Raw genomic sequence first — 55,658 nt, 5'->3', positions numbered from 1 at the left:
GGCGCCCGAGCGGGCCGCCACTCGCCTGAGTCTGCGGCGTTGCCTGGAGCGCATGCAATTGCTCCAGATCGACACCATTCATGTGGTGGCGCGCAGCCCTTACGTGGTGCTTTTTTCCCGCTTGGGCAGCTACCCTGTGCAATGGTTGGACCAGGCTCTGGCCAGCGCCGCGCTGTTCGAAACTTGGGCCCATGAGGCCTGCTTTGCCCCGATCGAGCACTTGGCGCTGCATCGCAGCTACAACCAGCAAACCCGCCGCCATTGGGGGATTGCCAGAGGAGAAGAGAGCCACGAGAAGCAGCGCGCACAGCTCGACGCGTTGCTGGCGCACATAGCGGCCAACGGCCCGGTCAAGTCCTCCGATTTCGAGCGCGGTGACGGCCAGAGCGGCGGCTGGTGGGGTTGGAAGGACGAGAAGCGCTGGCTGGAGGCCTTGTTCGCCAAAGGTGAACTGATGGTGGCACGACGCGAGAACTTCCAGCGCGTCTATGACCTGGCGCACCGGGTCTGCCCGGCGATCAAGACGATGGCGTTGCCAGCGGCCGCGCAAGTGCACGGCCGCTTCATTGAAAAAGCGATCCTGGCGTTGGGGGTGACGCAGGCGCGCTGGGTGCATGACTACTTTCGCCTCAAACCGCGTCTCAAGGATGCCGATCTGGACGCGCTGGTGGAGCAAGGTCTGGTGCGGCGTGTCCAGGTGCAAGGCTGGTCGGTGGCGGGCTATGTGCATGCGGCCCATGCCGGGCTGCTGAAAAGAGCCCTGGCCGGGAAGTTGAGCGCAACCCACACCACGCTGCTGTCTCCTTTTGACCCACTGGTGTGGGACCGTGAGCGTGCCGCCGTCATGTTTGGCTTCGACTACCGCATCGAGTGCTATACGCCGCAGGCCAAGCGCACTTATGGCTACTTTGTGTTGCCGATCCTGCACCGGGGTCAGCTGATTGGGCGGCTTGATGCCAAGGCGCATCGGGCGCTGGGCGTGTTCGAGGTCAAGGCCTTGTTTCTGGAACCGGCAATTGAGATCAATGACGCGTCCGTGGTTGAGCTGGCGCAAGCGCTGACGCGTTGCGCCGTCTGGCATGGCACGCCCCAGGTGAAAGTCACGCGCACAGCGCCACCCGCCTTGCGGGCCCGTTTGCGGCAGGCCTTGTCCCCGCTTTCACCGGGAGCTTGAGACGCATGAACCTGGTATTCGATTTCGGCGCGGTGCTGGTGGATTGGCAGCCGGCGCAGTTGCTGGCAGAACACTTTCCTGATTTGACGGCGACGCCGCAGGCAGCGCAGCATTTGGCCCGCTCCCTGTTCGGTCACGCGGACTGGCATGCGTTTGATCGCGGCCAGATCACACTGGAGCTCGTGGTCCGGCGCACGGCGCAACGATTGGCGTTGCCGCCGCGGCAACTGCGGGGCCTGGTGGCGGGCATCGGCGAGCGACTGCGCCCGCTGCAAGACAGCGTTGCCGTGCTGGCCGAATTGGATGAAAGGCGCCGTCTGCGGGGCGACGTGCGCCTGTATTTTCTCTCCAACATGCCGGTTCCTTATGCCCGTACGCTGGAGCAAAAACATACCTTCTTGCAATGGTTCGATGGTGGTATTTTTTCCGGTGACGTGCAGCACATCAAGCCGGAACCTGCCATCTACCAACTGCTGCAAGCCCGTTACGCGCTGGCGCCGGCACAGACGCTGATGATCGACGATCTGAAAGGCAATGTTGACGCTGCCTGTGCCTTGGGTTGGGAAGGCATCCAGTTTGTGTCGGCGCAGCAACTGCGCAGGAGTCTGGGAAACCTGCTCCATCAACCAGACCAAGGGAACCCCTGAAAGCCGGCCGGGGGATTGGCTTGGGCGTGTGCTGATTGGCAACTGCGCGCAAGCAGCTGGCGCCGCTCAAGCTGAATTGACTTGTCAGGGGACTTGCTTGGCCGAAAGGTATTTCTTTATAAAGCTGCGGAGCGTCGCCTGGTACTGCGCGTGACCCACTTGGTCCAGATCACTGTGCGCGCCAGCTTCAATGCCGAGCCATAGTTTTGGAGGATTGGCTGCCGCGAACAACTTCTCACCCAGACGCACGGGAATCGTGCTGTCGGCGCTGCCGTGGATCATCAGCAGAGGCGCGCCTACCAGCGCTATTTTTTCAATGGAGGCAAAGCGTTCGTTGTTCAGGTAGCTGAGAAATTGCAGGATAAGGCCACCCTCGCGCGCCACATCGGCGAAGCTGGTAAAGGCCGACTCCAAAATCAGCGCGCCGTAGTCCAATCTGGGTTGCAGGCGGCTGGCCAGATCAACCGCCACGCCACTGCCCATGGAGTGGCCGTAGATCACCCGCTGTCCGGCGTGTGGCTCGCGACGCTGTAGTTCAGCCCAGGCTACAGCGGCATCCTGCAAAATGGTTTGCTCTGAAGGCGTGATCGGCGTGCTCAGTCCCCAACCACGGTATTCCACCGCCAATACGGCAAAGCCGGCCTCGCGCAAGGCTTCGATCTTGCGCATGTTCTGGAAAAGGGTGCGAAACGTGCCGTGAAAATACAGCAAAGTGGGCGCGTTTTTGTTGGCATGGGGTAACCACCAGATTTCGACACGCTGCACGGCATCAACCGCATCGATCGGGTTGTGGCCGGTTGGCGGCACGTTGACAAAGTAGCGTTCGTCACCGGAACGAAGGCCCATAAAGTCTGTCGGCACACCCTGCGTCGGGCGGTAGATGATCTGACGTTGTTCGCCATCGAGCCATGCGCAACTGGTGATTGACAGAAGTGAAAACAACAAGATCAGACGCAGCAAACAAGCCCACGTCAGGGTAGTCCTCAAATCCACAGAAGTTACACTCAACAGTCGCCGCATGAACAATTTCGCATTGTTACCTTTGAAAACACGCATCCGCATCGCCTTGGGCCTGATTGTGGCCCACCTCGCTGGCAGTGCGCTGGCGCAGCAAGAGGCTGCGCCCGACGCGGCCAAGGGCAATGTGTTACGACTGCAATTTAGTCCGTATACCCACCATTACACGTTCGATGCCGAGCACAAAGATGTGGTGATGATTGGCTTGGAGCGAGAGTACGTCGACACCAGCCTTGACGGCATCACACTTTTTAGAAATTCATTTGGGCAAGAAAGCTTGTATATCTACCCCTGGGGCCGTGTCTATCGTTCGATCGGCGGCGTCAAGCCGCTGGCGTTCAAATGGACGGCCGGGTTGATCTATGGCTACGTGGATTCCTTTAAAAATAAAGTGCCTTTGAACTACAAGGGTTTTTCACCCGGCTTGATATTTGGTTTGGCCTATGAATTCAAGCCGGGTTGGTCGGTCCAAGTCAACCTGTTGGGGACAGCGGCCGCAATGTTTGAAATCAGTGCGCCTTTGAATTGATTTGATTCTTGGCCCGCGATACTTGAATTTCCTGTCCGGATCGATTTTTCAGCTACGCAGGATGGCCGATTATTTGCCGCGAGGGGGGCGGTTTCAAGGCCTTGTCAGGACCAGATCCGATAGGCCCAAAAACTCTCGTCTTCTTGAATCGCTTTTTTCAACTCATTCGGGCTCAGGCCTGACATGCGGCGCGTTTCGCGGCACAGATGGGATTGGTCGGCAAAGCCGCCGTCAGCCGCCAGGGTGGCCCAATTGAGTTGGTAATTCCTTGCGCCAGAGGCAGCGTTTGTGCGCGTGTTGAGAAACGATTCTTCAGCCCGTGCCAGACTTCGCAGCTCGCGCAAGGGCAAACCGGCTTTTTGCTTGATCCGGCGCTCCATCTGTCGCAGGCTTTTACCGATGCCCGAGCTGGCCGCCTGGAGTGCCAGCCCCTCCACCCAGTAGCGGTAACGATCCGTCCTGGGCAACGCAGTTTGGCGCACGGCGCGCCAGCGTGGCTCCAGAAACGCCTCGATCACTTGCACCCGCGCAGCATCGTCGCTCGCCCCCAGCACCGCCCCCGCCATGGCCTGCCAGGATGCATCCAGAACGCTGCTGATCGGCACAATTCGGTTGACGTGGCAAGCGATGTTCACACCGGCCATGGCCCGCAGGGCCTGCGGCATGAGCGCCAGCATAAACGCCTGGACCGGTCCGGGGTTGGCGTGGACCACGGGTACGGTGTGGGGACCGGCGAAGGAAACCGTCGGCACCGGCTCGCTGACCCATTCGTTGCCACGACGAATGAGCTGCGCTTCGCCCTGCAGTACCCAAGTGATGCCACACAGAGGCGAGGCCGGGAAGTAATTGTTCCGCTGATCAGGGCGCAGATTGGCTCCCAGCGTGCTTCGCGTCAGATAGGCCCGCACGCAGGACGAAAGAGACAAGCGAGGTGCGATCAGTGCGCTGTGCGGCAGCGTCCCCGTCGCGACTTGATTTCCCTGATCATGGGGGAGACTCATAGTCGCAGTCTAGCGCAGGCAGTATGTCGAAATCGTTCTATACACGCCGTCCCGGGAGTGGCACACTGCGCCGGTGGTTGGAGCGTGCTTGCCACCGGAGAAGCCGGTAACGCTGCAGTGTCAGTTGAGCTTTTATTCGCCAATACCTACTCGCTAAAGTGCCATGCATACAGTTATCCTGAAGCAGGTCAGCAAGACTTACCATCTCGATTCGGTGGGTGTGCCGGCCCTGTGCGACATCAATCTTGCAATCCGTCCCAACTGCTTCACCGTGATCTCCGGCCCGTCCGGCAGCGGCAAGACGACTTTATTGAACTTGATCGGCTGCATCGACCGGCCCGATCAGGGCGAGGTCATCGTCGCCGGCCAATCGATACGCAGCCTGTCGGACGACGCCTTGTCCGATTTTCGGGCTCACCATCTCGGTTTCATTTTTCAAAATTTCAACCTGCTGCCGGTTTTGACGGCGTATGAAAACGTTGAATACCCGTTACTGCTGGCCAAGCTGGCGGCGGCGCAGCGCCGGGAGCGTGTGCTGGCATTGCTGGATGCTGTCGGGCTCGCCGACAAGGCCAACCACCGCCCGGGGCAACTGTCCGGCGGTCAGCGGCAACGGGTGGCGATTGCGCGCGCGCTGGCCCCCGCGCCGCAACTGGTGCTGGCCGACGAGCCGACCGCCAATCTGGACAGTCAAACCGGTGCCGCCATCATTGCGCTGATGCGCCAGATGCAGCGCCAGCACCATGTGTCTTTTGTGTTTTCCTCGCACGACCCGCAGGTGCAGGCGGAAGCGGACGATGCCGTATTCATCCGTGATGGCCGCATCACCCATGTCGAGCGAAACACCGACTTGGTGGAGGCCGGCGCATGAACACTTTTTTACTTGCCCTGCGCAATTTGCTGCGCAACCGTCGCCGCTCGCTGACCACTCTGCTGGCCATGATGATAGGCCTGGGCGCCATTCTGATATTTGGCGGTTACAGCCGCAATTCAATTTACGCCTTGCAGACCGGCTATGTGCAAATGCACGGTCATCTGCAAATCCAGCACAAAAACTACTTTCTTTATGGCAGCGGCAATCCAGCCGCCTATGGCATCCCTGACTATCAGCGCATCATCGATGTTGTGAAGCTCGATCCGGTGTTGGCGCCGATGTTGACCGTGGTGACGCCAAAGCTGCAACTTGGCGGCATCGCGGGCAATTTCGCGGCCGGCGTGTCGAAGAATGTGATTGCCTCGGGCATCGTGGTGGGAGAACAAAATCAGCTGCGCCAATGGGACGATTACGGCAGCCTGAGCTACTCGCCGCAGTTCGCTTTGACCGGTACCAGTCCGGACGCGGTTGTCATCGGCACTGGCGTGGCCCGAATGCTGCAATTGTGCCTGCCGCTCAAAGTCGACAACTGCCCAGCCGCACCAGTGCCATCGGCTGGCGATGCGCGTGCCGCACCGGATGACATTACGGCCCTTTCCGCTCTCGAGGCAAGCGCGGCGTCGCGCGCCAGCCAGACCAGCCCGACCGGCATCGAAATGCTGGCGGCCAACGTGCATGGCGCGCCCAACGTCGTCAGCCTGAACGTCGTGAAGGCCGAAAACTGGGGCTTCAAGGAATTCGATGACACCGTCCTGGTCATGCATTTGGCCCAGGCGCAACGGCTGGTCTTCGGCGCCGCGCCGCCGCAGGTCACGGCGATCCAGATCCAGTTGCAGCACACTTTCCAAATTGCCGCCGCCAGAGCACGGCTGGAACAGTTGTTGGCGACCACCTTGAAAGAAGCACCGCTTGAGGTGCTGGACTTCGAAACGCTGGCGCCGATCTATGGCCAATCGGTTCAATTTTTCGATTCCGTGTTCGGCTTCATTGCCGCCCTGATCGGTGTCATTGTGCTGTTCACCGTCGGCAACACCATGAGCATGGCGGTGGTGGAACGCACCGTCGAAATCGGCACCTTGCGCGCCATCGGCCAGCGCCGCGCGGGCATCCGCTCTCTTTTCATGTGCGAAGGGTTGCTGTTGGGGCTGATCGGTGCGGTGCTTGGCGTGCTCACGGCCTTGCTGGTCGCAAGCCTGATCAACCACAGCGGCTTGACCTGGACGCCGCCCGGCTATGTGTACGCCTATCCGGTCAAGGTGCGGGTCTGGGGCGATCTGGGACTGATTTTCGAGAGTGCTGTCGGCCTGATCGTGGTGGCGATGATTTCGGCCTGGTGGCCGGCCAACCGGGCTTCAAAGCTGATGATTGTCGATGCACTGCGACATGTCTGAGTGATAAGGAAAAGAAGCGAGGACGAACATGCGACCACTGACCATCGGATCGATGCTGTTGCTTTGTCTGGGCATCTGCCTGGGGCCGGCCCAGGCCACGCCCAGCGCCCAGGAAATCCTCGCCGCCAGCGATGCCGTGCGCAACCCGGACTATCCGTTCGGCCTGACCAACACGCTGATCGAATACCGAAACGGCAAGCAGACTGATACCAGCACGCTGGCTATCTACTCGAAGGCGGACAAAAGCAGCAGCCAGTTCCGCAGCCTGGTCCGTTTTGTGCAGCCGGCGCGCGATGCCAATAAGCTGATGCTTTACAGCGGCAAGGACTTGTGGTTTTACGACCCAGCCAACAAGGCCAGCATCCGCCTGTCGCCGCAGCAGCGGCTGCTCGGGCAGGCCTCCAACGGCGATGTGGTCACCGTCAATCTGGCCAAGGATTACCAGGCCACGCAGGCGGGCGAAGAAGAGATGCAGGACGGCGAGCGCAAGCTGCGCCACTGCTACAAACTGACGCTGGCCGCGCTGACGCCGGATGTCAGCTATCACCACATCGAAATCTGGATCGACACCAGCAACAACCAACCGATCAAGGCGCGCTTCTATGCCGAGAGCGGCAAGCTGCTGAAAACCGCTTATTTCCGTCATTACCAAAAGCAGCTTGGACAGGAGCGGCCGACCGAGACCGTGATCATCGACGGGCTGGATCCGAATTGGGTGACGGTGATGCGCTTTTCCGATTGGGTCAAACGCGATGTGCCAGACGTCTGGCTGCAGCGCGATTACCTGCCGCGCTTCAAGCCCGAGTAGCTGCCTTGATCATGCGCAGCGTTGTGTATCCGGGCAAGGCTTCAACTGGCGCAGTCTGGCGTGGCTGGAGGCGTTTGCCGATCCCGATGCTGCTGCTCGCCCTGGCCGGGTTGCCACTGCCCGTCCAGGCCGATGATGCGGACGCATTGTCGCTGGCCGACAGCACGCCCAGCAGCGTCAAAGCCGCCAGCGACTGGCAGTGGTATGCGGAAGCCGCGTTGGGCCAGTCGACACTGCGCAACGGCAGCGCAGCGACTTCCAACCAGCGGCTATCCCTGGATATGCAGTTTGACAAGTCTTTCGCGCCGGGCTGGCGCGCCGTCTTGGCGGATCGCTGGGATGTGACCTGGCCGGCGCAGGGCAGCGATCAACGCGGCATCAATACGCTCAAGGAAGCCTACCTGAGTTGGCAACTGCAGGAAGACCGGATCGTCGACCTGGGCCGCATCAACGCGCGCCATGGCGTGGCGACCGGCTACAACCCGACCGATTTTCTGCGCGGCGGGGCCATCCGTTCGCTGGTGTCGGTGGACCCCGGCAGTCTGAAGAAGAACCGCATGGGCAGCGTGATGCTGCGCGGCCAGACCTTGTGGAGCGGTGGCTCATTGACGGCGCTGTATTCGCCCAAGCTGGCGGAACAACCCGACGCGGCGCCATTCAGTATCGACCTGGGGGCCACCAACAACCAGCATCGCTGGCTGCTGGCTATCAGTCAGCGTTTGACGGAAGGCTTCAGTCCGCAATGGCTGGTTTATGGCGGTGCCAACCAGCCGCCGCAGCTTGGTTTCAACCTGACGACACTGGTGGGTGACGCTGGCGTGGTATTTGTTGAAGGGTCCGGTGGACGCAGTCGCACGCAATGGTCTGAAGCCCTGCAAATGGCGGACGACGAGGCGTTTCGCAAGCGCCTGGCGGCCGGCCTGACCTACACCACCCAGCACAAGCTCTCGCTGACGCTGGAGTATGACTACAACGGTGCTGCGCTGGATGAGGACAACTGGAAGGCGCTGATGCGTGGCTCGGCGCTGGCCTACGGGCAATACCGGCAGTGGGTTCAATACAGGCAGGAGATGCCAACCCGGCAGGCCGCGTTTTTGTACGCGCTTTGGCGGGACGCCATGGTCAATCGTCTCGACTTGAGTGCCATGCTGCGTTTGAACGTCGCCGACCGTAGCCGCCTGTCATGGCTGGAAGCGCGTTATCACTGGGATCGTGCCGACCTGGCATTGCAGTGGCAAGTCAACAGCGGTACTGCCGGCAGCGAGTACGGTGCCGCCCCGCAACAACAGGCCTGGCAGGCGCTGGTTCGCTACTATTTTTAGAACAAGTTGACGCGTAGCCGCGGTCAATGGTGCGCAAGCGTTCAAAAAGTCAGTAATAACAAAAACCCCGCAAGGCTCGCGCTCTGCGGGGTTTTTGAATTTGTGTCGAGAGCAATTACGCGACTCGACGCAGCATGGCGATTCAGGGCTAGGCGCGGCGGCGCAGACAGTACCAAAGGTACGGCAAGCCGCCGCAACGACGCCCTGGATCGTCAGGCAAGGAGCATTACATGCCCATACCACCCATGCCGCCCATACCACCCATGTCGCCGCCGCCCATGCCACCCATGCCGCCGCCAGCACCTTCGGCCTTGGGAGCCTCGGCCACCATGCACTCGGTCGTCAGCATCAGAGCGGCCACGGAGGCTGCGTTTTGCAGTGCCGTGCGGGTCACTTTGGTCGGGTCCAGGATACCCATTTCGATCATGTCGCCATAGGTGTCGTTGGCGGCGTTGAAGCCGTAGTTGCCCTTGCCGCTCAGCACCGCATTGACGACCACCGAAGCTTCACCACCGGCGTTGAACACGATTTCGCGCAGGGGCGCTTCGATCGCTTTCAGAACCAGCTTGATGCCGGCTTCCTGGTCGGCGTTGTCGCCCTTGATCTTGCCAGCGGCTTGCTTGGCGCGCAGCAGGGCTACGCCGCCACCGGCCACAATGCCTTCTTCCACCGCAGCACGGGTTGCGTGCAGTGCGTCTTCGACGCGGGCTTTCTTTTCCTTCATTTCGACTTCGGTGGCGGCGCCAACCTTGATCACGGCAACACCGCCAGCCAGCTTGGCCACGCGCTCCTGCAGTTTTTCGCGGTCGTAATCGCTGGTGGCTTCCTCGATTTGCACACGCACTTGCTTGACGCGGGCTTCGATGTCAGCAGCGGCGCCGGCACCGTCGATGATGATGGTGTTTTCCTTGCCCACTTCGACGCGCTTGGCCGAACCGAGGTCCGCCAGCGTGACTTTTTCCAGTGTCAGGCCGACTTCTTCAGCGATGACCTTGCCACCGGTCAGGATGGCGATGTCTTCCAGCATGGCCTTGCGACGGTCGCCAAAACCCGGAGCCTTGACAGCCACGACCTTCAGGATGCCGCGGATGGTGTTGACCACCAACGTTGCCAGCGCTTCGCCTTCCACATCTTCCGAGATGATCAGCAGCGGACGGCCCGACTTGGCGACTTGTTCCAGTGTCGGCAGCAGGTCACGGATGTTGCTGATCTTCTTGTCGTACAGCAGCACGAACGGGTTGTCCAGCAAAGCGGCTTGCTTTTCCGGATTGTTGATGAAGTAAGGCGACAGGTAACCGCGGTCGAACTGCATGCCCTCGACGACGTCGAGTTCGCTGTCCAGCGACTTGCCGTCTTCCACGGTGATCACGCCTTCCTTGCCGACCTTGTCCATGGCATCGGCAATGATCTTGCCGATGGCTTCGTCAGAGTTGGCCGAAATGGAGCCGACTTGAGCGATTTCCTTCGACGTGGTGGTGGCTTTGGAGGCCTTCTTCAGTTCGGCAACCAGGGCTGTGACAGCCTTGTCGATGCCGCGCTTCAAGTCCATCGGGTTCATGCCGGCGGCCACGTATTTCATGCCTTCGTGGACGATGGCTTGCGCCAGCACGGTGGCGGTGGTGGTGCCGTCGCCAGCGATGTCAGAAGTCTTGGAAGCGACTTCCTTGACCATCTGCGCGCCCATGTTCTGCAGCTTGTCCTTGAGTTCGATTTCCTTGGCCACGGACACACCGTCCTTGGTCACGGTGGGGGCGCCGAAAGAGCGCTCCAGCACCACATTGCGGCCTTTCGGGCCTAGGGTTACCTTGACTGCGTTGGCCAGGATGTTCACACCCTCGACCATGCGGGCGCGGGCTTCGCCGCCGAAAATAACGTCTTTTGCTGCCATGTTGGATTCTCCAGAAATTTAATAAATGCTTAACAGATGACTATTGACGAGAAAAGAATTGCGTAGCGAGCGGACGTCAGGCCAGGCGCACCGCGCGCAGAAACCGGAACGTACTTCTGTACGTGAGGATTGCGAGCACGGAGCAACGACGCATGGCGTTCGCGCAGTAGCAATTACTTCTCGACAACTGCGAACAGGTCGTCTTCCTTCATGACGAGCAGTTCATCGCCGTCAACCTTGACGGTTTGACCGCTGTATTTGCCGAACAACACGCGATCGCCGACCTTGACCGCCATGGGGCTCAATTCGCCTTTGTCGTTCTTTTTGCCAGGGCCCACGGCCAGCACTTCACCTTGATCAGGCTTTTCGGCGGCACTGTCGGGAATGACGATGCCAGAGGCGGTCTTGGTTTCGTTTTCCACGCGTTTGACAATCACGCGATCATGCAGAGGACGAAGTTTCATGGGATCTCCTTGGATTTGAAATGGAGGGTTAAAACACGGACACCAAATAGAACCATCTGGCGTCCAATAGCTTGAAGAGAGAGTTCCGTCAGAATCAAAAGTCTGTTAGCACTCAACTCTCGCGAGTGCTAATGATAATGCCATTTGGCCGGTTTTCAAGATCCGGCGGACGAAAGAGGTGAATATTGCCTCCCCCGAAGCAGGACTGAAAAGCAGAGAGGGGATCCGCCAGATGCTTGGTCTGAATTGCCTAAAGCACAATAAAAATGCAAAATTTAAAAGATGGAAACATTAGACAAGCTTGATAAGCTGATTTTGAGCACCCTACAGGCGAATGGACGCGCTTCCTATGACCAGATCGCACAAACCGTCAGTCTGTCGCCCAGCGCCGTGTTGCGACGCGTGAAACGCCTGGAAGAAAGTGCTGTCATCGACCGTTACGTCGCCCTGTTGAAACCGGAGGCCGTGGGCCTTGGACTGATGGCGCACATCAACGTACGGCTGGAGAAGAATACGGAAAACCATAAACGCAATCCGCGCGATCTGTTTTACGCCAGCGTTCAGACTTGGCCCGAAGTCGTTGAGTGCGATGCCTTGAGTGGTGAAATGGACTACTTCCTAAGGGTCTTGGTTAGAGACATGAGTGCGTACTCACATTTCGTGATGGAGACGCTGCTCAAGCATCCCAGCGTGCAGGATTGCAGAACCAGCTTTGTGCTGGATCGCGTCAAGGCGACGACGGCGCTGCCGCTGTAGGGTGATTGGTGCTTTGGGCGGAGCACTCTAGGGAAAACCCTTATAGTGGAGCCATGGTTGAAACAAGCGATTTAATCCAGGCACCGCTGCCCTCTGGGTCGGCGCCGTCGTGCGCGCCGACAGAAGGCACGGCAGCACCGACGGAGCGCAGAACGCCGGTGCTGGTACCGATCCGCTCGCTGGGTGTCAATCATCGTGGGCGCATCGCCCGTCATCTGCTGGCGCTTGAGCCGCATGACCGTTACCTGCGCTTTGGATTCACCGCCAACGACGACCAGGTTCAGCGCTATGCCGACAGTCTGAATTTTGAGCGTGATGAGATATTTGGCATCTACAACCGACGCCTCGAGTTGATTGCCATGGCACATCTGGCCTTTTCCGTCGACAGCAAACTGACTGTTGGCGCCGAGTTTGGCGTGTCGGTATCGAAGTCGGCCCGTGGCCGCGGTTACGGCGCGCGCCTGTTTGACCGGGCCGCCATGCATGCGCGCAACGAGGGCATCAGCCGGCTGTTCATTTACGCCCTGAGCGAAAACGCCGCCATGCTGAAAATTGCCCGCAACGCCGGCGCCACAGTGGTGCGCGATGGCTCTGAATCGGAGGCCCATCTGCAACTTCAGCCGGCTACTTTCGACAGCCGTTTGACCGAGTTGCTGGCTGAACAGGTGGCGCAGACCGACTACCACATCAAGGTCCAGGCCAAGCAGTTCTGGGACGTGCTGGCCGGGGTGCAGGCGATCCGCCGCGATGTGCAGGAGGCACAGCGCAGCTGCCCGAAGTGAGGCAGCCGGGGAGGCCGGCCACCAGGGGGTCACGCCAATCCGCTATCCTTTAGGGTCGTCAACAACCGCATGTCCTGCTTTTCCCACTGTGTCAGACCCCCATCCTGCGCGACATCCTGACCGAGAAGACAAACGCACGTTTCTGCAAAAACTGGCTGAGTTCATTCACCCGGGGCCGGACTCCACCGCGGAGTTGATCGCGACCCTGGCCGAGGCGGAAGAAAACCACATCATCGGCGCCGATTCGCGGGTCATGCTGGAAGGCGTGATCCGCATGGCCGATTTGACGGCGGGTGACGTGATGGTGCCCGCCACTCGCATGGATCTGGTCAATATCGACGAGCCCTACGATGCCATGCTGCATGGCGTGATCGACACCGCGCACTCACGCTTTCCGGTCTACCAGGGTGAGCGCGAAAACATCATTGGCGTCCTGCTGGCCAAGGACTTGCTCAAGTTGCAGCGCGCCCCCGAACTCAATATTCGGGCCTTGCTGCGTCCCGCCGTGTTCGTGCCGGAAAGCAAGGGGCTGAACGATTTGCTGCGTGAATTCCAGGGCAACCGCAACCATCAGGCCATCGTGATCGACGAATTCGGACGCGTTGCCGGCCTCATCACGATTGAGGACGTACTGGAGCAAATCGTCGGCGAGATCGAGGATGAGTTCGATATTGCCGAGGACGAGGGCGATATTTATGGTCTGGCGGATCGCAGTTACCGCGTCAGCGGAGACACCACGATAGCGCGTGTCGACGATGCCTTTGGCGTCAAGCTGACCAGCACCGACCCGCAGGACCAGTTTGACACGATTGGCGGTCTGATTGCCCATGAGATGGGGCACGTTCCCAAGCGTGGCGAGCGGTATACGCTGGCCGGGCTCGATTTTGTGGTGCTGCACACCAAAGGTGGTGCCGTCAAATGGTTCAAGGTTTCACCCGTGGTTGATGAATCCTCTTAACGCTCAGAACCGCTGGCCCAGCCTGTTGCGAATGGCGCTGGCCTTGCTGGCAGGCGCAGCCCAGGCGGCCAGCATGGCCTGGCCGCTGTCCGTCTCCTTGCAACTGCCGGGCTTGCGTCCCGGTCAGCCGGTTTGGTGGCTTCAGTGGCTGGCATTGGCGCTGTTGGTGTGCCAGCTACGGGGCACCCGAAGCTGGCGTCAGGCGGCGCTGTCGGGTTGGTTGTTCGGCACTGCCTGGTTGCTCGGCAGCGTCGGCTGGACTTTTGTCTCGCTGCACACTTATGGTGGCCTGCCCGCCCCTCTGGCAGCCCTGGCGGTACTGGCACTGAGCGCTCTGCTGGCCTTGTACTACGCTGCGGCCAGCGCCCTGTTTGTCGCTCTGGCGCCTGCCGGCAAGGCCTGGGTCGCCACTGTTTTTGCAGCGCTGTGGCTGCTGGCCGAATTGGCGCGTGGCACTTGGCTGACCGGTTTTGGGTGGGGTGCCTCGGGTTACGCGCAGGTCGACGGGCCGTTGGCCGGCTACGCGCCCTGGCTGGGTGTCTATGGCATGTGCGCGCTGTCGGCGTGGCTGGCCATGACACTGGTGCAAGCGTGGCAAGGTGGCCCCTGGCGCGATCGGGTGCTCGCTCTGGCGGCTGCGCTGGCGCTGCTGGGGTGGCCGTTCGCCTACTCAATGTTGGCACCCGAGCTGTCAACGGCCAGTGGTCGCCTGAGTGTCACGCTATTGCAAGGCAATATTGCCCAGGACGAAAAATTTGAGGCCAGCACCGGTGTGCGGCAGGCCTTGCAGTGGTATGCGGAGCAACTGCAAAGCAGCCGCACGGCACTGGTGATTGCGCCTGAAACCGCCATTCCGGTGCTGCCGCAACAGCTGCCGCCGGATTATTGGGAAGCGCTGCAACAACGTTTTGGCACAGGCCAGCAGGCGGCCCTGATCGGTTCACCTCTGGGCAACTACCAGCAGGGTTACACCAACTCGGTGGTGGGGCTGAAACCAGGGCAGGCGCAGCCCTGGCGCTATGACAAACAGCATCTGGTGCCGTTTGGTGAGTTCATTCCGCCGTTTTTCAAATGGTTCACCGCCATGATGAACATCCCGCTGGGCGACTTCAATCGCGGCGCCGTCAAGCAGGCGCCCTTCGACTGGCAGGGGCAAAAACTGGCGCCCAACATCTGTTACGAAGATCTGTTTGGCGAGGAACTGGCGCAGCAATTTGCCGACCCGGCGCTGACCCCCAGCATCTTCGTCAACGTCAGCAACCTCGCCTGGTTCGGCAACAGTCTGGCGATGGACCAGCACCTGCAGATCGCACGGATGCGGGCGAAGGAGTTTGAACGTCCTCTTGTTCTTGCAACCAATACCGGCGTGACCGCCATAGTCGACCACCGGGGCACCATCGTTGCCGCCGCGGCACGCGATACCCGGGCGGTTCTGGTGGGTGAGGTGGAGGGTCGAACCGGTGTTACGCCCTACGTCTGGTGGGTCTCCCGGCTGGGTCTGTGGCCCCTCTGGCTGTGGGCTTTGGGCTTGGTTTTGTGGGCGTGGCGTGCCAAGTTGCGAAAGCGCTGACCCGCCACGGTGCGGTTGCGCCACGCCGGCAGCCATCGAGCCCGTAAAATCGAGCTTTTACACGCGAGCGTCGCAGCACACCCAGTCATGTTGACTTTCCAGCAAATCATTTTGAAACTGCAGTCCTACTGGGATGCCCAGGGCTGCGCGCTGTTGCAGCCCTATGACATGGAGGTGGGTGCCGGCACCTCCCATACAGCTACTTTTTTGAGAGCACTGGGACCCGAGCCGTGGAAGGCTGCCTACGTGCAGCCGAGCCGCCGCCCGAAGGACGGCCGCTACGGGGAAAACCCGAATCGGCTGCAGCACTATTACCAGTACCAAGTGGTTCTGAAACCGGCGCCGGCCAATATTCTGGAACTGTACCTGGGCTCGCTGGAAGCGCTTGGATTTGATTTGAAGAAGAACGACATTCGTTTTGTCGAGGACGACTGGGAGAATCCGACACTGGGCGCCTGGGGCCTGGGCTGGGAGGTTTGGCTCAATGGCATGGAAGTGACGCAGTTCACCTACTTCCAGCAGGTCGGCGGCCTGGACTGCAAGCCCATCACGGGTGAAATTACCTACGGTCTGGAGCGCCTGGCGATGTACTTGCAGGGTGTGGACAATGTCTATAACCTGGTGTGGACCGACACCGGGTCAGCGCCGGGCCGCTCCCAAGCTGACCCAGCCCACTCGGGGCTGAGTCCCGCGGCTCCGGGCCTGCCTGCGCAGGCCGGGACGGGGCGAAGAGACGTTGACTCTGGAAGTGGCCTGTCCAGCGAGCCACACGCAGTGGGCGAGCGTGGGGGCAAAATCCTTTATGGCGACGTCTATCTGCAAAATGAAAAAGAGCAGTCGGCCTACAACTTCGAACACGCCGATGCCGATTTTCTGTTCACCGCTTTTACCGCGCATGAGAGGCAGGCCAAGTACCTGATGGAACAGCAACTGGCCTTGCCGGCTTACGAGCAGGTGCTCAAAGGTGTGCACACCTTTAATTTGCTGGATGCACGCGGCGCCATCAGCGTGACCGAGCGTGCCGCCTACATCGGTCGCCTGCGCAATCTGGCGCGCGCCGTGGCGCAAAGCTATTTTGAGAGCCGCGAGCGGCTGGGCTTCCCGATGGCCCCGCGCGAGTGGGTGCAGCAGATGACAAAGAAGGCTGCATGAAACTGGTGTTTGTCATCCCGGACTTGACCCGGGAACCATGGATGCCGGATGTTATAACCCCGGACCTGATCCGGGGCCGCAATGACAGGCTGACAGTCCGCTGTATTGGCGCTGCCTTCAACTAATCAGGAATCATGGTTACTCAAAATTTGCTTGTTGAATTGTTTGTTGAAGAGCTGCCGCCGAAGGCGCTGAAAAAGTTAGGCGATGCTTTTGCGTCGCAACTGGCCGACCAACTGCGCAGCCAGGGCTTGGCCAGCGTGCAATCGGTGGTGACCGCTTACGCCTCGCCGCGCCGCCTGGCCGCGCACGTCACGCAAGTCTGGCGCAAGGCCGCCGACAAGGCGGTGCAGCAAAAGCTGATGCCGGTGTCGGTCGGGCTGGACGCCGCCGGCAAGGCGACGCCTGCCCTGCTGAAGAAATTGCAGGCGCTGGGCGCCGATCTGTCGGATCCGGCAGCTACCGTGAGGGCGCTCAGACGAGCGCCCGACGGCAAGGCCGAAGCCTTGTTCTACGACAGTCTGGTCACGGGTGCCACGCTGGACACCGGTTTGCAGAAGGCTCTGGAAGAGGCGATCGACAAGCTGCCGATCCCCAAGGTCATGAGCTACCAGTTGGAAACCGATTGCGAGCTGCCGGGTTGGAGCAGCGTGCACTTTGTGCGCCCGGCGCACAGTCTGCTGGCGCTGCACGGCAGCACCGTGGTGCCGATCAAGGTGTTGGGGCTGGCCGCCGGCAACACGACCCAGGGCCACCGCTTTGAAGCCCGCGTGTCGCCGGTGCTGATCGCCGATGCCGACGCTTACGCCGCCACGCTGGCCCGTGACGGTGCCGTGATTGCCAGCTTCGCCGAACGCCGCGCCGAGATCCTGCGCCAGCTCCTGGCCGCCGCCGCCAAAGTGGGCAATGGTGCCCACCCGATTGAAGACGAAGCCCTGCTGGACGAAGTGACCGGCCTGGTGGAGCGCCCCAATGTGCTGGTCTGCCAGTTCGAGCCGCAGTTTCTTGAGGTGCCGCAGGAGTGCCTGATCCTGACCATGAAAGCGAACCAGAAGTACTTCCCGCTGCTGGACGCCGCCGGCAAGCTGACGAACCAGTTCCTGGTCGTCAGCAATATCAGCCCGGCCGACGCCAGCGCCGTGATTGGTGGTAACGAACGGGTGGTGCGTCCACGCCTGGCCGATGCCAAGTTCTTCTTCGATCAGGATCGCAAGAAGACGTTGGCGTCGCGCGTGGCGGGGTTGGACAAAGTGATCTACCACAACAAGCTGGGCACGCAAGGCCAGCGCATGGAGCGGGTGCGCGCGATTGCCCAAGCCATCGGCCAGCAACTCGGTGGCGAGCTGCTGGCGCAGCAGGCAGACACTGCCGCGCGGCTGGCCAAGGCCGATCTGCTGACCGACATGGTGGGTGAGTTCCCCGAACTGCAAGGCATCATGGGCGGCTACTACGCGCGCCATGACGGCCTCGACGAAGGCATTGCGATTGCCATTGAAGACCACTACAAGCCGCGCTTTGCCGGGGATGAGTTGCCGCGCAATTTGGTGGGAGTCGTCGTCGCGCTGGCCGACAAGCTGGAAACCCTGGTTGGCATGTTCGGCATTGGCAATCTGCCCACCGGCGACAAGGATCCGTTTGCCCTGCGGCGTCATGCGCTGGGTGTGATTCGCATGCTGATCGAGCAGGATGTGCCGTTAGATGTTTCGTGGTTGATTGGCACCTCTTTCGATGCTTGTGAGCGGTATGAAATCAGGGGCGAATGGACAAAACCAGACGGTCAGACTTCTAGAACAACAACGCCATCCCAACTTGACCAGAAAACGCCGGAGCTTGTTGCCGCATTCGTCTTTGACCGCCTGGCCGGCTCCCTGCGAGAACAGGGCTACAGCGCGCAGGAAGTCGAGGCCGTACTGGCGCTGCAGCCGCAGCGCCTGGGCGAGGTGCCCAAGCGCTTGGCGGCGGTGCGCGCCTTCGCCGCCCTGCCCGAAGCCGCCGCCCTGGCGGCCGCCAACAAGCGCATCGGCAACATCCTGAAAAAAGCACAGGACGTCGATCCGCATGTCAGCGAAGTGCTGCTCAAGGAGCCGGCCGAGATCGCCCTGTTTGCCGCGATGAAGGACGTGGTGCCGAAAGCACAGACGCAGTTCGAGGCCGGTGACTACACCGCCTCGCTGCAAAGCCTGGCTGCGCTGCGCGGTCCGGTGGACGATTTCTTCGACGGCGTCATGGTCAATGCCGAGGCGCTTGATTTACGCCTGAATCGCCAGGGCCTGCTGAAAAGACTGCACGAAGCGATGAACCGCGTGGCCGATCTTGCCAAACTAGCAACATGAGCCCCCACGCTCCGCACTTTGTGTCGTCGCTGTACAGGCCGCTTCCTGAGTCAGCGTCTCTTCGCTCCGTCCCGGCCTGCGCAGGCAAGCCCGGAGCCGCAGGACTCAGCCCCGAGGGGGCTGCCCTGCCTTGGGGCGGCCCGGCGGCAGGTCGTCTTTTACTTCGAAGGCTCTCATGAAACTGGTCATCCTCGATCGCGACGGCACTGTCAATCAAGACAGCGACGACTATGTCAAATCGCCGGACGAATGGACGCCTTTGCCGGGTGCGCTGGAGGCGATTGCCCGCCTCAACCATGCCGGCTGGCACGTCGTCCTGGCCTCCAACCAGTCCGGCCTGGGGCGCGGCCTGTTTGATGTTTCCACGCTCAATGCGATGCACGCCAAAATGCACGCCTTGCTGGCCACCGTGGGGGGCCGGGTGGACGCCGTGTTTTACTGTCCCCATGCACCGGACGAGGGCTGCCACTGCCGCAAACCGGAGCCGGGCCTGTTCGAGCAGATTGGCGAGCGCTATGGGATTGACCTGCACGGAGTGCCGATGGTGGGCGACAGCGTGCGCGATGCCGTGGCTGCGGTCGCCGCCGGCTGCGAACCGCATCTGGTGCTGACCGGCAAAGGGGTTGCCTACCGGGGGCGCACCTTGCCAGACAGCTTTCCCCAAGAGACGCAGGTGCATGCCGATCTGGCCGCCTTTGCTGATTTTCTGCTGGCCCGGGAGAGTACAACAGCGTGATGGCATTGATCCGGTCAATCTTGCACTTTGCGTGGATGCTGCTGACGGTCATTCCCTGGGGCTTGACGCTGGTGCTGATTTCGGTCTGGGTCAAGCGCACGCCGCTGTGGTGGTTTGCCGTCAACTGGTTTCGCCTGGTTATTTGGGGCACTCGCGTGATTCTGGGCATTCAGGTGCGGGTCAGCGGCCTGGAAAACCTGCCGCAGGGCGCGACCACCCCGGCGATTCTGCTGTCCAAGCACCAGTCGACGCTGGAGACGCTGCTGTTGCCGACCCTGATGCCGCATCCGCTGGCCTTTGTTTTCAAACGCGAGCTGCTGCGCATTCCCTTTTTTGGCTGGTCCATGGCGCGGCTGGACATGATCCATATCGACCGCGAATCGCGGGCGCAGGCCTTGAAGCACGTGGTGGCGCAGGGCAAGCGGTTGCTGGCCCAAGGCACCTGGATCATCCTGTTCCCCGAGGGCACGCGCATGGCCCGCGGCCAGAAAGGCACTTACCAGACCGCCGGCACGCGCCTCGCGGTGGACAGCGGTGCGCCGGTGGTGCCGATTGCGGTGTCGTCGGGCAAATGCTGGCCGCGCCAGGGCTTCATCAAGCACGCCGGCATCGTCGAGGTGTCGATTGGCAAGCCGATTGCCAGCGTCGGCCGTGAACCCAAGGAACTGATGCGCGAAGTCGAGGCCTGGATCGAAGCCGAGATGCGCCGCATCGATCCCGAGGTCTACCGGTAGTCGCAGCGCAATGCACCCCTTGCTGCGCTTCACGCTCGATCTATTTGCACCGGAGCCGGCGCCGGAGCCAGAAAAAGCGGCGCCGGCCACTGCCGAACTGAAGGCCGGGCCGGGTTTTTGCCATCCCCGTGCCAATCGCGAAGCGCGTCTGTGCGACACCTTGGTGGCTTATGAATTCAAGCGCCGCCAGCGGCGCAGCATTGGTTTTCTGGTTGGTCCGGAAGGTCTGGTGGTGAGTGCTCCGCGCTGGGTGCCGCTGCGCGAGGTGGACGCCGCCCTGCAGGAAAAGTCGCACTGGATCCTCAAGAAGCTGGGTCAGACGCGGGAGCGCCACGAGCGCCTGGATGCCCAGCGCATCGAGTGGTGCGACGGCGCCGTGGTTTTTTTCATGGGAGCGCCGTTGACGGTGCGGCTGGCTCCGCCACACCCCTTGGCTGCTGCTGGCGGGGTGGAACTGAAGGCCGATGCTGCCGTTCCGGTTCTGCTGGTCAGTTTGCCGCCGGCCGCCACGCCGGATCAAATTCGCGACGCGGTGTGCGGCTGGCTGATGCGCCAAGCGAAGCGGGTTTTCACCGAGCGGCTGGATCACTTTGCGCCGCAACTGCAAGTGCAGTGGCGCAAGTTGTCGCTCAGCAATGCCGCTACCCGCTGGGGTAGTGCCCACATTGACGGCTCGATTCGACTCAACTGGCGCCTGATTCATTTTCGCCAGGCGGTCATTGACTACGTGGTGGCGCATGAACTCAGTCATTTGCGCGTGATGGACCACAGCCCGCGCTTTTGGGCCACGGTGCGCAGCGTGGTGCCGGATTACGCCACGCTGCGCAGTCAGCTCAAGGATCAAGCGCCAGCGCGCTGGGCGTAGAACCGATACACCCCATCGCTGTCCAGCGTGCGCCCCAAGCGGCCTTCAAACCACAGCGCATGCAGGTGGGCGATCGACTCGCCCATGGCAAAAGTGGTCTGATGCAGGTCGAGCGTGCGTTTGAACAGCACCGGCACCATGTCGGCCGCGCTGCAAGGCTGGGCCTCGCAGGCCCGCATCACTTCGGCCAAGCGCTCCCGATGGTGCTCATGTAGCTGCCCGATGCGCTGATAAAGACCGGTGAACGGTTTGCCGTGTGCCGGCAGCGTCAGTGTGCCGGCGTCGAGTGCGCGGAACTTGTCGATCGAATCCAGAAATTGCCTGAGCGGGTTGGACTCGGGCTCCTGGTCGTAGACGCTGACGTTGGTGGAAATGCGCGGCAGCATCATGTCGCCACCGATCAAAACCCGCAATTCAGGGCAGTACAGCGAGATGTGTTCCGGCGCATGACCGTAGCCGGCGATGCAGGTCCACTGCCGGGCGCCAATGGTCAGGGTGTCGCCGTCCATCAGACGCCGGTACTGGCGCGGCACCGAGGGGACCAGGGTCTGAAAATAGTTGGCGCGCCCCCTTATTTTGGCCACCGAAACCGGGTCAGTCAGGCCATGGGAGGCGAAGAAAGCGGCCGCCGTATCACCACCGAAACCGGTCGGCCCTTCGCTACCGATGCGCGCCAGGTTGAAGTCGGTGGCGCTGATCCACAAACGAACCCGCCAGCGCTCGCACAGCCAATACGCCAGGCCGATGTGGTCGGGGTGCATGTGGGTCACGATCACCCGCAGGATCGGCAGTCCGTCCAGCTCATTGGCGAAAATCTGTTCCCATTGCGCCTTCGCCAGCTCGGTGCTGATGCAGCAGTCGACCACGCTCCAGCCGGCGCGGCCGTCAATCTCATCGCGCAACAGCCACAGGTTGATGTGGTTGAGTGCGAACGGCAAGGCCATGCGCAGCCACTTCACGCCGGGCGCCACGGTCACGCTGGCGCCGGGGGCCGGCAGCAACTCGCCCAGGGGATAGTGCAACTGCTTTTCGAGTTCATCGGTAGATCGGTTGGCGGGTGGATTCAAAGGGGCTCCTGATTTGCTCCATAATTGACGTTTACGTAAACGTCAATCAAGGTCGACATTGTAGGTGGGGAGGCCCATTTGCGTTGTCACCTTTGTCGAGCACAAGTTATGGCTATCACTTACAGCATCAGCGATCTGGCGCGCGAATTTGACCTGACCACGCGGGCCATGCGTTTTTATGAAGACATGGGTCTGCTGCAGCCCGAGCGCTCCGGTCCCGGTGGCCGCAACCGGGTCTACAGCGGGCGCGACCGCACTCGTTTGAAGCTGACGCTGCGTGCCAAACGACTCGGCTTGAGCCTGACCGAGGCCAAGGAAATCATTGACATGTACGACAGCCCGCGGGACACCGGGCCGCAGTTGCGCAAGTTCTTGCTGGTGATTGCCGAGCATCAAAAGCAGCTGGAAGCCCAGATGACCGACTTGCAGGCCAATCTCGACGAGCTCAAGGTGCACCAGCGTGAAGCCAAGGCCTTGCTGGCAAAAAGCCTCAGCAAGAGCGGGGCGAAGAACCGGGCCGCAAAGCGAAACCTCGGGAACGAGTAGCCCGTGCCCGGGCCATGCCGCAACCCACAGGAAAGAATACCGATGACAGATCAGACTCCCTTGGCGCGTGTGCAAAGCAGCTTCGAGCGACAAGGCATGATGCGGCACCTGGGCGCGCGGCTGCTACGGGTCGAGTCGGGCCGGTGCCAGATCGCCTTGCCGTACTCCGACAAGGTGACGCAGCAGCAGGATGGTTTTCACGGCGGCGCGATCGGCGCCTTGGCCGATATTGCCGGTGGCTATGCCGGCTTGACGCAGGCGCCGCCGGGCATGGAGGTCACTACGGTGGAATACAAGATCAATTTTTTGGCGGCTTTTCAGGGAGGCGAGATGCAGGCCAGCGGGCAAGTGGTGAAGGCCGGGCGCCGCATCATCGTGACCCGGGTGGACGTTACGCACGTTGCCTCCGATGGCCAGGAGAGTGCTTGCGCGGTGATGCAGCAAACGCTGATGCCGGTACCGAAGACATACTGATATTTTGTGGGACAGACCGCAGTTACGCGAAGCGAACCAGCTCTGTCCCCAACCGTTTGGAATTTGCGGGGCAGACCGCGGTTGCACGAAGCGAACCCGCTCTGTCCCCAAGCAATTGGGAATTTTTTTACAAGGAAACAAACCATGAACATGCCGGGACTCAACTTTCAGCTTGGTGAAGACATTGACGCCTTGCGCCATGCAGTGCATGAATTTGCACAAACCGAGATCGCGCCGCGCGCCGGCGAGATTGACAAGCTGGATCAGTTTCCGATGGACTTGTGGCGCAAGATGGGTGATATGGGGCTGCTGGGCATCACGGTGGGCGAGGAGTTTGGCGGCGCCAACATGGGCTATCTGGCGCACATGATTGCGATGGAGGAAATCTCCCGCGCGTCGGCCTCGGTGGGCCTCTCCTATGGCGCGCACAGCAATCTTTGCGTGAATCAGATCAAGCGCAACGGCACGCCCGAGCAGCGCAGCAAATACCTGCCCAAACTGATTTCCGGCGAGCATGTCGGGGCCCTGGCGATGAGCGAACCGGGTGCCGGCAGCGACGTCATCAGCATGAAACTCAGGGCCCAGGACAAGGGCGGCTTTTACCTGCTCAACGGCAGCAAGATGTGGATCACCAACGGCCCCGATGCCGACACGCTGGTGGTCTATGCCAAGACCGAACCTGAACTGGGCGCCCGCGGTGTCACCGCCTTCCTGATCGAAAAAGGGATGAAAGGATTTTCAGTGGCGCAAAAGCTCGACAAGATGGGCATGCGCGGCTCGCACACCGGCGAACTGGTGTTCACGGATGTGGAGGTGCCGGCGCAGAACATTCTGGGTGGTTTGAACAGCGGCGCCAAAGTGCTGATGAGCGGGCTGGACTACGAGCGCGCGGTGCTCACCGGCGGGCCGCTGGGCATCATGCAGTCGGTCATGGACAACGTGCTGCCTTACATTCACGACCGCAAGCAGTTCGGCCAAAGCATCGGTGAGTTTCAGCTGATTCAAGGCAAGGTGGCCGACATGTACACGGTGCTGCAGGCCGGGCGATCGTTTGCCTACACCGTTGCCAAGAACCTGGATCTGTTGGGTGTCGAGCACGTGCGCCAGGTGCGCAAGGACTGTGCCTCGGTCATTTTGTGGTGCGCCGAAAAAGCCACCTGGATGGCCGGTGAAGGGGTACAGATCTTTGGCGGCAACGGTTACATCAACGAGTACCCCCTGGGGCGCCTGTGGCGCGATGCCAAGCTGTACGAGATCGGCGCCGGCACCAGCGAGATCCGCCGCATGCTGATTGGACGCGAGCTGTTTGCGGAGACCATGTAATGCAGCAGGAGCAGCGGCATGAATCGGAGCGCGTTCAATGAGTGCGCTTGATGTGCCTGTGCTATCGGGTTCGCGCTGTGTCCTGCGCGCCCTGACCCTAGCCGACGCAGCGTCGATGCGCCAGCATGCCGACGACGAGGCGGTGTGGCGCAATCTGTTTGAAGGCTTTCCGCGGCCCTACACCCTGGCCGATGCGCAGTGGTGGTGCGGTGCGCGGCCGGCTTCACTTGGCTATGTATGGGGAGTGGACGTGGGCGGGCAGGTCGTTGGCTGTATTTCGGTGCGCCCTGAAGACGGCTGGTTGCGCTGTAACGCTGAGGTGGGCTACTGGATCGGACAAGCGCATTGGCGGCGTGGCATCACGTCCGAGGCGCTGGCGCTGGTTACCTTTTGGGCCTGGGCGACGCTGCCGGAGGTGACGCGCTTGTACGCGCCGATCTTTGCCTGGAACGAAGGCTCGCAAGCGGTCGCGCGCAAGTGCGGCTACGTCAAGGAAGCCGATCTGCGGCGCAGCGCTATCAAGGACGGCCGGGTCATCGACCGTGTTCAGTGGGCGGCATTCGACCCCAAGGGGCACTGAGTCAGTGCAACGTTAATATCCTCGCATGACCACCTCCCTGCAACACCTGTTCGACCACAACCTGGCCTGGGCCGCGCGCATGGAGCGCGAGCGCCCCGGCTTCTTCACCCGGCTGAAAAGCCAGCAGAACCCCAAATACATGTGGATCGGTTGCTCGGACAGCCGGGTGCCCGCCAACCAGATCACCGGCCTGGCGCCGGGCGAGGTCTTTGTGCACCGCAATGTCGCCAATGTGGTGGTGCATTCCGACCTGAATGCGCTTTCAACCATTCAGTTTGCAGTCGAGCGCCTGAAGGTCGAGCATGTGATGGTGGTCGGGCACTATGGCTGCTCCGGCGTGCAGGCCGCGTTGCAAGGTGTGCGCATTGGCCTGGCCGACAACTGGCTGATCCATGTCCAGGACGTGCGCGATCGGCACCGTGACTTGCTGGCCCAAATTCCAGAGCCTGCACGCTACGACGCTCTGGTGGAACTCAATGTGATCGAGCAAGTCATCAACGTGGCGCAAAGCACCGTGCTGCAGGATGCCTGGGCGCGCGCTCAAAGCGTCGCCCTGCATGGCTGGGTTTATGGCGTGCACGACGGCCTGCTGCACGACCTGCAGATGACGGTGACCGGCCCGGATGATCTGGAGCGGTGCTACCAGGCTGCCGTTGCCGCGGTGGCGAATACCACCCGTCGAGACGGTAATCACTGATAAAACCGGATCCAGTGATCGTCCTCATTGCGTAAGAAGCTACTGAATAGATAGCAATCATGTTTCCGACCCGTCTTGACTCCTCGATTGCCTACGACATCGCCAAAGCCATGATGGATGGCTTCAACCGGCACTACCGCCTGTTCCGCACCGAGTCGGCGCGCGCCAAGCACCGTTTCGAGACCGCCGACTGGCACGGCCAGCAACGCGCCCAGCGCGAGCGCATCGAGTTTTACGACTTGAGGGTGCGCGAATGTTCGAGGCGGCTGGAGCGCGAATTCAAGGCCGGTGAGCAGCCGATGGACATCTGGCAACAGATCAAACTGCATTACATCGGCTTGCTGGTGAATCACCACCAGCCGGAGCTGGCCGAGACCTTCTTCAACTCGGTCACCACCAAAATCCTGCACCGCAGCTATTTCCAGAACGACTTCATCTTTGTGCGGCCGGCCGTCAGCACCGAGTACATCGAGAACGACGAGCCGGCGTCGCGCCCCAGCTACCGTGCCTATTACCCGACCAACGCCAACCTGCAGGAGGTGCTGGTGCGCATGTTGCGCGACTTCGACCTGCGCCTGGCGTTTGCCGACCTGGAACGCGATGCGGCGCGGGTGCAGGCCGCCATGCTGGCGCAACTGCGGGATGCCAGGCTGCGTGCCAACTTTCAGATCCAGGTCCTCACCGGTCTGTTCTTCCGTAACAAGGGTTGCTACGTGGTCGGCAAGCTGATCAACGGCTTCACAGAATTTGCGTTTGCGCTGCCGGTCCTGCACGACCGGGCCGGCAAACTGGTGGTCGATGCCACCTTGTTTGGCGAAGATGACTTGCTGATGCTGTTCAGTTTTGCGCGCGCCTATTTCATGGTCGAGATGGAAATCCCGTCGGCCTATGTGCAGTTTTTGCACAGCATGATGCCGCGCAAGCCGCGCAATGAAATTTACAACGCACTGGGGCTGGCGAAACAAGGCAAGACGCTTTTCTACCGTGATTTTCTGCATCACCTGCGCCACTCCAGCGACAAGTTCCGCATCGCCCCCGGCATCAAGGGCATGGTGATGCTGGTGTTCGACCTGCCGTCGTTTCCCTACGTGTTCAAGGTCATCAAGGACTTTTACCCGCCACAAAAAGACACCAGCCGCGAGCAGATCAAAAGCAAGTACCTGCTGGTCAAACAGCATGACCGCGTTGGCCGCATGGCCGACACGCTGGAGTACAGCGAGGTCGGCTTTCCGCGCGACCGCTTTGACGATGAGTTGATCGCCGAGATCGAAAAGTTCGCGCCCAGCCAGCTCGAGATCAGTGACCGCGATGGCGATGGCCTGATCGAAGTCATCGTCAAACATGTCTACATCGAGCGACGCATGATTCCCCTCAACATCTATCTGCAGGAAGCCTTCGACGCCGGCGGCACCGAAGCCAACCCGCGCGGCGCTGCTGCGGTGCAGGCGCGCGAGCAGATTGAGCGCGCCGTCGTCGAGTACGGCAACGCCATCAAGGACCTGGTGGCGGCGAATATATTTCCCGGCGACATGCTGTGGAAAAACTTCGGTATCACACGCCACGGCAAGGTGGTGTTTTACGATTACGACGAGATCGAGTACATCACCGACTGCAACTTCCGAAAAGTGCCGACGCCGCGCAACGAGGAGGAAGAAATGTCCGGGGAAGTCTGGTACAGCGTGGGTGCCAAGGATGTGTTCCCGGAAACTTTTGGCCCGTTCCTGCTGGGCAACCTGGCGGTGCGCGATGCGTTCATGAAGCACCACGCCGACTTGTTGGAGGTGGACTTTTGGCAAGGCCACAAAGAGCGCATTCTGGCTGGCCACGTGTTTGATGTGTTTCCTTATGACCGCGACAAACGGTTCAACCCCGAGCCGCCTGGATAGGGCGGCTCAAAATGTTTTTTCAACCCCTGCAACAGGAGATCAATACCATGACTGATTCAATCGTTATCGTCGGCGCCGCCCGCACCCCCATGGGGAGTTTTCAGGGCGATTTCTCAAGCCTTGCCGCCCATGATCTGGGTGGGGCTGCCATCCGGGCCGCGGTGCAACGTGCCGGCGTGACCGGAGAGCAGGTCGACGAAGTTTTGTTTGGCAACTGTCTGATGGCCGGGCAAGGCCAGGCGCCGGCCCGCCAGGCGGCGTTCAAGGGCGGTTTGCCGATCAGCGCCGGTGCCGTGACGCTGTCCAAGATGTGCGGCTCTGGCATGCGCTCGGCCATGTTCGCCCATGACATGCTGCTGGCGGGCAGCGCGGATGTGATGGTGGCGGGCGGCATGGAAAGCATGACCAACGCGCCCTACCTGCTGCCCAAGGCGCGGGGCGGCTACCGCATCGGCCACGACCGCATTTTTGACCACATGATGCTCGATGGCCTGGAGGATGCCTACGAGGCTGGCCGCTCCATGGGCACTTTTGGCGAAGATTGCGCCGCCAAGTACGGCTTCACCCGTGAGCAGCAGGACCAGTTCGCGATCGCCAGCGTGCAACGGGCGCAGGCGGCTACAAAATCTGGCGCGTTCGCAGCAGAGATTACGCCCGTGACCGTCAAGGGCCGCGCCGGCGATACGGTGATTTCCGTTGACGAAGGTCCCGGCAAAGTCAAACTTGAAAAAATACCCACCCTCAAGCCCGCCTTCAAAAAAGACGGCACCATCACCGCCGCCAGCAGTTCCAGCATCAACGACGGCGCCGCTGCCCTGGTGCTGATGCGTGCCTCGACCGCCGCCAAGCTCGGACGCAAGCCGCTGGCGCGCATTGTCGGTCACGCCGTGCACGCGCAGGAGCCCAATTGGTTCGCAACCGCGCCGGTCGGTGCCGTGAAAAAATTGCTGGCCAAGACCGGCTGGGCCGTTGCCGAGGTGGACCTGTGGGAAGTCAACGAGGCCTTTGCCGTGGTGCCTATGGCCTTGATGCATGAACTGGGGCTGAACCACGACATCGTCAACGTCAACGGCGGCGCCTGTGCCCTGGGTCACCCGATAGGCTGCAGCGGCGCGCGCATCATGGTCACCTTGATGTACGCGCTGCAGGCGCGCGGCCTGAAAAAAGGCGTCGCCACGCTGTGCATCGGTGGCGGCGAGGGCACCGCCGTGGCGCTGGAGATGCTGTAAATTAGCTGGCTGCCGTGAATGTTTTTGTCATCGGCGCATCGCGTGGCATCGGTCTGGAACTGGTGCGCCAGTACCTGGAAGCCGGCGACCGCGTGATCGCCACCGCCCGCGACGACGCCGGGCTGACGCGCCTGCGCGACCTCGGTGCTCAGGCCATCAAGCTGGACGTGGCCAACCCTGCCAGCATCAGCGGTCTGAGCTGGCAACTCGACGGCGAGAAGCTGGATCTGGCTTGGTACGTGGCGGGTGTGTTTGCTGCCGAGGCGGCCAGCGCCCCGCCCACGCAGCAAGCCTTTGATGCCATGATGCACACCAACGTGCTGGGTGCCATGCAGGCGTTGCCGCAGGTGGCACCCTGGGTGGAAGAGGCGAACGGGCAGTTCGCCTTTTTGTCCAGTGACATGGGCTGGATTGATGGCACCGCCAGCAGCCGCGGCTGGGTCTACCGCGTCAGCAAGGCCGCGCTGAACATGGCCGTGGTGGCAGCGCAGCCCGACTACCCGCGGGCGCAGTTTGTGCTGATCCATCCCGGCTGGGTCCAGACCGACATGGGTACTTCAGCCGCACCTCTGCCAGTGCCGGACAGTGTGCGTGCCATGCGCCAAACGCTGGCCGCGCAGAAGAGCCGCAAGCCGCAACACAGCTGCCAGGACGTGCCCTACCTTCGCTGGGATGGTATGGCGTTCGACGGCTGGTAACTTTGTTTGAATAACCGGAGCACACATGCTGCTGACCCAAGACCAGGAAATGGTGCGCGACGCGGTTCGCGCTTTTGCACAGGCCGAGCTGTGGCCCAACGCCGCCCAGTGGGACAAGGATCACACCTTCCCCAAAGCCGCCCACCAGGGCCTGGCGGCGCTGGGGGCTTACGGCATTTGCGTGCCCGAAGAGCTGGGCGGTGCCGGGCTGGATTACTTGACGCTGGCCCTGGTGCTGGAAGAAATCGCCGCCGGTGACGGAGGCACCAGCACCGTGATCAGCGTGACCAACTGCCCGGTCAACGCCATCTTGATGAAGTTTGGCAACGCGGCGCAGCAGAAGCAATGGCTGGAACCGCTGGCGCAAGGCCAACTGCTGGGTGCGTTCTGCCTGACCGAGCCGCATGTCGGCAGCGATGCCTCGGGCCTGCGCACCACGGCGCTGAAAGAGGGTGGCGGCTACGTCATCAACGGCGTCAAGCAGTTCATCACCAGTGGCAAAAACGGTGATGTTGCGATCGTCATTGCAGTGACGGATAAGGGCGCCGGCAAGAAAGGCATGAGCGCCTTTTTGGTGCCCACCAACACGCCCGGCTACGCGGTGGCGCGGTTGGAGGACAAACTGGGTCAGCATTCCAGCGACACCGCGCAAATCAACTTTGACAACTGCCGGATCCCGGCTGAGAACCTGATTGGTGCCGAAGGTGAAGGCTACGGGATTGCACTCGGCGGACTCGAAGGCGGGCGCATCGGCATCGCGGCGCAGAGTGTCGGCATGGCCCGCAGTGCGCTGGACGTGGCCATTGCCTACGCCAAAGAGCGCCAGAGCTTTGGCACTGCCATCTTCAACCACCAAGCGGTCGGTTTCAGGCTGGCCGAATGCGCGACCCGGATCGAGGCGGCGCGCCAACTGATCTGGCATGCCGCCAGTCTGCGCGATGCCGGTCGCCCCTGCCTCAAGGAGGCCGCCATGGCCAAATTGTTCGCCAGCGAGATGGCGGAACAGGTTTGCAGTGTCGCCATCCAGACCCTGGGCGGCTACGGCGTCGTCAGCGACTTCCCGGTGGAACGTATTTACCGCGATGTGCGGGTCTGCCAGATCTACGAAGGCACCTCCGACGTTCAGAAGATCATCATTCAGAGGGCTTTATAAAACATTGCGGGACAGACCGCAGTGACAAACCTATTTCTTTGCGGGACAGACCGCAGCCACACGAAGTGGGCCAGCTCTGTCCTCAACTGGAAACAGGAAGTCCGCCAGCTCTGTCCCCAACCAGCCCCGCTCTATCGACCGTACACATCCTCGAACCGGACGATGTCATCCTCGCCCAAGTAAGAGCCTGACTGCACTTCAATGATCTCCAGCGGCAGGCGACCCGGGTTCTCCAGACGGTGGGTGGTGCCCAGCGGAATAAAGGTCGATTCATTCTCCGACAGCAGCAGGGTTTCTTCCCCGCGTGTCACCTTGGCGGTGCCGCGCACCACAATCCAGTGTTCGGCGCGGTGGTGGTGCATTTGCAGCGACAGTGTGGCCCCCGGCTTGACCACAATGCGCTTGACCTGAAAACGCTCGCCAGCGTCGACACTGTCGTACCAGCCCCAGGGGCGAAACACCTTGCGGTGAATGGAGCCCTCGGCGCGGCCGCTCTTTTTAAGGCTGTCGACGATTTTCTTGACGTCCTGCGTCTTGTCCTTGTGCGCGACCAAGACGGCATCCGCCGTTTCCACCACCACCAGGTTGTCGACGCCGACGCAAGCCACCAGGCGCCCTTCGGACAAGGCCAGTGTCTGGTGGCAGTCTTGCAGCAGCACATCGCCCTGGCTGACGTTACCCGACCCATCCTTGGGCAGTACCTGCCACAGCGCATCCCATGCGCCAACGTCCGACCAGCCGGCCGCCAGCGGGATCACGACACCGGCCGGGAGCGCCCCAGCGCCTGGACTGGCCAGATTGGCGGCGATGCGTTCCATCACCGCGTAGTCGATCGAATCCGACGGGCAAGCGGTGAAGGCGGCTTTGTCAACCCGGACAAACTCGCCATCGGTCGAGCCTTGCGCCCAAGCGCTTTTGCAGGCCGCCAGAATGTCAGGCCGACAATGGCCCATGGCGGCCAGCCAGACGGAGGCACGCATCATGAACAGGCCGCTGTTCCAGAGGTAGGAGCCGCTCGCCAAGTAAGCTTGCGCGGTGGCCAGGTCCGGCTTCTCGACAAACCGGGCGATCTGTCGGGCCGGGCTGGCGGGTTCCGCCGCGGCGGCGTAGCGGGCGCCCGCCTGGATGTAGCCATAACCGGTCTCGGGCGCATCGGGCGTGATGCCAAAGGTGACGATGGCATCCTTGGCCGCCAAGACGGCACCCTGGCGCACCACGCTCTGGAACGCCGCCAGGTCGGTGATGATGTGGTCGGCCGGCATCACCAGCAAGACCGGGTCTGCGCCATTTTTACTGGCTGCCAGCGCGGCCAGGGTGAGTGCCGGCGCGGTATTTCTTCCAATGGGTTCGAGCACGATGGAGCCTGGCTTGCCCATCAGGCGCAGTTGTTCGGCGATGACAAAGCGGTAGTCCTCGTTGCATACCACCATGGTCGCTGCCAAGGTGCAGCCCGTGATCCCGTCGACCCGGCGCACGGTGGCCTGCAGCAGCGAGTCGGCGCCCATCAGGGGCAGCAGTTGCTTGGGATATTTCTCGCGCGAGAGCGGCCACAGGCGGGTGCCGGAGCCGCCGGACAGGACAACCGGTTGCAGTAGCGTGGTGTGTGTCATGTTATTCATGCCCTGGCATCGCCCCAGCGCAACTGGGCGGTGTCGTCGCCCCGGTAGGTTGTTTCGCCGTAGCGGTCGACGCAGTAGTCGGGCGAGACGATCATCTCGAAAAACCGCATGTCGGCGGCGATGCGGGTGTACTCGAACAAAATGCTGCGTACTACCTTGGCGCCGGTGCGGATATGGCTGCCATGCCCGATCCAGGCCGGACCGGTGATGGTGGCACCGGGCTCGATGCGCACGCTCGAACCAATGTAGACCGGCCCCTCGATATTGACCTTGTCCCACGGAACGGAGGTGTTGAGGCCAACCCAGATGCCGGGTTTGATTTGCCGCCCCGGCATGCACATCTGGGCTACCTCGCCCCGCAGTACGCGCTGCAGGACCGACCAGTAGTCGCTGACGCGGCCGATGTCGATCCAGTTGAAAGGGCGGTTCTGGGCAAAGAACGGCAGGCCATGCTCGACCAGGTCGGGAAACAATTGCGAGCCGATGTCGTAGACCGTGTTGGACGGCACCAATTCCAGCGCGGCGGGCTCGAAGATATAGATGCCGGTACTGGCCAGTGTGGATTTGGCCTCTGCCGGTTTCGGCTTTTCCTGAAAGGACTGGATATGCCCGTCCGCTGCCGCCACCACAATGCCGTAGCTTTGTACATCCGCCAGGGGTACGTCCAGCGCCACCACGCTGGCGATGGCATTCTTCGCCTTGTGTTCTGCCAGTGCCGCCGTGATGTCCAGATCAATCAGTGCGTCGCCGCACAGCACCAGCATGGTCTCATCAAAGAAGCCGCTGAAATCCTGGATGCGCCGCATGCCGCCGGCTGAACCCATGGGCCGCGGCAGGATGTCGCCGTGGTCGCGAATGCCCTCGTAGGAATAACCTATTTGCACGCCCCAGCGGTGCCCGTCGCCAAAATATTCTTCGATCTTCTGGTGATGCCAAGCCACATTCACCATGATTTCGGTGATGCCGTGACGCGCCAGATGCTCAATCAGGTACTCCATCACCGGTTTGCCCAGAATCGGGACCATCGGTTTGGGCAGGTCTCGCGTCAAGGGACGCACGCGGGTACCCTGGCCGGCCGCCAGAATCATTCCTTTAGCCATTTGCTTTGCTTTCGTGGTTCATTTTGAGGATTTGATCTACCGATGATATTCAAGTGCCGGACTCAAGAGTTGACGCGGCGTGCTGATCCTGACCGAGGAGGGCTGCCAACTGCGGCAGTGCCAGTTGGAGTCCTGCCTTCAGGGTATGTGGCGGGTTGATGATGAACATGCCGCTGGCGGGCAGACCCGGGCGTATCACCTCGCCGGCTTCATTCGAGGTCAACTTGCTTGATTTGACCGTCAAGCTCGCATGCAGCCAATTCTTGCCGGCTTTGGTGGCCAGTGTTTTCAGTTTGCGCGGGACGTCGTGTGCCTCGGGTCGCGGAATGATCGGATACCAGACGGCATAAGTACCGGTGGCAAATCGGGCCAGCGAATCAGCGACCATGGCCACCACACGGGCGTAGTCGTTTTTTATCTCGTAGCTGGGGTCGCTCAATACCAGCGCCCGGCGTGCCGGTGGCGGCAGAAATTTCTTCAGACCCTCAAAGCCATCCTCGCGCAACACCGCGACCTGGCGTCCGGCTTCCAGTTGGGCAATGTTGGAGGACAGGGTTTTGGCGTCGGTCGGATGCAACTCGAACAATTTGAGCTTGTCGCGCTCACCCAGCAGACGCTGAATGATGAAGGGCGAACCGGGATAGATCTTGCGGCTGCCCGCCGTATTGAAGCCGGCCACCAGATCAAGGTAGTCCTGGATCATCGGTGCCACGCCATTGGCTAATGATTTTGCAGCGGCCGACGCTTTGGCGCTGGCGACGACAGGTTTTTCCAGCGCGGCGATCAGGCGTAAAACACCGTCGGTCGCTTCGCCACTGGTCTGCGCATAGTCACCGTCAAGCCGGTACAAGCCGGCCCCGGCATGGGTGTCGAAGACCGTCAGAGCCGTGTCCTTTTGCCGCAAATACCGCAAAATGGCAATCAGCACCATGTGTTTAAGTACGTCGGCGTGGTTGCCGGCATGGAAGGCGTGGCGATAACTGAACATGCCAACATGGTAACCGCGACCGGACTGCTCCCGTCTTGCGCCCGGTCCGGGCAATGGCCCGCCCGTCAGGGGGCAAAGGATTCGCCTGCCAAGGTAAAAGCCGGAGTTTTGGCGAAATCTCTTATAATGCTCGGCTTCGCAGCGCTTTTGTGGCTCCGCGGCGAAGTTTCAATCCCACCTAAGAGATTCCCATCAGAGGAACGCCGACCGTGGAAAAGAGCCCGGCAAACCCTCTTTTTTAGAGAAAACTCATGACCAAGACCTTCAGCGCAAAACCCGCTGACGTGGTGCACGAGTGGTTTGTGATTGACGCGACCGATAAGGTCCTCGGACGAGTAGCCAGCGAAGTTGCTCTCCGTTTGCGCGGCAAACACAAGGCCATTTACACGCCTCACGTCGACACCGGCGACTTTATTGTCGTCATCAATGCAGCCCAGCTGCGCGTCACCGGCGCCAAGCCGCTTGACAAAGTGTATTACAGCCACTCCGGCTATCCGGGTGGCATTTCCGCCATCAACTTCCGCGACATGCAAGCCAAGTTCCCTGGCCGCGCTTTGGAAAAAGCCGTCAAGGGCATGCTGCCAAAAGGCCCGCTGGGCTACGCCATGATCAAGAAGCTCAAGGTGTACGGTGGTGCCGAGCATCCGCACACTGCCCAGCAACCCAAAGTGTTGGAAATTTAAGGAGCTTCGATATGATTGGTGAATGGAACAATGGTACCGGCCGTCGCAAATCCAGCGTGGCTCGTGTATTTCTCAAGAAGGGCTCCGGCCAGATCGTGGTCAATGGCAAAGACATCGAAAAGTTCTTCGGTCGTCAAACCTCCATCATGATTTGCAAGCAACCCCTGTTTTTGACCAACCACGCCCAGACCTTTGACATCATGGTCAACGTTGCCGGCGGTGGCGAATCAGGCCAGGCCGGTGCCGTGCGCCACGGTATTACCCGCGCCCTGATCGACTACGATGCAACGCTCAAGTCCGAGCTGAGCAAAGCTGGTTTTGTCACGCGCGATGCCCGTGAAGTCGAGCGCAAGAAGGTTGGCTTCCACGGCGCCCGTCGCCGCAAGCAGTTCAGCAAGCGCTAATTTCAGACGACATTACGGCAACCAGGTGTTGTCAAGCAACAGCCGCCAGAATGCAGGTTCCGGCGGCTGTTTGCTTTCCGGCTGTTAGACTCAGCGCCCCATACTCACCGCGCCATGCGACTCCGCCTGTTTCTCCGCCGCTTGACTGTCAGCGCCCCGCGCATGTCGGTGCGCAGTGCCTTGCCCTGGCCGTTTCGTTGGGCCGTGCTGGCAATCGTTCTTGGTTTTTGCGCGGCCATTGGTCTGTGGGCTTTTGAATTTGGCAAGGACATTGCCGGGCTCGATGGTGATACCAAGGAAGAACTACAGCAATTGCGCTCCGAACTGGTGAGCTTGCGGGCGCAGGTGGTGACCCTGACGGCGCAGCGTGATCAAGCGCAGTTGATCGCCAACACGTCTGGCACTATGATGACCTCCGAAAAAGTGGCGCAGGAAAGACTGGCGAGCCTGAACAAGCAGCTTGAAGCGGAAATCCAGAGTTTGCGTGACGATTTGGGTTTTTTCGAGAAGTTGATACCGAGCGCCGGCGTTGAGGGCATTGTGATACGTGGCCTGCAGGCCGAGGTTCGCAATGGACATGAAATAAGATGGCAGGTGCTGGTGATCCAGGCTCGGAAGAATCCGCCGGAATTCAATGGCCGGCTGGAGTTGACGTTCACCGGCGTGCAAAATGGCAAGCCGTGGATGGCAACCCTGCCGGGCGGTGGCCAGGCCATCAAGCTCAAGCAGTACGGTCGCCTGGAGGGTGTTTTGGAATTGCCGCCAGCCACCCAGATCAAGGGCGTTGGCGCCAAAGTGATGGATGGTGCGGTTACCAAGGCGGTGCAATCCATCAAGTTGTAGTCCAGGGTATTTTTCAACACATCGTGGGGTAGTTACGTGTTCAACAAGAAAAAGCAGCCTCCCATTCGAAGCCTGATTGCGGAGGGCAGCGAGATTGACGGAAACCTCAAGTTTTGTGACGGTTTGCGGATTGATGGTGCGGTGGTCGGGGATATCAGCGCCAAGGACGAGCAGGCCAGCATCCTGGTGATCTCCGAGACCGCCAGCGTGATCGGCGGCATCCGCGCCGACCACATCATCGTCAACGGTACGGTCAAAGGGCCGGTGCACGCGCGCGTCATGCTGGAATTGCAGCCCAAGGCGCGTATCCAGGGGGATGTCCACTACAGCGCGCTGGAGATGCATCAGGGAGCGATCATCGGCGGGCAATTGTGCCCGACCCTTGAAAGCGAAGAAAAACCCACACTCAAATTGGCGGCAAATAACAGCTAGCTGAATTGTTGAGCGAATTGCTGTAGTATTAATATAATTGACATTGAAAACTTGCGGAACAGTCCGCAGCTAGGCGACAGCCAAGCCAGTTCTGTTCTGAACACTTTAAAAGGAAATACCATGAGCGTCGTCGCGGAAAACGTCGAAATTGATATGCCGAGCCCGATTCTTTTCACGGACAGCGCAGCCGCGAAAGTGGCCGATCTGATCGCCGAAGAGGGCAACCCTGACCTGAAATTGCGCGTGTTCGTGCAGGGTGGCGGCTGTTCTGGTTTTCAGTATGGTTTCACTTTTGACGAGATCACCAATGAGGACGACACCACCATGACCAAGAATGGCGTGTCCTTGTTGATCGACGCCATGAGCTATCAGTATCTGGTTGGCGCCGAGATTGATTACAAGGAAGATCTGCAGGGCGCGCAGTTCGTGATCAAGAACCCCAACGCCACCACCACCTGCGGCTGCGGCTCGAGCTTCTCCTAACCTTGCGGGGCGGTCCCGCTTAGGCCGGGTAAACCGCTCCCAGGATGCGGGCGCCTTGGGCGCCCGTTACCGTTTTTAGACTGGCTGTTTCGCGCAAAACAGTCTTGCGTGCCAGCCATGCAAAGGCGGCCGCCTCGACCTGCAGCGGAGGCAATCCACGGGTTTGCGAAGATTGCACGGGGAGGTTCGGTAAATGAGCCTGTAGTCGCCGCATCAGATGGCCGTTGAAGGCGCCACCGCCACACACAATCAGACTTTTGCTTTCAAGTCCATAGCGCTGAATGCCTGCCGCACAAACGCTGGCGGTCAGCTCCGTCAAAGTGGCTTGGACATCGGCCGGCGCCAGAGCGCCAAACCCTGCAAGTTTTCCGGCCAGCCAGCCAGGGTTGAACAGGTCGCGCCCGGTGCTTTTGGGGACTGGCAAGGCAAAGTAGGGTTCGTCCAGCAAGGCGGCCAACAGGTCGGCATGAATCTGGCCGCTGGCTGCCCAGTTGCCGTTGGCATCAAAGGCCTGGCCAAGATGCTGCTGGCACCAGGCGTCTATCAGTGCGTTGCCGGGACCGCAGTCAAATCCCATCACGTCGTCGGCCAGTTCGGGGCCAACCACGGTGAGGTTGGAAATACCGCCAATGTTGAGCACTGCGACGGTTTCGCCGTAGCGTCCGAATACCGATTGGTGAAACGGTGGCACCAGTGGAGCGCCTTGTCCGCCGGCAGCGACATCGCGGCTGCGAAAATCGGCAACGACGTCGATGCCGGTAATTTCAGCCAACAGGGCGGGGTTGTTGAGTTGCAGGGTGTAACCGGTGCCGCCGTACGTTTGTGGCCGGTGGCGCACAGTCTGGCCGTGGGCCCCGATGGCGGTAATGGCAGCGCTGGCAATCCCGGACTGTTGAAGCAACTTGGCCACCACTTGCGCGTAAACACCCACCAGCGCATTGGCGGCCAGGGCGGAGCGGTGCAACTCATTGCGGCATGGGCTGTTGAGAGCGAGTAACTCCCGGGTCAAAGCGGGTGAAAACGGCGCGCTGGCATGGGCCAGGACGGTCAGCCGGGCACCCGAGAAGTCCGCCAGGACCCCGTCTACCCCGTCCAGCGAGGTGCCAGACATCAGGCCGACGTAGAGCTCAGACACGCTTGGTGTGCCTTTGCCGCAAACCCTATTGGGCGCTGCTCTGTTGCACCGACGCCGCCGCTGCCAGCGCAATGCGGTTCTCGGCCGCGAGGCGGGTAAACATGGGCTTGGCAGATGCGGAGACGGGAATCGACTCGCTTTGACGGGCAATGGTGAGCGGATCGCGGTAAACACCATTGACCCTGAACTCAAAATGCAAATGAGGGCCGGTGGCCCAGCCCGTCGCGCCCACTGCGCCGATGGTCTGGCCCTGGCTTACGCTGGCACCTTTGCGGACGTTGATCCGGCTCAGATGGGCGTACACCGTGTTGTAGTTGTTGCGGTGCTTCAGGATGATCACGTTGCCGTAGCCATTTTGGACGCCGGCAAATTCCACCACGCCATCACCAACGCTACGCACCGGTGTGCCCGTTGGCGCACCGTAGTCGACGCCCTGGTGAGCCCGCATGGTTTGCAGGATAGGGTGAAAGCGCATCTTGAAGCCGCTCGTGATCCGGGAGAATTCCATCGGCGAGGCGAGAAAGGCGCGGCGCAGGCTTTGCCCGTCCAGCGTGTAATAGCCGCCCTTGCCGCGGGCGTCGGCGGCACGCGAAGCATCGGCAGTTGGCGCGCCGGCGGTCACCGAGTCCTTGAACCACATGGCCTGGAAAGTCTTGCCGTTGTTGACAAACTCGGCGCTCAACACGCGCCCGGTCCGCAGTGGTTCGCCGTCGCCCTCAAGGGTTTCGTAAACAACCGAAAACCGGTCGCCCTTGCGCAGCGCGCGGTGGAAGTCGATGTCACCAGAGAAAATCTCCGCCAGTTGAGTGGCGATGCTGTCCGGGATTTTGGCATCGTCAGTGGCTGCAAACAGCGAGCTCTGGATGGTGCCGCTGGCGAGCCGGGACGAGGCGGTCAAGGCAGCGATTTCAATGCGTGATTGAAAACCTTGGGGTGTCTTCTCAAGCACCAGACGGTTAAAGTTCCCGTTGTCTTCCGGGCTCCAGCGCGCACTGAGTTTCAGCAAGTGGTTGTTATCGTCAGTTTCAGCGGTCACGTTGCGGCCGTTGCGACCAAGCAATATTTGGCGCGCAATGGTATCGGAGCGAAGGAAGGCGGCAGCGGATGCATCGTCAACGCCCAGGCGACTGAGCAAGGTATCGGCGGTGTCGCTGGAGCGCGTGACCTCCGATCTGAAAAGCTTCAAGGTCTGGAGGTCCAGGTCGGACGGAATATTGAGAGCCAGGGTGGGTACCGACTCCAGGACTTCCCGCACCGGCAACTCGGACGCATCCGGTGCCAGGGTGGCCACCGCAAAGGCGCCGCCGCCGCCAGCGAGCAGTAACGCGGCGACGAACGCCGTAATTCGTTTGGGGTATTGTTTGACAGTCCGGCCGGAAAAAGTCAGGAAAGCAGTTCCGGCGTCAACAAGGCTGTTTATCAAAAGAACGGTTCCAGGTGAGGGTTGGTTGGTGTGCAACCGGACAGACAACGAAGGTACGCAGGCGGGTCGAATTAAAATCCCGTACTTGAGCAAGCGCAGAGTATAACTTCGCTCCATCCCGTCGCATCAAGAAAAACCCTTATGAATCAAGCACTGGCCCCCGAATTTCCTGTAACAGATTGTGTTCGGGAGGCGCTTGCCGTGTCTTTGCGGGCTTGCGAAGAACTGATTCCGCAAGAGGATTGGGTCAGGAAGCTGGCGCGTTCCGAGGCCACTGGCAAGCCGCTGCGCATCAAGCTGGGCTTGGATCCGACGGCGCCCGACATCCACCTTGGCCATACCGTGGTGCTGAACAAAATGCGTCAGTTGCAGGACTTGGGGCACACGGTGATCTTTCTGATCGGCGATTTCACGACCCTGATTGGTGACCCCTCGGGCCGCAACAATACCCGCCCCCCCTTGAGCCGGGAGCAGATCGAACTCAATGCCCAGACCTACTATCGTCAGGCTGCCATGGTGCTGGATCCGTCCCGAACCGAGATTCGCTACAACAGCGAGTGGGGTGATGCCTTGGGCTCGCGTGGCATGATTGAACTGGCGGCCAGGTACACGGTGGCCCGGATGATGGAGCGCAATGATTTTCATGAGCGCTTCAAGGCGGGCGTTCCGATCAGCGTGCATGAGTTCCTGTACCCGCTGATGCAGGGCTACGACTCGGTGGCACTAAAAAGCGATCTGGAACTGGGGGGGACCGATCAAAAATTCAATTTGCTGGTGGGGCGTCACCTGCAAGCCGAATACGGCCAGGAGCCGCAATGCATTTTGACCATGCCGCTGCTCGAAGGGCTGGACGGCATTGAAAAAATGTCCAAGAGCAAGAACAACTACATCGGCATCTCGGAAGACGCCAACACCATGTTTGCCAAGGTGTTGAGCATTTCCGACCTGTTGATGTGGCGCTGGTACAGCTTGCTCAGCTTCAGGAGCGAGGCCGACATCGCCGCTTTAAAAGCCGAGGTCGATGCCGGCCGCAACCCGAAAGAGGCGAAAGTGGCGCTGGCCAAGGAGATTACCGCCCGCTTTCATTCGCACGCGGCGGCCGATGCGGCCGAGCAGGATTTCATCAACCGCAGCAAGGGCGGCGTGCCGGACCAGATTGTCCAGTTGTCCTTGCCTCTGGGTGAGAGGGGCGGCCCGCTGGGCATTGCCGCCGTGCTCAAGTTGGCTGGTTTGGCGGCCTCGGGCGGCGAAGGCAATCGCCTGATCGATGGCGGCGGTGTGCGCGTCGATTCCAGCGTGGTCAGCGACAAAGGACTGAAGCTGGGCGCTGGCACTTACGTGCTACAGGTCGGCAAGCGCAAGTTTGCCAAGGTCACGCTGGGCTGAGACTCCATGATTTCACTCCTGCCGATCCGTTTCTTGACGCCGCAACGCCTGCTGTGGGCCTCGATCTCGGTGGCGGTCATCACCATCGTTCTGAAAACACTGGCTTGGTACGTCACCGACTCGGTTGGTTTGCTGTCGGATGCGATGGAGTCGTTTGTGAACCTGGCGAGCGCCATCTTTGCGCTGATGATGGTGACCATTGCGCAGCGCCCGGCGGATGAAGATCATCCTTATGGCCACCACAAGGCGGAATATTTCTCCAGCGGTTTCGAAGGCGCTTTGATTGTTGGCGTGGCCGTCGGCATTATTTGGGCCGCTGCCTCAAGACTGTTGGAGCCGCAACCTTTGCAGGACCTGGGTTGGGGCCTGGCCCTGTCGGTGCTGAGTTCGGCACTCAACGGTTTGCTGGCCTGGGTCATGTTCAGTGCCGCCAAGGCGCATCGCTCGATCGCCCTGGAGGCCGATGCCAAGCACCTGGTGACGGATGTCTGGACCTCGGCTGGCGTGGTACTGGGCCTGGCCGGCGTGGCGCTGACCGGTTGGGTCTGGCTTGATGCCGTGGCCGCCATCGGGGTGGCACTGAATATCCTTTGGGAAGGCGTTCACTTGATGTGGCGCTCATCGCAGGGCTTGATGGACGAGGCGGTGGAGCCCGAGGTGTTGCGCGAGATCGAGAAGACGCTGGCGGATTTTGACCACCACACCATCCGTTTTGACCACGTCACCAGCCGCCGCTCGGGCCAGCGCCGCTTTGTCGACTTGCACATGCACATGCCGGCCAGTTGGTCGCTGGGGCGTGCCGCCGCGGTGCGCACCAGTGTCGAGCAGGCGCTGATGAGCGCGGTGCCGGGCTTGCGCGCCACCATCCAGTTGCTGCCCAGCGACGTCGAGGCGCATTTTGACGACGCCCGGGACCTGCTATGAAGTTCTCTGGTTGCCCGGCATGATGGCTCTCTTGCAACGGGTCAGTACGGCGCGCGTCGTGATTGATGGCCAAGTGGTGGGAGAGATCGACGCCGGCCTGCTGGTACTGCTGTGCGCCGAGTGCGGCGACAGTGAAGTCGAGTGCGAAAAAATGCTGGCCAAGATCGGCAAGCTGCGCATTTTCAGCGATGCGGCCGGCAAGATGAATCGCAGCGTGCAGGACATGGACGGTCGCGGCACCGCGGGAGGCCTGCTGGTGGTGAGCCAGTTCACGCTGGCCGCCGATGCTTCGGGTGGCAACCGACCGAGTTTCACGGCTGCGGCAAGACCGGACCAGGGACGCCGGCTGTACGAGTATTTTGTGGCCCAGGCCAGACGGGTGCACCCCAACGTGCAGACCGGGCAATTCGGTGCCGATATGCAGGTCCATCTGGTGAACGATGGGCCGGTGACGATTCCTTTGCGCATGGCACCTGAGCCACATCAATAGGAGGCAGTTTGACCCCCGTGATTTGGCAGGGCGATGTCATAATCGTTCTCGCGCATGGGGTTCGCCTGCTAAATGCCCAAAAATAGTCTCAGGTTCAAAATCAGTCTGTATCTGATCATTGTCCTTTCAATGGCGATGGTCCTGTTCACGCTGCTGTTTCTGAAACACCGGCAGGAAGACCTGCAAAGCGTGGTTTCCAGACATGTCACCCAAATTGCAGAAATGGTGGTTGCCAGCACCCGCTATACGATGTTGGTGAACAAGCGTGACATTGTTGAGAAGATCATCGAGGACATCAGCAAGCAAAAAGGCATTGAGCGTATCCGGGTGATCAGCAAGGACGGCACGATCATTCATTCAAACCGCAAATCAGAAGTTGGGTACTCGGTTGAACAAAAAGACGAGCCCTGCATCAACTGCCACCTGACCAGTCAGCCCCTGAAGCAGGTCCCCGACGACAAGCGCTGGAAAATAATTGAAACAGCGGACGGGCACCGAGTTCTTGGCACCATGCACGCGATACGCAACGAGCCCTCCTGCTCATCGGCGTCATGCCATGAGCACCCGGTCAGTCAGTCGGTGCTTGGCATCGTCGATATTGCCTACTCCCTGGATGAGCTGGACCAGTCAATGAAGACGCACGCCGTTCACGTCATTGGCAGCTCGGTCGGCTTCATTCTCCTTTTCTCCATCAGCATCGGCGTCTTGCTTCAGCGCCTGATCTACGTGCCCCTGAAAGACCTGGAGTCCGGTGCCAAGAAGATCGCTGCCGGCAGCCTAGACCAAAATATTCCGGTGCGCAGTGATGATGAATTTGGGCGCGTTGCCGGCTCTTTCAACCAGATGACCGGCGCCCTCAATGAATCACGACGAGAGATGCAGGAATTGGTGCAAACACTGGAGCAGAAAGTTGCGCAGAGGACGCAGGAGCTTCTGGCCGCCAAGGCCGAGGTCGCGCAAGGCGAAAAACTGGCTTCGATCGGCGTGCTGGCGTCCGGCATTGCCCATGAGTTAAATAACCCGCTGACCGGCGTACTGACTTTCACCTCCTTGATGCGCAAGAAAGCGCCGGAGGGGAGCGAGGACGCGGAGGATTTGGACCTGGTGATCCGCGAGACCAAGCGCTGTGCCAGCATCATCAAGCGGCTGCTTGACTTCGCGCGGGAGAAGGTTCCGGTGAAGGGGTTTTTCAACCTCAACCAGGTGATTGAAGACACCGTGCGCTTTGTCGAGCGTCCAGCCTCCTTGAAGCAGATCGAGATCGCGACCAAGCTCGATCCCGATTTGCCCCAGGTGTGGGGAGACGCCGATCTGCTGAAACAGGTCGTCATGAACTTGCTGGTCAACGCCCAGCAAGCGATTGAAGGCAAAGGCAAGATTTCGGTGGAAAGCCGTGCCCTGATTGCCGGTAGCTCGAAAAAGCCGGAGTCCGAATCCTTCCCGATGGTTGAAATCGCCGTCAGCGACACCGGTTGCGGTATTCCGCAAGCCAATCTACAGCGGATTTTCGATCCGTTTTTTACCTCCAAGGAGGTTGGCAAGGGAACCGGACTGGGCTTGTCGGTCAGTTATGGCATTGTCAAAGCCCACGGCGGCAGGATCAGTGTTGAAAGCGTTGTTGGCGCGGGTACTACTTTTCATGTCTATCTGCCGATAACGCCGCCTTTTAATGAAACCGAACGCCATCCAGATGAGAGTAGCCCATGAGTGCCAGAATTCTGATTGTTGACGACGAGGAAATTGTCATCCGGAGTTGTCGGCGCATCCTCAGCGACAGCAGTTATCTCGTTGATTCCACGCTGGACGGCCAGGAGGCCTTGAGGAAAGTCGACGAGACCGAGTACGACCTGATGATTCTCGACATCATGATGCCTGGCGTCGACGGCCTGGAGGTGTTGCAGCAGGTGAAGGAGAGACATCCTGACGTTGACGTGATCATGGTGACCGGGCTGTCCCAGATTCAGACCGCGGTCAAGGCCATGAAGCTGGGCGCGTTTGATTACCTGCCTAAACCGTTTGACCCGGATGAACTCAAGCACGTGGTGGATCGCGCGCTGGAGCGACGCCGCTTGCTGCAGGAGAACCGCAATCTGAAGACCGAAGTCGGCTCCAAATACCGTTTTGAGAACATCATTGGCGCCAGTGCGCCGATGCAGGCGGTCTATGGACTGATTGCCAAGTGCGCGCCTACCAACACCACCGTGCTGATCACCGGGGAGAGCGGAACCGGCAAGGAAATGATTGCCCGGGCCATTCATTACAACAGTCTGCGCAAGGACCAGCCGTTTGTCACCGTGGATTGCAACACGCTCAGCGAGAATCTGCTGGAAAGCGAATTGTTCGGACACACCAAGGGCTCTTTTACCGGCGCGGTGGTGAACAAGCGCGGCATGTTCGAGATCGCCAACAATGGCACTCTTTTCCTTGACGAGTTCGGCAATATCCCGCTGGCAACGCAGGCCAAATTGCTGCGCGTCATCCAGGAGCGCGAATTCAGGGCGGTCGGCAGCACCGTCACCCAGAAGACCAATGTCAGACTGATCACCGCCACCAACAAGGATCTCAAGGCGATGGTCGCCGAAGGAACCTTCCGGGAGGATCTCTACTACCGGATCAATGTCTTTCCGATCCACGCGCCGGCCTTGAGAGAACGCCGCGACGACATCCCGGCACTGGCTTTTCACTTCCTCAAGACGTTCTGCAATGAACTGGAAAAGCCGGTGTCCGAAATTTCGGAGGCCGCCATGAGCACGCTGGTCAACTATGACTGGCCGGGCAACGTCAGGGAATTGGAAAACACGATACATCGGGCCGTGATCCTGGCTTCCGACAAAGTCATTCACCGGGCGCACCTGGTCAACATCATCGATTCTTCGCCGCGGCTTGATCTGGAAGTCCCGAGAACCGGTGAGGACCTCAAGCGATTGAAGAAAATCGCCAGGGAGAAATCGGTGGAGGATGTTGAAAAACTGTTTATTCAGGAGACGCTGAAACGAAACGCGTCCAACGTCACCAAAAGCGCGGAAGAAACCGGCATGCAGCGCTCCAATTTTCAGGCCCTGATGAAGAAGTACAACATTCGGGTCCGCGACACCGAGTACGGCCCCGACGAATCCCAGCCCTCCTGAACTGAGGTACCGCTGAGCAGCGCGCAACGGCGCGCCGCCATTTTTCAGGAGCCGGCACCAGTTTTCGGTTCGTCTTCGAGTTCCTCGTAGCCGGTGATCATGGCCTTGAAATGTGCCGTCGGCGTGTGGCCCAGGCTGGCCAGGTAAACGTGCACGATGATGAAGCCGCTGAATACGATGAACAGCAGAACGTGCACGGTGTCGACGACGCGCACGCCGCCGAACAGTTCCACCATGGAAGAAAAGCGCGTCACGTCCCACATCAGCAAGCCCGTGAAGAACATGATAGGCACCAGCAGCATCATGATGATCTGGTACATCATGCTTTGCAAGGCATTGAATTTGCGGTAGGCGCTGGGATGATGCGGATTGGGCTCGCCCCTGAAAATGCCATAGCCATAGAACTGCATCTGCCGGAAGCTGGCCTGGAAGTACTTTCGCGGACTCAATTCAGGGTGATAGACCTTGATCTTGTCGGTGAACAGATAGAAGCCCAGCCAGACAAAAAAATTGGCGATCAGGACAAAGCCAATCCAGTTGTGGGCGACCACCGCCGTCCTGAACGACAGCACCTGGACCAGGTCCAGGTACCTGATCTGCAGCCCGGTGGCGATCAGCAGGACGAAACCGAAGGCGTTGGTCCAGTGCCAGAGCCTGACCGGGAGGGGATGGATATAGAGTTTTTGCATGGCGATTTCCTGCTATTTTGAGACGTTGTCATCGGCCTGACGATGGCCGGTTGGCGCTGGCTGGTCGGCAGTCGCAAGGGCCGCGAGTCTCTCGGCCTCGAGTTTTTCCCTTACGCTCTTGAACAAGCGCTTGATCGTCATGTGCCCCAGCGGTACGCTGATGGCGCCCAGCAAGACCAGTACCAGCAAGGTGTCGAGCAGCTTGATGCGGGTGCTGCCGATGGCGTAAAACCCGCGCACCGAGTCCATCGAGGTCAAGGAATTCAACACATCTTTCTGGATGCCATGGCGCAACGGCCTGCCATCCGGACCGGCGATCGTCAGCGTCACGCTTTGAAAGGCGGCGGCACCTTCCTTGTGGCAGGTATCGCAGTCCTTGATGGCTTTGGACTTGTCGCTCAACTGATGGGCTTCGACGCCCGAGCGCACTTCCAGGCGGCCGCGCAACACCATTTTGCCGTCGCCGCCGTCCTGATTGAATTCCTTCAGCAAGCTCCACAAGGCCCGCTCGTCCAGACCCATGTCCTTGCTGTCGGCGGCATCGGTACGTTTTTGGAATTTCGGCACACCGGTTTTTTCCGCCACCTGGCGTTTTGCCGTGCCGTCATAGAGCCTGAGATTGACCCGGCGTTGCGCATCCGGCGCATGACAGACCGGGCAGGAGATCGCCTCAAAGTGCAGTGCCGTATTGGGCAACCAGTCCTTGTGCTGAGTTACCGCCTCTTTGTGGCAGGCAAGGCAGGCGTCTTTCACGCCATCGCCCAAGGAGGCGGCCTGGACGGCATGCGCCTGGTGGCAACCCGCGCACAGCGGGGCGCTGATGCCTTTGGCAATACGCTCCTGGCCATGGACATCCTTGGCATAGGCCTTGAAGATATCCTGGTGGCATTTGGCGCAAGGGGTGTCCGTGATCGGCGCGACGATTTTTACCGAGCGCACGGTATGCGGATTGTGGCAATCGGAACATAAAGGAGCCTTCTTGCTGCCGGCTTTTATCGACGCTGCGTGGACGCTGTCTTCGTACTGCGTGAATTTCTTCTTGTGACAGTCGCGGCAGGTTTCACGCATGGTGAGCGAGAAATCGCGTTTGCTGCTGATCGGCTTCTTTACCTTGCCATGGGTTTTTCCGTCGAGATTCGAATGACAGTCCTCGCAACTGGTTCCGAGGTGCATCGACTCGACGTAGGCTTTGGTCGAAATACCCAGGGAGAGAATTTCTCCGCTCTCCAGTGTTTTGACCAAACCCTCCTTGTCGTGACAAGACAGGCAAGCTTTGTCCTCCTTGGACAACTCGGCCTGGGCCGCGTGGGCGTTCAAACCCACAAAGGTCAGGACCAGCGCAAGCAGGCTCGTCACCATCAGACGCATGGCGCGGGATGACTGGAGCAGGTGGCCCATCGTGCGGGAGCTTTTCATTCGGGTTCCCCTATCTGTTGATTTTTGCCGGCAACAAAACCATCCGGAAGATTGTCTCCCCCGGATGCGGTTTGCCTATTTCTGGCGTGAGAATTCATTGCGGGATTTGTGATGTAGCTCAAAGCTTCATTCTTTAGGAGTCTTCGTCAGCAAGGCCCGCCCGCCAAGCCAGGCCAGCATGCCAAGGCCGACGAAGGGGAGCATCACGGCATAAGCCAAACCGATGAAGGGAGCGGCCAGGAAAAGGGCGATGTTCTTGATCCTGCCACCCTCTTCAGGCGCCTCGCCCGGGACACTTTGGAGCGGGCTCGCGCTTGCCTTGACAACACTTTCTGGCGCCGGGTGGCGCAGCGCTTGAACGGCGCTTTCCTCAATCATTTCAGGCGACAGGGGTTTGTGTATAAAGTCCGATACGCCTGCCGCCTTGGCCCTTTCCTCATTGGCGGTGGTGCCATAACCGGTCACAATGACCACGGGTGTCCAGGGCCGGCTGGCCTTCACCCGTTCCGTCAATTCGACGCCGTCCATGCCGGGCATCTTGATGTCGGTAAAGACGACGTCGTATTCTTGTTCGCGCAGCCTCTCCAACGCTTCGGCGGCATTTTGGGCGGTGATGACCCGATAGCCTTTTTCTTCGGAAAGAACGCGGTTGAAACTCTTGCCGACCACGGGGTCGTCATCGACAACCAGCACCTTACGCAGAGCACCCATGACATTTCTCCTTCATCAAAACAGCTTCAGCAGCAAAATTGCTACAAGTCCGAAACACATTTCCCACATCGTTTGATCGCTACCGAACGTTGGCGCACTGCGCCTGGCGTTCATGGTGCAAAGCCCACCTTTTATGTTGCATGGCGCCGTTGGCCGCGTTGATGACGTCGTCCGGGCCTATCGGCTTGGCCAGGTAGTCATAGGCGCCCAGGGTTACCGCCTCCTTGGCGGACTCAACCGCGGGGTACCCGGTGATCATGATCACCTCGCTATCGGGCCACTTTTCCTTGATGGTCTTCAACACCGACATGCCGTCGATTCCTGGCATGCGCTGATCCAGCAGCACGACATCGAACGGATACTGCCCCATCATTTGCAGGGCATCGCTGCCGTTATTTACCGCCTCCACCTTGCACCGTTCTCCGGAGAGGGCTCGGAGATAACTGAGTCGAATGACCTCCTCGTCGTCAACGACCAGGATCTTGGCTTTCTCATTCATTTGGTTTACCTCCGGCATCTCGTGCTTGCGAGAGACTGAACGCAAGCCCCGTGCCACATCCAAAATCTATCTAAATCCTATTAAATATCAATTACTTACATGAGTTCGCAGAAGGTGGAAGTTGGTTTTTGATGATTTTTAGTGAATCAAAGTACAATTTTTATATACATTTTTACGCGTAAAAACAGGAAAGTCCCGTGCAATCAACGGGATACGGAGGCAAAGCAGGGAACATTTTTTATATGCGGTGAAATTCGAAGCCACTCGGGTGTGATCGGCCCTGGTGTCCGGACTGACCACTTTTGCGTTGACCCAGATCAGAGACCTCTCAGATGTTGTCAAGCAGCGCCTTGAAGCCGCGCAAAATGATGCGGCACCTGTTTTGGTCATCCCGACCCGCAGGCTGTTATCGGTGTCAATGATGGTATTCATCCGTCAAATGCAATGAGACGGAACTCAAAAGGAAACCTTGCAATGAAACTTTCAATTCCTCAAAAACTGGTCGCTTTGTCAGTCCTGGGTGTTGTGGCGGTCGCGTTTTCCAGCGCTTCCTACGCCGCCGTCAATGCCGACGCCGCTGCGGCGTTGGCAAAGAAGAGTGACTGCCTGAAATGCCATGCGATAGACAAGGACAAAAAAGCGGCTTCATTCAAGAAGATAGCGGCGAAATGGAAGGGCAAAGCAGATGCCGAGGCCAAACTGATAGACGCCGTGACCAAAGCGCCCAAGGTCAAGCAGCAAGATGGCACCGAAGAAGAACACAAAGTCATCGCCACCAAGGACGCGGCCGAGATCAAGAATCTGGTCGGCTGGATTCTGTCCCAGTAAGAGGCAACAGCGGTCGGGCTGGCGCCGCCCGCCCGCCACGCCCGACGATTGCCAGTGCTCAGATACCTCGGTGTCTGAGCTAGTGCTGGGACATTTCTTGGTAGGGGTTGTCAAACCCCAAGCCGGCAAGGATCAGCGCCTCGCGTGCTTCCATCGCCAGCGCGTCAGTGACGTTGCTCTCGTGCTCCCAGCCTTGCGCGTGCAAGACCCCGTGCACCAGCAGGTGCGCGTAGTGGGCTTGCAGCGTCTTGCCGTTCTCCCGGGCCTCGGTTGCCACGACCGGGGCGCATAACACCAGGTCGGCGCTGACGATGGGCTGTTGCGCGTAGTCGAAGGTCAGCACATTGGTGGCGTAGTCCTTGTGCCGGTAGTCGCGGTTCAAGGCCCGGCCTTCCTCCGCATCGACCACGCGCACCGTGATCTCGGCGTCACTTTGCAGGGCATGGCGAATCCAGCGCGTCACCTGGTGGCGAGGTAGTGCGGCGCGGTGCGCCGCTGCATCCGGGAACTTGCCGAATTGCAATGACAGTGTCAGACGGTTGAGCATGATTCAGGGCAGCGACGCAGCTCTTTTGCGCGACGAATCGTAAGCATCGACAATGCGCGCGACCAGCGGATGGCGCACCACATCGGCGCTGGTGAAGCGGCAGATGGCAATGCCCGGCACGCGCTTGAGCACGCGCTCGGCGTCGATCAGGCCGCTGAGCTGGGTTTTGGGCAGGTCGATCTGGCTTACGTCGCCTGTCACCACCGCCTTGGAGCCAAAGCCGATGCGGGTCAGGAACATCTTCATCTGCTCGGGCGTGGTGTTTTGCGCCTCGTCCAGAATCACGAAGGCGGTGTTCAGGGTGCGTCCGCGCATGAAGGCCAGCGGGGCGATCTCGATGGTTTGCCGTTCCAGGGCCTTTTGCACCTGCTCGAAACCCATCAAGTCGTACAGCGCGTCGTACAGGGGGCGCAGATAGGGGTCGATTTTTTGCGCCAGGTCGCCCGGCAAGTAGCCCAGGCGCTCGCCCGCTTCCACCGCCGGGCGCGTCAGCACAATGCGCTGCACGGTGCTGCGCTGCAAGGCGTCCACCGCCATCGCTACGGCCAGATAGGTTTTGCCGGTGCCGGCCGGGCCGATGCCGAAGGTGATGTCGTGGCCGGCGATGCTGTCCAGGTAAGTGGCCTGGTTCAGGGTGCGGGCTTTCAGGTCGTTGCGCTTGGTTTTCAAGGTCACGCTGTCAGCGCCGTCCAGGTCGGCGTCGCCGGCCAGCATCAACTGCACGGTGGCCGGCTCGATCGGGCGCGCCGCCATCTCGTACAGGGCTTGCAGCATCTCCATGCCACGCTTGGCATTGGCCTTGTTGCCATCCACCTTGAACTGCTCATGGCGGTGCGCAATCTTGACTTGCAAGGCCACCTCGATGGTGCGCAAGTGTTCGTCCATGGGGCCGCACAGGTGGGACAGGCGGGTGTTGTTGGGCGGGGAAAACAAGTGTCTGAGAATCAAGTTGATAATTCCTGAAATAGGTTATCCATGATAGGCAATAAATGATAGGCAAACTAACGGGCACCCTGTGCGACAAAAATCCACCACAGGTGATGGTCGATTGCATGGGTGTCGGCTATGAGGTGCATGTGCCCATGAGCACCTTTTACAACCTGCCGGAGCTGGGCGCCAAGGTGAGTTTGTTGACGCACTTCGTGGTGCGCGAGGACGCGCAAATTCTTTACGGATTTTCCAGTGCCCCGGAGCGCGAGGCCTTTCGCCAGCTGATCAAGATCTCCGGCGTCGGTCCCCGCACCGCCTTGTCGGTGCTGTCCGGCATGAGTGTGGCCGAACTGGCGCAGGCCGTGACGCTGCAGGAAGCAGGGCGCCTGATCAAGGTGCCGGGCATCGGCAAGAAGACGGCGGAACGCCTGCTGCTGGAACTCAAAGGCAAGCTCGGAGCGGATATCGGCGTCTCGGCCAACGTCGCCAACGCCGACCAGGTCGACATCCTGCAAGCCCTGCTGGCACTGGGTTACAGCGACAAGGAAGCGGCGGCGTCGCTGAAGGCGCTGCCGGCCGAGGTGGGTGTCAGCGATGGCATCAAGTTGGCGCTCAAGGCGTTGGCGCGCTAGTCGGCTTAAGCTGCACGCTATAGTCAAGCCTCCTTCAGCAGACCGCAACCGCCGTGAGCATTCAGACCGACGACTTCTCCCCAGCGCCCGCCAAACGCATGCTGTCTGGCGCACCCGCCTCGCCCAACGAGGAGGCGGTGGAGCGTGCCCTGCGACCCAAGCTGCTGAGCGAATACGTGGGTCAGGGCAAGGTGCGCGAGCAACTGGAGATTTTCATCAGCGCCGCCAAGATGCGCGACGAGGCGCTGGACCATGTCCTGCTGTTTGGTCCGCCCGGCCTGGGCAAAACCACGTTGTCGCACATCATCGCGCACGAGCTGGGCGTGAACCTGCGCCAGACCAGCGGTCCGGTGCTGGAAAAACCCAAGGACCTGGCCGCCTTGCTGACCAACCTGGAAAAGAACGACGTTCTTTTCATTGACGAGATTCACCGCCTGAGTCCCGTGGTGGAGGAAATTCTTTACCCCGCGCTGGAAGACTACAAGATCGACATCATGATCGGCGAGGGGCCGGCGGCGCGCTCCATCAAGCTCGATTTGCAGCCTTTTACACTGGTGGGAGCCACCACGCGCGCCGGCATGCTGACCAATCCGCTGCGCGATCGCTTCGGCATTGTCTCCAGGCTGGAGTTTTACAGCCCCGAAGAGCTGGCGCTGATCGTCAGGCGCAGCGCCGGTCTGCTCAAGGTTTCGACGGACGACAAAGGCGGCTTCGAAATTGCGCGGCGTTCACGCGGCACGCCGCGCATCGCGAACCGGCTGCTGCGCCGGGTGCGCGATTATGCCGACGTCAAAGGCATAGGCGAGATCACGCTGGATATCGCCAACCGCGCGCTGGCGATGCTGGATGTCGATCCGCAGGGTTTCGACCTGATGGACCGCAAATTGCTCGAAGCCGTGATCCATCGCTTTGACGGTGGCCCGGTGGGCCTCGACAACATCGCCGCCAGCATCGGTGAAGAGCGCGAGACGATTGAAGACGTGATCGAGCCCTATCTGATCCAGCAAGGCTATTTGCAGCGCACGCCGCGCGGCCGCATCGCTACGCTGGCCGCCTACCGGCACCTGGGCGTTGCGCCGCCCAATCGCGACGCGGAACTATTTGGTGCCTGAACAGGCGCCACCTGGCGGGCTGGGCGGTCGGGCGTTGTGGACCATCAGGATTTGCGCCAGGTAATAGCTGGTCAGCACCCATAAAGACACCAACGGTAGCGGCTGCACGAAGCGGTTGATGGCAATCAGTGCGTCGCTCAGCATGAAGATGCAGGCGCCCAGTGCCACGGCGCTAGCGGCCGCATCGCGCTGCACCACGGCCCGGCCAATGGCCTGCGCCACCATCAGCGCGATCACACTGACGTAGGCGGCCACCGCCAGTTTCAGCACCGGGTCGGCCAGGCCGCTCCAGACCCAGAGGTACATGGCGGAACCTACCGCCAGCGTGCCGAGCAGGGCTCGACGGCTGGCAAACCAGGGCACGCCGCGGCGGAACAGGGCAATGTAGAAAAGATGCGCCACCAGGAATGAGGCCAGGCCCGGTATGAAGTAGTTGCCGGGCAGCATCAGGAAAACATCGCCGGCCAGCGAGGCCGCCAGCGCCGCCAGCAGCAAGGTGTCGAAGCGGCTGGCCGTGGGCGATTGGCGGGCTCGCACAGCGACCAGCAGAATGGCCAGCAGCATGGTGAGTGGCTTGAAGATGAAGTGCAGCGTTTGCAGGCCCAGCACGCTGGTGACGGTTGCCAGTGCGGCCACCGCCATCAGCAGCAGTTCCAGCCGGCTGAGGCGCCCCGGCAGAGCCGCGTTCACCGGCTCAGGTGGTGGTTTCGTCAAGTGCTTCATCGTCCTCCAGATGGCGGCTGTCGGCCCAGCCCACCAGTGTCAGGCCGTCGGGCGTCCAGAGCAAGCGGTTGATGGTGGCGTTGCCCAGGTTCCAGCTGCGCTGGGTCTGCAAGTCCTGACCGGTGGCGGCGCGGTACAGCACGTCCAGCACCCCGCCATGGGCCACCAGCACAATTTGTTCGCCTTCGTGCCGTTGGGCCAATTCGGAGACGGTTTGCACGATGCGTTCGCGCAACGCCAGCAGCGACTCGCCGTTCTCGGGTGCCCAATGTGGGTCGCGCCGGCGCCAGCAGCGGGCTTGTTCCGGCCAGACCGCTTCGATTTCAGTAAAGGTCTTGCCCTGAAAGACGCCAAAACCGCGCTCGCGCAAACCCTCGTGGGCTTGCGGCGCCGGCCCGCTGACCCGGGCGATCGCGTGCGCCGTGTCCCAGGCGCGCCGCAAATGGCTGGAGTAGATGGCGCCAATCTCCTCGCCGGCCAGCGCCCGTGCCAGCCGGCGCGCCTGCCAGCGCCCGGTTTCGTTCAGCTCGATATCAAGTTGTCCCTGGATGCGGGTGTCCACGTTCCAGGCGGTCTCGCCGTGGCGGATGGCAATGATGCGGGTCGCTTGCATGGCTTGACCTAAAGCTTGAGCACTTGCAGATTGGGCAAGGAGGCCAGCGGAAATTCTTCCGCGTCAAACATCTTGTCGCCGTCCGCGTTGGTCACGCCGGTGGTCTGGATGTCCTTGAAGTTGTGCAGCGACGCGTCCATCAGGTGCGAAGGCACCACGTTGTGCAGCGCGGTGAACATGCTCTTGATGCGACCGGGGTATTTCTTTTCCCAGTCGCGCAGCATGTTGCCGATTTGCTGGCGCTGCAGATTTTCCTGGCTGCCGCACAGGGTGCAGGGGATGATCGGAAACTGGCGATGCGCGGCCCAGCGCGTCAGGTCTTGCTCGGCCACGTTGGCCAGCGGCCGGATGACGATATGGCCGCCATCGTCGCTGACCAGTTTCGGCGGCATGCCCTTGAGCTTGCCGCCAAAGAACATGTTGAGAAAAAAGGTTTGCAGCATGTCGTCGCGGTGGTGGCCCAGCGCGATCTTGGTGACCCGTAGCTCGTCCGCAACCCGGTACAAAATGCCCCGGCGCAGACGGCTGCACAGACTGCACATGGTCTTGCCTTCGGGAATGACCTTCTTCACGATGCTGTAGGTGTCCTGCGTTTCAATGTGAAACGGCAGCCCCAGACTTTTCAGGTAGGCCGGCAGGATGTGGTCCGGGAAGCCGGGCTGCTTCTGGTCCAGGTTGACCGCGATCAGCTCGAAGCGAACGGGCGCCCGAGCCTGCAATTTGAGCAAAATGTCCAGCAGTCCGTAGCTGTCCTTGCCGCCCGAGACACAGACCATGACGCGGTCGCCGGCTTCAATCATGTTGAAGTCCATGATGGCCTGGCCGACCTGGCGGCACAGGCGCTTTTCGAGCTTGTGGATTTCACGCTCTATCTTCGGTTCTTTCCTGATTTCTGTCTCAGGATCAGTGACCTCCTTGTCAATCCAGACGGCACTCATTCATTTTCCTTGTATTCGATTAGTACCGATTTTCTCTTACTCTTTGATTGTTCATTTTTTCGTTATTTTTTCCCCACTCACTTCCCCCGCCCTCTCCCGCCCCGCCGGGCGGAAGAGGGAGCCAACAGCCGTATTTGGCCGTGTGTTTAAACGAAAGAAGTGCCAGAGCACGCTGCGAAAACGGAAGACGGCTGGCGGGATGCAACGTCATTTGCGCGTTCCATCACGTCGATACCAATGCGTGCATTCCAACCTTCGCTCGGCGGGGGGCGATGCGCGACAAGCCAGCGTTTTTCAGCCACAAACCGATTCGGGGACTCATTGACTA

The 55,658-nt window shown here is 60.5% G+C and carries 58 protein-coding genes (2 of these 58 only partly in view); 38 read left to right on the top strand and 20 right to left on the bottom strand.

All coding sequences use genetic code 11. From position 1 onward, the window contains the following. Together PHS32_RS01835 and PHS32_RS01830 are read left to right on the top strand one after the other, a co-directional pair. A protein-coding gene (locus PHS32_RS01835; protein WP_301077047.1) for a crosslink repair DNA glycosylase YcaQ family protein crosses the window boundary here: on the top strand, positions 1 to 1,174 show its 3' portion. Its footprint begins 62 nt before the window's first position; the window shows 1,174 of its 1,236 coding nt (coding positions 63-1,236); its start codon lies beyond the left edge, outside the window; its stop codon occupies positions 1,172 to 1,174. A gap of 5 nt (positions 1,175 to 1,179) precedes the next feature. Continuing rightward, positions 1,180 to 1,821, top strand: coding sequence for an HAD family phosphatase (locus PHS32_RS01830; protein WP_301077046.1), 642 nt, complete (start codon positions 1,180 to 1,182; stop codon positions 1,819 to 1,821). An 84-nt stretch (positions 1,822 to 1,905) separates the two neighbouring features. On the opposite strand, the gene PHS32_RS01825 is transcribed toward PHS32_RS01830, so the two are convergent. After that, entirely contained in the window at positions 1,906 to 2,766 is an 861-nt protein-coding gene (locus PHS32_RS01825) for an alpha/beta hydrolase (RefSeq protein ID WP_301077045.1), read from the bottom strand. 73 nt (positions 2,767 to 2,839) lie between these two features. On the opposite strand from PHS32_RS01825, the gene PHS32_RS01820 reads away from it, so the two are divergent. Further along, positions 2,840 to 3,367, top strand: a complete 528-nt coding sequence (locus PHS32_RS01820; RefSeq protein WP_301077044.1) for a hypothetical protein — start codon at positions 2,840 to 2,842, stop codon at positions 3,365 to 3,367. A gap of 104 nt (positions 3,368 to 3,471) precedes the next feature. Here the strand turns inward: PHS32_RS01820 and PHS32_RS01815 are convergent, their stop codons facing one another. Further along, positions 3,472 to 4,368, bottom strand: a complete 897-nt coding sequence (locus tag PHS32_RS01815) for an AraC family transcriptional regulator (RefSeq protein WP_301077043.1) — start codon at positions 4,366 to 4,368, stop codon at positions 3,472 to 3,474. Between the two features lie 163 nt (positions 4,369 to 4,531). On the opposite strand from PHS32_RS01815, the gene PHS32_RS01810 reads away from it, so the two are divergent. The 4 genes from PHS32_RS01810 to PHS32_RS01795 are packed head-to-tail and all read left to right on the top strand — an operon-like array spanning position 4,532 to position 8,763. Beyond that, a complete protein-coding gene (locus PHS32_RS01810) occupies positions 4,532 to 5,239 on the top strand; it encodes an ABC transporter ATP-binding protein (protein WP_301077042.1) in 708 nt (235 codons plus the stop codon). Further along, a complete protein-coding gene (locus PHS32_RS01805; protein ID WP_301077041.1) occupies positions 5,236 to 6,633 on the top strand; it encodes an FtsX-like permease family protein in 1,398 nt (465 codons plus the stop codon). Before PHS32_RS01810 ends, PHS32_RS01805 begins: the two co-directional genes overlap by 4 nt. A 52-nt stretch (positions 6,634 to 6,685) precedes the next feature. Then, entirely contained in the window at positions 6,686 to 7,441 is a 756-nt protein-coding gene (locus tag PHS32_RS01800) for an outer membrane lipoprotein-sorting protein (RefSeq protein WP_301077082.1), read from the top strand. An 11-nt stretch (positions 7,442 to 7,452) separates the two neighbouring features. Beyond that, positions 7,453 to 8,763, top strand: a complete 1,311-nt coding sequence (locus PHS32_RS01795; protein WP_301077040.1) for a hypothetical protein — start codon at positions 7,453 to 7,455, stop codon at positions 8,761 to 8,763. A 226-nt stretch (positions 8,764 to 8,989) separates the two neighbouring features. Here the strand turns inward: PHS32_RS01795 and groL are convergent, their stop codons facing one another. Continuing rightward, positions 8,990 to 10,651, bottom strand: coding sequence for a chaperonin GroEL (gene groL / locus PHS32_RS01790; protein WP_301077039.1), 1,662 nt, complete (start codon positions 10,649 to 10,651; stop codon positions 8,990 to 8,992). Positions 10,652 to 10,824: 173 nt separating this feature from the next. Continuing rightward, entirely contained in the window at positions 10,825 to 11,115 is a 291-nt protein-coding gene (groES, locus tag PHS32_RS01785) for a co-chaperone GroES (protein WP_301077038.1), read from the bottom strand. A 282-nt stretch (positions 11,116 to 11,397) separates the two neighbouring features. Between groES and PHS32_RS01780 the strand changes: the two genes are divergently transcribed. From PHS32_RS01780 to PHS32_RS01740, 9 genes are all read left to right on the top strand, one after another. Then, positions 11,398 to 11,871: an Lrp/AsnC family transcriptional regulator gene (locus tag PHS32_RS01780; RefSeq protein ID WP_301077037.1), complete on the top strand. Its 474-nt coding sequence runs from the start codon at positions 11,398 to 11,400 to the stop codon at positions 11,869 to 11,871. A 53-nt stretch (positions 11,872 to 11,924) separates the two neighbouring features. Beyond that, complete coding sequence (locus tag PHS32_RS01775; protein ID WP_301077036.1) at positions 11,925 to 12,653, top strand: GNAT family N-acetyltransferase; 729 nt, start codon at positions 11,925 to 11,927, stop codon at positions 12,651 to 12,653. Between the two features lie 88 nt (positions 12,654 to 12,741). Continuing rightward, positions 12,742 to 13,611: a transporter associated domain-containing protein gene (locus tag PHS32_RS01770; RefSeq protein ID WP_301077035.1), complete on the top strand. Its 870-nt coding sequence runs from the start codon at positions 12,742 to 12,744 to the stop codon at positions 13,609 to 13,611. Beyond that, positions 13,598 to 15,181, top strand: coding sequence for an apolipoprotein N-acyltransferase (gene lnt, locus PHS32_RS01765; protein ID WP_301077034.1), 1,584 nt, complete (start codon positions 13,598 to 13,600; stop codon positions 15,179 to 15,181). The genes PHS32_RS01770 and lnt overlap by 14 nt, the downstream gene beginning before the upstream one ends. Before the next feature lie 87 nt (positions 15,182 to 15,268). After that, positions 15,269 to 16,333, top strand: a complete 1,065-nt coding sequence (glyQ, locus tag PHS32_RS01760; protein WP_301077033.1) for a glycine--tRNA ligase subunit alpha — start codon at positions 15,269 to 15,271, stop codon at positions 16,331 to 16,333. 134 nt (positions 16,334 to 16,467) lie between these two features. After that, entirely contained in the window at positions 16,468 to 18,666 is a 2,199-nt protein-coding gene (glyS, locus tag PHS32_RS01755) for a glycine--tRNA ligase subunit beta (protein WP_301077032.1), read from the top strand. A gap of 175 nt (positions 18,667 to 18,841) precedes the next feature. Further along, positions 18,842 to 19,402, top strand: a complete 561-nt coding sequence (gene gmhB / locus PHS32_RS01750) for a D-glycero-beta-D-manno-heptose 1,7-bisphosphate 7-phosphatase (RefSeq protein ID WP_301077031.1) — start codon at positions 18,842 to 18,844, stop codon at positions 19,400 to 19,402. Continuing rightward, positions 19,402 to 20,136, top strand: a complete 735-nt coding sequence (locus PHS32_RS01745) for a lysophospholipid acyltransferase family protein (protein WP_301077081.1) — start codon at positions 19,402 to 19,404, stop codon at positions 20,134 to 20,136. The genes gmhB and PHS32_RS01745 overlap by 1 nt, the downstream gene beginning before the upstream one ends. Before the next feature lie 10 nt (positions 20,137 to 20,146). Continuing rightward, entirely contained in the window at positions 20,147 to 21,001 is an 855-nt protein-coding gene (locus PHS32_RS01740) for a SprT family zinc-dependent metalloprotease (protein ID WP_301077030.1), read from the top strand. Here PHS32_RS01740 and PHS32_RS01735 read toward each other — a convergent pair. Beyond that, positions 20,977 to 22,068, bottom strand: coding sequence for an MBL fold metallo-hydrolase (locus PHS32_RS01735; RefSeq protein WP_301077029.1), 1,092 nt, complete (start codon positions 22,066 to 22,068; stop codon positions 20,977 to 20,979). The genes PHS32_RS01740 and PHS32_RS01735 overlap by 25 nt on opposite strands. A gap of 108 nt (positions 22,069 to 22,176) precedes the next feature. On the opposite strand from PHS32_RS01735, the gene PHS32_RS01730 reads away from it, so the two are divergent. From PHS32_RS01730 to PHS32_RS01690, 9 genes are all read left to right on the top strand, one after another. After that, entirely contained in the window at positions 22,177 to 22,614 is a 438-nt protein-coding gene (locus PHS32_RS01730; protein WP_301077028.1) for a MerR family DNA-binding transcriptional regulator, read from the top strand. Positions 22,615 to 22,656: 42 nt separating this feature from the next. Next, positions 22,657 to 23,088 (top strand): PaaI family thioesterase, encoded by a 432-nt coding sequence (locus PHS32_RS01725; RefSeq protein WP_301077027.1) that lies wholly within the window; start codon positions 22,657 to 22,659, stop codon positions 23,086 to 23,088. A gap of 144 nt (positions 23,089 to 23,232) precedes the next feature. Further along, on the top strand, positions 23,233 to 24,411 hold the full coding sequence (locus PHS32_RS01720) for an isovaleryl-CoA dehydrogenase (protein ID WP_301077026.1): 1,179 nt from the start codon (positions 23,233 to 23,235) through the stop codon (positions 24,409 to 24,411). Between the two features lie 37 nt (positions 24,412 to 24,448). After that, positions 24,449 to 24,991, top strand: a complete 543-nt coding sequence (locus PHS32_RS01715) for a GNAT family protein (RefSeq protein ID WP_301077025.1) — start codon at positions 24,449 to 24,451, stop codon at positions 24,989 to 24,991. A gap of 25 nt (positions 24,992 to 25,016) precedes the next feature. Next, positions 25,017 to 25,688, top strand: a complete 672-nt coding sequence (gene can / locus PHS32_RS01710) for a carbonate dehydratase (RefSeq protein ID WP_301077024.1) — start codon at positions 25,017 to 25,019, stop codon at positions 25,686 to 25,688. 59 nt (positions 25,689 to 25,747) lie between these two features. Further along, a complete protein-coding gene (gene aceK / locus PHS32_RS01705) occupies positions 25,748 to 27,574 on the top strand; it encodes a bifunctional isocitrate dehydrogenase kinase/phosphatase (protein ID WP_301077023.1) in 1,827 nt (608 codons plus the stop codon). Between the two features lie 47 nt (positions 27,575 to 27,621). Continuing rightward, positions 27,622 to 28,803, top strand: coding sequence for an acetyl-CoA C-acyltransferase (locus PHS32_RS01700; RefSeq protein WP_301077022.1), 1,182 nt, complete (start codon positions 27,622 to 27,624; stop codon positions 28,801 to 28,803). A gap of 14 nt (positions 28,804 to 28,817) precedes the next feature. Continuing rightward, positions 28,818 to 29,501: an SDR family oxidoreductase gene (locus PHS32_RS01695; protein ID WP_301077021.1), complete on the top strand. Its 684-nt coding sequence runs from the start codon at positions 28,818 to 28,820 to the stop codon at positions 29,499 to 29,501. Between the two features lie 25 nt (positions 29,502 to 29,526). Continuing rightward, the gene (locus tag PHS32_RS01690) at positions 29,527 to 30,654 is read left to right on the top strand and encodes an acyl-CoA dehydrogenase family protein (RefSeq protein WP_301077020.1); all 1,128 of its coding nucleotides are present in this window, start codon (positions 29,527 to 29,529) and stop codon (positions 30,652 to 30,654) included. 131 nt (positions 30,655 to 30,785) lie between these two features. Here PHS32_RS01690 and PHS32_RS01685 read toward each other — a convergent pair whose 3' ends face one another. From PHS32_RS01685 to rlmJ, 3 genes are read right to left on the bottom strand one after another with little or no spacing between them, the layout of a single operon-like run. Continuing rightward, positions 30,786 to 32,264 (bottom strand): mannose-1-phosphate guanylyltransferase/mannose-6-phosphate isomerase, encoded by a 1,479-nt coding sequence (locus tag PHS32_RS01685; protein WP_301077080.1) that lies wholly within the window; start codon positions 32,262 to 32,264, stop codon positions 30,786 to 30,788. 5 nt (positions 32,265 to 32,269) lie between these two features. Further along, the gene (locus PHS32_RS01680) at positions 32,270 to 33,373 is read right to left on the bottom strand and encodes an NDP-sugar synthase (protein WP_301077019.1); all 1,104 of its coding nucleotides are present in this window, start codon (positions 33,371 to 33,373) and stop codon (positions 32,270 to 32,272) included. 49 nt (positions 33,374 to 33,422) lie between these two features. Next, positions 33,423 to 34,361: a 23S rRNA (adenine(2030)-N(6))-methyltransferase RlmJ gene (gene rlmJ, locus PHS32_RS01675; RefSeq protein WP_301077018.1), complete on the bottom strand. Its 939-nt coding sequence runs from the start codon at positions 34,359 to 34,361 to the stop codon at positions 33,423 to 33,425. A gap of 251 nt (positions 34,362 to 34,612) precedes the next feature. Between rlmJ and rplM the strand changes: the two genes are divergently transcribed. The 5 genes from rplM to erpA all read left to right on the top strand — a co-directional run bounded on the left by rplM (position 34,613) and on the right by erpA (position 37,206). Beyond that, positions 34,613 to 35,044: a 50S ribosomal protein L13 gene (gene rplM / locus PHS32_RS01670; protein WP_301077017.1), complete on the top strand. Its 432-nt coding sequence runs from the start codon at positions 34,613 to 34,615 to the stop codon at positions 35,042 to 35,044. A gap of 11 nt (positions 35,045 to 35,055) precedes the next feature. Beyond that, complete coding sequence (rpsI, locus tag PHS32_RS01665; protein ID WP_301077016.1) at positions 35,056 to 35,448, top strand: 30S ribosomal protein S9; 393 nt, start codon at positions 35,056 to 35,058, stop codon at positions 35,446 to 35,448. 141 nt (positions 35,449 to 35,589) lie between these two features. Continuing rightward, complete coding sequence (locus PHS32_RS01660; protein ID WP_366143456.1) at positions 35,590 to 36,291, top strand: DUF6776 family protein; 702 nt, start codon at positions 35,590 to 35,592, stop codon at positions 36,289 to 36,291. Positions 36,292 to 36,327: 36 nt separating this feature from the next. Then, positions 36,328 to 36,723, top strand: coding sequence for a polymer-forming cytoskeletal protein (locus PHS32_RS01655; RefSeq protein ID WP_301077014.1), 396 nt, complete (start codon positions 36,328 to 36,330; stop codon positions 36,721 to 36,723). A 120-nt stretch (positions 36,724 to 36,843) separates the two neighbouring features. Continuing rightward, positions 36,844 to 37,206 carry an iron-sulfur cluster insertion protein ErpA gene (erpA, locus tag PHS32_RS01650; RefSeq protein WP_301077013.1) on the top strand — a complete coding sequence of 121 codons (363 nt, stop codon included), beginning with the start codon at positions 36,844 to 36,846 and terminating at the stop codon, positions 37,204 to 37,206. A 19-nt stretch (positions 37,207 to 37,225) separates the two neighbouring features. Here the strand turns inward: erpA and PHS32_RS01645 are convergent, their stop codons facing one another. After that, positions 37,226 to 38,341: an anhydro-N-acetylmuramic acid kinase gene (locus tag PHS32_RS01645; RefSeq protein ID WP_301077012.1), complete on the bottom strand. Its 1,116-nt coding sequence runs from the start codon at positions 38,339 to 38,341 to the stop codon at positions 37,226 to 37,228. 25 nt (positions 38,342 to 38,366) lie between these two features. After that, positions 38,367 to 39,764, bottom strand: coding sequence for a M23 family metallopeptidase (locus PHS32_RS01640; protein WP_301077011.1), 1,398 nt, complete (start codon positions 39,762 to 39,764; stop codon positions 38,367 to 38,369). A 141-nt stretch (positions 39,765 to 39,905) separates the two neighbouring features. On the opposite strand from PHS32_RS01640, the gene tyrS reads away from it, so the two are divergent. From tyrS to PHS32_RS01615, 5 genes are all read left to right on the top strand, one after another. Beyond that, positions 39,906 to 41,150, top strand: coding sequence for a tyrosine--tRNA ligase (gene tyrS, locus PHS32_RS01635; protein WP_301077010.1), 1,245 nt, complete (start codon positions 39,906 to 39,908; stop codon positions 41,148 to 41,150). A gap of 6 nt (positions 41,151 to 41,156) precedes the next feature. Further along, entirely contained in the window at positions 41,157 to 42,074 is a 918-nt protein-coding gene (locus PHS32_RS01630; RefSeq protein ID WP_301077009.1) for a cation diffusion facilitator family transporter, read from the top strand. Positions 42,075 to 42,093: 19 nt separating this feature from the next. Continuing rightward, a complete protein-coding gene (gene dtd, locus PHS32_RS01625; RefSeq protein WP_301077008.1) occupies positions 42,094 to 42,564 on the top strand; it encodes a D-aminoacyl-tRNA deacylase in 471 nt (156 codons plus the stop codon). A gap of 129 nt (positions 42,565 to 42,693) precedes the next feature. Then, positions 42,694 to 44,271 carry an ATP-binding protein gene (locus PHS32_RS01620; protein WP_301077007.1) on the top strand — a complete coding sequence of 526 codons (1,578 nt, stop codon included), beginning with the start codon at positions 42,694 to 42,696 and terminating at the stop codon, positions 44,269 to 44,271. Beyond that, positions 44,268 to 45,692: a sigma-54 dependent transcriptional regulator gene (locus tag PHS32_RS01615; protein WP_301077006.1), complete on the top strand. Its 1,425-nt coding sequence runs from the start codon at positions 44,268 to 44,270 to the stop codon at positions 45,690 to 45,692. Before PHS32_RS01620 ends, PHS32_RS01615 begins: the two co-directional genes overlap by 4 nt. Positions 45,693 to 45,736: 44 nt before the next feature. Here PHS32_RS01615 and PHS32_RS01610 read toward each other — a convergent pair whose 3' ends face one another. The 4 genes from PHS32_RS01610 to PHS32_RS01595 all read right to left on the bottom strand — a co-directional run bounded on the left by PHS32_RS01610 (position 45,737) and on the right by PHS32_RS01595 (position 49,007). Further along, positions 45,737 to 46,381, bottom strand: coding sequence for a cytochrome b/b6 domain-containing protein (locus PHS32_RS01610; protein WP_301077005.1), 645 nt, complete (start codon positions 46,379 to 46,381; stop codon positions 45,737 to 45,739). A 12-nt stretch (positions 46,382 to 46,393) separates the two neighbouring features. Further along, positions 46,394 to 47,797 (bottom strand): cytochrome c3 family protein, encoded by a 1,404-nt coding sequence (locus PHS32_RS01605; protein ID WP_301077004.1) that lies wholly within the window; start codon positions 47,795 to 47,797, stop codon positions 46,394 to 46,396. A gap of 126 nt (positions 47,798 to 47,923) precedes the next feature. Beyond that, entirely contained in the window at positions 47,924 to 48,508 is a 585-nt protein-coding gene (locus tag PHS32_RS01600; RefSeq protein WP_301077003.1) for a response regulator, read from the bottom strand. 79 nt (positions 48,509 to 48,587) lie between these two features. Continuing rightward, positions 48,588 to 49,007 carry a response regulator gene (locus tag PHS32_RS01595; RefSeq protein ID WP_301077002.1) on the bottom strand — a complete coding sequence of 140 codons (420 nt, stop codon included), beginning with the start codon at positions 49,005 to 49,007 and terminating at the stop codon, positions 48,588 to 48,590. A gap of 474 nt (positions 49,008 to 49,481) precedes the next feature. On the opposite strand from PHS32_RS01595, the gene PHS32_RS01590 reads away from it, so the two are divergent. Next, positions 49,482 to 49,835 carry a c-type cytochrome gene (locus PHS32_RS01590; RefSeq protein WP_301077001.1) on the top strand — a complete coding sequence of 118 codons (354 nt, stop codon included), beginning with the start codon at positions 49,482 to 49,484 and terminating at the stop codon, positions 49,833 to 49,835. Positions 49,836 to 49,914: 79 nt separating this feature from the next. Here the strand turns inward: PHS32_RS01590 and ybeY are convergent, their stop codons facing one another. Together ybeY and PHS32_RS01580 are read right to left on the bottom strand one after the other, a co-directional pair. After that, complete coding sequence (ybeY, locus tag PHS32_RS01585) at positions 49,915 to 50,385, bottom strand: rRNA maturation RNase YbeY (protein WP_301077079.1); 471 nt, start codon at positions 50,383 to 50,385, stop codon at positions 49,915 to 49,917. Then, on the bottom strand, positions 50,386 to 51,330 hold the full coding sequence (locus PHS32_RS01580) for a PhoH family protein (RefSeq protein WP_301077000.1): 945 nt from the start codon (positions 51,328 to 51,330) through the stop codon (positions 50,386 to 50,388). A gap of 41 nt (positions 51,331 to 51,371) precedes the next feature. Between PHS32_RS01580 and ruvA the strand changes: the two genes are divergently transcribed. Together ruvA and ruvB are read left to right on the top strand one after the other, a co-directional pair. Next, a complete protein-coding gene (gene ruvA, locus PHS32_RS01575) occupies positions 51,372 to 51,944 on the top strand; it encodes a Holliday junction branch migration protein RuvA (protein ID WP_301076999.1) in 573 nt (190 codons plus the stop codon). Positions 51,945 to 51,997: 53 nt separating this feature from the next. Continuing rightward, entirely contained in the window at positions 51,998 to 53,056 is a 1,059-nt protein-coding gene (ruvB, locus tag PHS32_RS01570) for a Holliday junction branch migration DNA helicase RuvB (RefSeq protein ID WP_301076998.1), read from the top strand. On the opposite strand, the gene PHS32_RS01565 is transcribed toward ruvB, so the two are convergent. From PHS32_RS01565 to PHS32_RS01550, 4 genes are all read right to left on the bottom strand, one after another. Beyond that, positions 53,042 to 53,779, bottom strand: a complete 738-nt coding sequence (locus tag PHS32_RS01565) for a lysoplasmalogenase (RefSeq protein WP_301076997.1) — start codon at positions 53,777 to 53,779, stop codon at positions 53,042 to 53,044. The genes ruvB and PHS32_RS01565 overlap by 15 nt on opposite strands. Further along, positions 53,751 to 54,392, bottom strand: a complete 642-nt coding sequence (locus PHS32_RS01560) for a histidine phosphatase family protein (protein WP_301076996.1) — start codon at positions 54,390 to 54,392, stop codon at positions 53,751 to 53,753. The genes PHS32_RS01565 and PHS32_RS01560 overlap by 29 nt, the downstream gene beginning before the upstream one ends. A gap of 8 nt (positions 54,393 to 54,400) precedes the next feature. Continuing rightward, a complete protein-coding gene (gene ttcA / locus PHS32_RS01555) occupies positions 54,401 to 55,330 on the bottom strand; it encodes a tRNA 2-thiocytidine(32) synthetase TtcA (RefSeq protein ID WP_301076995.1) in 930 nt (309 codons plus the stop codon). Between the two features lie 318 nt (positions 55,331 to 55,648). Continuing rightward, positions 55,649 to 55,658, bottom strand: partial view of a restriction endonuclease gene (locus PHS32_RS01550; RefSeq protein WP_301076994.1) — the end only. The gene runs 1,886 nt beyond the window's last position; 10 of the gene's 1,896 nt are visible here — the last part of the coding sequence; its start codon lies off the right edge, out of view; its stop codon occupies positions 55,649 to 55,651.

Source organism: Rhodoferax sp. (assembly GCF_028714215.1).
Taxonomy (GTDB): Bacteria; Pseudomonadota; Gammaproteobacteria; order Burkholderiales; family Burkholderiaceae_C; genus Rhodoferax.
Note: the sequence above shows the minus strand (reverse complement) of the source record. Positions and strands in the feature narration are given on the sequence as shown.

Excerpts from the sequence above, each read along its gene's own strand:
- PHS32_RS01830 (WP_301077046.1), top strand. The coding sequence starts at position 1,180 with ATGAACCTGGTATTCGATTTCGGCGCGGTGCTGGTGGATTGGCAGCCG.
- PHS32_RS01820 (WP_301077044.1), top strand. The coding sequence starts at position 2,840 with ATGAACAATTTCGCATTGTTACCTTTGAAAACACGCATCCGCATCGCC.
- PHS32_RS01815 (WP_301077043.1), bottom strand. The coding sequence starts at position 4,368 with ATGAGTCTCCCCCATGATCAGGGAAATCAAGTCGCGACGGGGACGCTG.
- PHS32_RS01810 (WP_301077042.1), top strand. The coding sequence starts at position 4,532 with ATGCATACAGTTATCCTGAAGCAGGTCAGCAAGACTTACCATCTCGAT.
- PHS32_RS01805 (WP_301077041.1), top strand. The coding sequence starts at position 5,236 with ATGAACACTTTTTTACTTGCCCTGCGCAATTTGCTGCGCAACCGTCGC.
- PHS32_RS01800 (WP_301077082.1), top strand. The coding sequence starts at position 6,686 with ATGCTGTTGCTTTGTCTGGGCATCTGCCTGGGGCCGGCCCAGGCCACG.
- PHS32_RS01795 (WP_301077040.1), top strand. The coding sequence starts at position 7,453 with ATGCGCAGCGTTGTGTATCCGGGCAAGGCTTCAACTGGCGCAGTCTGG.
- groL (WP_301077039.1), bottom strand. The coding sequence starts at position 10,651 with ATGGCAGCAAAAGACGTTATTTTCGGCGGCGAAGCCCGCGCCCGCATG.
- groES (WP_301077038.1), bottom strand. The coding sequence starts at position 11,115 with ATGAAACTTCGTCCTCTGCATGATCGCGTGATTGTCAAACGCGTGGAA.
- PHS32_RS01780 (WP_301077037.1), top strand. The coding sequence starts at position 11,398 with ATGGAAACATTAGACAAGCTTGATAAGCTGATTTTGAGCACCCTACAG.
- PHS32_RS01775 (WP_301077036.1), top strand. The coding sequence starts at position 11,925 with ATGGTTGAAACAAGCGATTTAATCCAGGCACCGCTGCCCTCTGGGTCG.
- lnt (WP_301077034.1), top strand. The coding sequence starts at position 13,598 with ATGAATCCTCTTAACGCTCAGAACCGCTGGCCCAGCCTGTTGCGAATG.
- glyQ (WP_301077033.1), top strand. The coding sequence starts at position 15,269 with ATGTTGACTTTCCAGCAAATCATTTTGAAACTGCAGTCCTACTGGGAT.
- glyS (WP_301077032.1), top strand. The coding sequence starts at position 16,468 with ATGGTTACTCAAAATTTGCTTGTTGAATTGTTTGTTGAAGAGCTGCCG.
- gmhB (WP_301077031.1), top strand. The coding sequence starts at position 18,842 with ATGAAACTGGTCATCCTCGATCGCGACGGCACTGTCAATCAAGACAGC.
- PHS32_RS01745 (WP_301077081.1), top strand. The coding sequence starts at position 19,402 with ATGGCATTGATCCGGTCAATCTTGCACTTTGCGTGGATGCTGCTGACG.
- PHS32_RS01740 (WP_301077030.1), top strand. The coding sequence starts at position 20,147 with ATGCACCCCTTGCTGCGCTTCACGCTCGATCTATTTGCACCGGAGCCG.
- PHS32_RS01730 (WP_301077028.1), top strand. The coding sequence starts at position 22,177 with ATGGCTATCACTTACAGCATCAGCGATCTGGCGCGCGAATTTGACCTG.
- PHS32_RS01725 (WP_301077027.1), top strand. The coding sequence starts at position 22,657 with ATGACAGATCAGACTCCCTTGGCGCGTGTGCAAAGCAGCTTCGAGCGA.
- PHS32_RS01720 (WP_301077026.1), top strand. The coding sequence starts at position 23,233 with ATGAACATGCCGGGACTCAACTTTCAGCTTGGTGAAGACATTGACGCC.
- PHS32_RS01715 (WP_301077025.1), top strand. The coding sequence starts at position 24,449 with ATGAGTGCGCTTGATGTGCCTGTGCTATCGGGTTCGCGCTGTGTCCTG.
- can (WP_301077024.1), top strand. The coding sequence starts at position 25,017 with ATGACCACCTCCCTGCAACACCTGTTCGACCACAACCTGGCCTGGGCC.
- aceK (WP_301077023.1), top strand. The coding sequence starts at position 25,748 with ATGTTTCCGACCCGTCTTGACTCCTCGATTGCCTACGACATCGCCAAA.
- PHS32_RS01700 (WP_301077022.1), top strand. The coding sequence starts at position 27,622 with ATGACTGATTCAATCGTTATCGTCGGCGCCGCCCGCACCCCCATGGGG.
- PHS32_RS01690 (WP_301077020.1), top strand. The coding sequence starts at position 29,527 with ATGCTGCTGACCCAAGACCAGGAAATGGTGCGCGACGCGGTTCGCGCT.
- PHS32_RS01685 (WP_301077080.1), bottom strand. The coding sequence starts at position 32,264 with ATGACACACACCACGCTACTGCAACCGGTTGTCCTGTCCGGCGGCTCC.
- PHS32_RS01680 (WP_301077019.1), bottom strand. The coding sequence starts at position 33,373 with ATGGCTAAAGGAATGATTCTGGCGGCCGGCCAGGGTACCCGCGTGCGT.
- rlmJ (WP_301077018.1), bottom strand. The coding sequence starts at position 34,361 with ATGTTCAGTTATCGCCACGCCTTCCATGCCGGCAACCACGCCGACGTA.
- rplM (WP_301077017.1), top strand. The coding sequence starts at position 34,613 with ATGACCAAGACCTTCAGCGCAAAACCCGCTGACGTGGTGCACGAGTGG.
- rpsI (WP_301077016.1), top strand. The coding sequence starts at position 35,056 with ATGATTGGTGAATGGAACAATGGTACCGGCCGTCGCAAATCCAGCGTG.
- erpA (WP_301077013.1), top strand. The coding sequence starts at position 36,844 with ATGAGCGTCGTCGCGGAAAACGTCGAAATTGATATGCCGAGCCCGATT.
- tyrS (WP_301077010.1), top strand. The coding sequence starts at position 39,906 with ATGAATCAAGCACTGGCCCCCGAATTTCCTGTAACAGATTGTGTTCGG.
- PHS32_RS01630 (WP_301077009.1), top strand. The coding sequence starts at position 41,157 with ATGATTTCACTCCTGCCGATCCGTTTCTTGACGCCGCAACGCCTGCTG.
- dtd (WP_301077008.1), top strand. The coding sequence starts at position 42,094 with ATGATGGCTCTCTTGCAACGGGTCAGTACGGCGCGCGTCGTGATTGAT.
- PHS32_RS01620 (WP_301077007.1), top strand. The coding sequence starts at position 42,694 with ATGGCGATGGTCCTGTTCACGCTGCTGTTTCTGAAACACCGGCAGGAA.
- PHS32_RS01615 (WP_301077006.1), top strand. The coding sequence starts at position 44,268 with ATGAGTGCCAGAATTCTGATTGTTGACGACGAGGAAATTGTCATCCGG.
- PHS32_RS01610 (WP_301077005.1), bottom strand. The coding sequence starts at position 46,381 with ATGCAAAAACTCTATATCCATCCCCTCCCGGTCAGGCTCTGGCACTGG.
- PHS32_RS01605 (WP_301077004.1), bottom strand. The coding sequence starts at position 47,797 with ATGAAAAGCTCCCGCACGATGGGCCACCTGCTCCAGTCATCCCGCGCC.
- PHS32_RS01600 (WP_301077003.1), bottom strand. The coding sequence starts at position 48,508 with ATGGGTGCTCTGCGTAAGGTGCTGGTTGTCGATGACGACCCCGTGGTC.
- PHS32_RS01595 (WP_301077002.1), bottom strand. The coding sequence starts at position 49,007 with ATGAATGAGAAAGCCAAGATCCTGGTCGTTGACGACGAGGAGGTCATT.
- PHS32_RS01590 (WP_301077001.1), top strand. The coding sequence starts at position 49,482 with ATGAAACTTTCAATTCCTCAAAAACTGGTCGCTTTGTCAGTCCTGGGT.
- ruvA (WP_301076999.1), top strand. The coding sequence starts at position 51,372 with ATGATAGGCAAACTAACGGGCACCCTGTGCGACAAAAATCCACCACAG.
- PHS32_RS01565 (WP_301076997.1), bottom strand. The coding sequence starts at position 53,779 with ATGAAGCACTTGACGAAACCACCACCTGAGCCGGTGAACGCGGCTCTG.
- PHS32_RS01560 (WP_301076996.1), bottom strand. The coding sequence starts at position 54,392 with ATGCAAGCGACCCGCATCATTGCCATCCGCCACGGCGAGACCGCCTGG.
- ttcA (WP_301076995.1), bottom strand. The coding sequence starts at position 55,330 with ATGAGTGCCGTCTGGATTGACAAGGAGGTCACTGATCCTGAGACAGAA.